The sequence below is a fragment of the Microbacterium forte genome, assembly GCF_031885415.1.
Taxonomy (GTDB): Bacteria; Actinomycetota; Actinomycetes; order Actinomycetales; family Microbacteriaceae; genus Microbacterium; species Microbacterium forte.
Map to the genome: position 1 here is coordinate 1,138,870 of NZ_CP116871.1, position 56,831 is coordinate 1,195,700.

The following is a 56,831-nucleotide window of genomic DNA, read 5'->3' on the forward strand; positions in this document are numbered from 1 at the left end:
CGCGGCAGATCTCCGCGGCGTTGCGCACGTGGTTCATCCAGCCGTTCCATCCGCATGAGCTCGAGCTGTGACCCTCGAAGCCGTTCGGGTACAGCGCCTGCATCGGGCTTCCCTCGCTGAAGGGCGCATTGGGAAGCTCACGCGGGATGCCGGTGATCGTGACGGCGCCGGTGGTCGCGTTCACCGAGACCACCGAGATGCTGTCGAACCTCATCGAGTCGCGGCCCTCACCGCTGTCCGCACCGAGCAGCAGGATGTTGTAGTACCCCTCGCTCGGCGGCAGACTCGGCCCGCTCTGGCCGAAGATCGTGTTGATCGTGCCCCGCGCGGTGCCGACATAGGACGCGGCGTATCCGGTGCCCGTTCCGACGAGACCGAGCAGAAGAAGGGCGACGAGAGGGATCGCGAATTTCGAGGGACCGGGGACTCTGATCAGTCTGACGTGACGCAGCACGTCGAAGGTGAGCACCACCCACAGCACGAGGTAGGCGATCAGCAGCACCTGAACGAGCGTGAGGACGACCGCCGAGAACCAGCCGCCACCGACGGTGAGCCACAGCAGCACCGGCCGCGCGAACAGCGCCAAACCCGCACCCACGATCACGAGGAACCACGCGAGCAGCGTCGCTCCGAGACCGATGCGCCCGAGCCGGCGATTGCCGGCCAGCACCTGAGCAGAACCGGGCACGAGCAGGTTCAACAGCACCAGCCACCAGCCGCGCTTGGTCATCATCCCTGGATCCGCGGTGTTCGGATGCCGCAGGGGGCGGGTCTCGATCAGCGGTCGCGCCGACCCTCGCGGCGGCGCAAGGGTCACAGGGACCCCTTCAGCCGATCGTTCTTCTCCTCGACCTGCGCTTCGAGATCGAGCGCGTACGCCTCGATGCGATCGGCGAGGTCGTCGTCGGAGGTGCCGAGAATACGTGCGGCGAGGATACCCGCGTTGCGCGCTCCCGCGATCGACACCGTCGCGACAGGGATGCCGGCGGGCATCTGCACGATCGACAGGAGCGAGTCCATCCCGTCGAGGTAGGCGAGAGGCACGGGGACGCCGATGACCGGCAGCGCCGTCATCGAGGCGAGCATCCCGGGAAGATGTGCGGCACCACCGGCGCCTGCGATGATCACTCGGATGCCGCGACCGCGCGCTTCCCTCGCGTACTGCATGAGCTTGTCAGGGGTGCGGTGCGCCGAGACGACCTCCACCTCGTGCGGGATCGCGAAGTCCGTCAGCGACTGAGAGGCGTCGCTCATCACGCGCCAGTCGGAGTCGGATCCCATGACGACGCCGACGAGGGGCGCGGTGGAGGAGTGCAATGGCTCAGTCACCCACTCAGGCTACGGTCTGGTGCTGGGAGAAACCCCGAACGGCACACCCCTCGACGCACCCTCAGTCGAAGTGAGCCGCTGCCGCACGGGCCACGTACACCGCATCGTCGAGGTCGTCGCCTGTCACGTTCACGTGTCCGACCTTGCGGCCAGGACGCGGGGCCTTTCCGTAGGTGTGGATCTTGGCCGACGGATGCGCCTCCATCGCTCCCGCGAAGCGTTCGCCGAGCGAGCCGCTCTGCGGCCCTCCGAGGATGTTCACCATCACGGACCAGGCGGCGTGAGGCGCGGTGTCGCCGAGGGGCAGATCGGCGACTGCACGCAGATGCTGCTCGAACTGTCCGGTCACGGCGCCGTCCTGGCTCCAGTGGCCGCTGTTGTGCGGGCGCATCGCCAGCTCGTTCACGAGGATCCGCTCGTCGTCGGTCTCGAAGAGCTCGACCGCGAGCATGCCCGTGACCCCGAGTCCTTCGGCGATCGACCGCCCGATCTCTTCGGCGACCTGCGCGAGACGGTCGGTCGCATGCGGCGCCGGCGCGATCACCTCGGCGCACACGCCCTCGCGCTGCACGGTCTCGACGACCGGATAGGCGACGATCTGGCCGCTGGGACGGCGGGCCACCTGCTGCGCGAGCTCGCGAACGAATCCGACCAGCTCCTCGACCAGCAGGGCCTCGCCGTCGGCGAGCCCGTCGAGCCAGTCCTGAGCCTCGCTCGCCGCTCGGACGACGCGCACGCCCTTGCCGTCGTAGCCACCGCGCGGCGTCTTCACGACGCCCTGCCCGTCGTGCTCATCGAGGAACGCCTGCAGCTCGGACGCATCGCGAACCGGCGCCCAGTCGGGCTGAGGAACGCCGAGTTCTTCGAGCCGCGCCCGCATGAGGAGCTTGTCCTGGGCGAACTGCAGAGCATCGGGCCCGGGGTGCACCGCGACGCCCTCGGCGACGAGAGCCCGCAGCACCTGCTGAGGGACGTGCTCGTGGTCGAAGGTGACGACGTCGACGTCTGCGACGAACGCGCGGACGACCTCGAGGTCGTGATAGTCGCCGACCTCGGTCGCGGCGAGTTGCGCCGCCATCCCCTCGTCTTCAGCGAGCACCCTCAGGTCGAGTCCGAGCTCGACCGCCGGAGCGATCATCATCCGAGCCAGCTGGCCTCCACCGATCACACCAACGCGCAGCGCCATGGGCCGCCTCCATTCGTCCTGACCATTCTCGCGCATCGGCGCGCACGCCGTTCACTCGTCGCGCCGACCACGGCCAAGCGAGGCTCTGCTCAGAACCCCGCGGTCCCGTCGTTGCCCGCCTGCGCATCGCGGTGCGCCAGGATCTGACTGACCTCGATCTGATCGGCCAGCGTCTCGTGCACGAGCGTCACGTTCGGGACGTTGGCGAGGCGCAGCGGCGCGTCGACCCCGTTGGACAGGGTGATCGTGCCGACTCCCCACATCCGCTGGATCACGCCGCGGCGGACGCCGATCGTATAGCCGCGAGCGTGCGACATCTCCTGCCTGTTGCGCGCACCGATGCCGTGGTTCACGATGACCCGCCGCGTGGTGAGCGTCACCGAACGCGAGTACCAGACGACCCAGGGCACGACCACCAGCAGGAGGACGATCGCTGCGGCCGCGCTCAGCAGCATCCAATTCTCGAACGGCGCCGGGAGATTGTCATAGAAGAAGGTCGTGGCCCCGAACACCGCGACCAGCACCAGCGCGGACCAGAACAGCCTCCGGGCATGTGCGCGGAACCGAGCGATGAGCAGTTCTTCGGCGGGCGCACCCGGCGGTGGCATCGTCGGCCTTCCGCCGAGAGTCACGGGCTGAGTCACCCCTCCATTGTGCCCGTAACCGCCGACATCGCCGCTCGCACGCCGGGCGTGTCAGGGTCACGCCGGCCGGACGTGCACCACATCGCCCGCGGAGATCGGCCGCTCAGCGCCCTCCGCCAGCACCAGCAGTCGACCGTCGGCATCGAGTCCTGTGGCTGTTCCGACGAGCACGGAGTCGCCGGGGAGCAAGACCTTCACGTCGAGACCGATCGTCGCGCAGCGCTCGCTCGCCGCGGCATGAAGGCCGCTCGAGACGGCATCGCCCGCTGCGGCGAGGTCGGCGACCAGCTGGTCGAGCGCTCGCAGATAGGTGGCGAGCAGGCGATCGGCGTCGACCTCGACGCCGATCACGGCGAAGGAGGTCGCCGTCGGCACCGGCAGCTGAGACGCTGTCATCGCCGTGTTCACACCCGTTCCCACGACCACGGCATCCTGTGTCGCCTGCGCCAGGATCCCGCAGATCTTGCGACCGTCGACCAGCACATCGTTCGGCCACTTGACTGCCACCGCGTGGTCGGGAAGCTGCTCGGCGATCGCATCCGCCATCGCCACCCCGGCGGCGAGCGGGATCCAGCCGCGCGCATCGGCCCACGGCAACCTCCGCAGCAGAACGGAGACGGCGAGCGACGCGCCCGGCGCGGCCGTCCAGGAGCGGCCGAGTCGACCGCGACCCGCCGTCTGGTTGTCGGTGAGGAGCACCGACAGGTGCGGGCTCGAGAACGACTCGCGCGCGCGTTCGCTCAGGATCTCATTGGTCGAGCCCGCGTCGGTCAGCACCTCGAGATGCGAGGCGACTGCAGCGGTGAGCGGAAGGTCCATCGTCAGACCTCCTCTTCGTCGGCCTCTTCGTCGTCGTCGTCCTCGTCGCCGCGCACCGCCCCGACCTCGTGCGCCTGCCACTGATCCCACTCCTTCATGAGGCGCTCGATCGCGGCGTGGAACTTCTCGGTCGCGGCACCCGGCGTCGTGTCGCCGAAATAGTGCTGCACCCACATGCGCAACCTGGCGATGGCCACCTCGTCGGCACGGACGCGTTCGACCTCGGCGACGATGTCCCCCGCAGCGTCCGCGCTGAGCCACTCGCAGTCCGACAGGTAGCCGTTGGTGTCGATCGACGCACGCTCGTCTGCCGGTCGCGTGATCATCAGCGGCTTGCCCACGGCCAGGCGGTCGTAGACCATCGCCGAGATGTCGACGACTGCGACATCGGCGGCAGCCAGCTGCCATCCGAGCTCCGCCCCGTTGTCGTACACGTGCTGGGCCGTGGGGTCGGCGGCGTTCGCCGCCGCGATGGCCGCGATGATGCGACGGTGCGCTGCGCCGTACTCGTCGTCGAGGACCCCGCTTCGCGGGTGCGGCCGGTAGATCACGCGGTGTCCGCGGGACGCGAGCAGCGTCGTGACCAGGGTCTCGCCATGCGTGGCGATCGACCCGTAGTGCGCGCTCGGGCGGTCGCCTTCCCACGTCGGGGCATAGAGCACGACCGTGCGCTCGTCGGGCACGTACGGGAGCGTCCCCGAGTAGTGGTCCGCCTGCGGGCGGCCGATCTCGATCGTGCGCCGATCGATGTCCCAGTCCCAGAGCGTCCGCGACAGACGGTCGCGTGCGGCCTGCCCGGCGACAAGCGCATAGTCATACGCCTTGTACTGATTCGTGGTCATGTACATCTTGTCGGACTCGCCGTGGTTGATGAACACGTGCCAGCGCCTGCCGTAGCGGAACATCTGGAAGTTGCGGGTGTTCTGGTTCACGTACAGGACGACGCGGATGTCCTGCGACGAGATGAACCTCTCGAGGTCACGGATCGTGGGGACGAAGGCGACCGGGGGGCCGTCCTCGTCGAGCAGCTTGTCGGCACCCGTCGCCGAACGGGACAGCACGACGACCGGCCACCGCTTCGACAGCTCGGCGAGCGGGCGGTACCACTGCCGCATCTGGTACATGTTCACGTCGCCGTCGGCGAAGTACACCGCCACCTGGTAGTGCTCCGGCTGGTGCGGTTCGCGTTCGGCGAGGCGCCGTCGCACTCGCTGTACAGCCTTGCGCGAGGCGAGCGCCCGCTTCAGCAGACGGTAGGCCTTCTTCACGTCGGACACTGCACCCATCCCTCCAGGATACCGAGTACGAGGGATCGAGCCGACGGCTTCCCCGAGACCCTCGCTGTCTCGAATCAGCGAACGTCCGAGCAGTGCATGCCATGATCGTCATGTGCCTGACAACGACATCGCCACCCCCGAGAACGGAGTGTCGTTCGTCATGCCCGTGCTCAACGAACGCGCCTACCTGGAGCACGCGATCGCCTCCGTGCTGGCGCAGGAGCTGAGCGTTCCGGCCGAGCTCGTGCTCGCGCTCGGGCCGTCCACCGATGGCACGACGGAGCTCGCTCAGCGTCTCGCAGCGGAGGACGACCGGATCCGGCTCGTCGACAACCCCGCCGCGCACATCCCGGTCGGATTGAACGCGGCGATCCGGGCCAGCCGCTTCGCGACGATCGTCCGCGTCGACGCGCATTCCGAGCTCGCTCCCGGGTACGCGGCGCTCGCGCTCCAGACCCTCGAGCGCACGGGCGCTGCCAACGTCGGCGGCGTGATGCGCGCTGACGGCCGCACACCGTTCCAGACGTCGGTGGCGCGCCTCTACAACTCGCCGGTCGGTCTCGGTGGCGGCGCGTATCACGGTGGCACTCACGAGGGTGAAGCCGAATCCGCGTACCTCGGCGTCATGCGCCGGACGGTGCTCGAAGAAGTGGGGCTCTTCGACGAGTCGATCCGCCGCGGCGAGGACTGGGAGCTCAATCTCCGTATCCGCCAGGCAGGGCACCTCGTCTGGTTCGACCCGAATCTCTCCGTGACCTACTGGCCACGCGAGAGCTGGCTGCGCCTCGCGCGTCAGTTCCGGGCGACCGGAGCGTGGCGCGGCGAGCTCGTGCGCCGATACGGGCGCCGCAACGGCATCCGCTTCTTCGCTCCCCCTGCGCTGGTGGTCCTCGTCGCCGTCGCCGTCGTCACCGGGATCCTTCAGCTCACCGGCGTCCTCACCGGAGTGCTGTCGCTGATCGTCTCGGCCGTCGTCTATCTGCCGCTGGTGGCGTACCTCATGCTGGTGATCGTCGTCGCCTGCCTGCCCGGCGGGGGCGGCCCACGGCAGAGGCTCTGGACGCTGCTCGTGCTGCCGACCATGCACCTCTCGTGGGGCCTCGGCTTCCTCGGCGGCGTGCTGCGCGGTGCTCGCGACACCGTCGACGCATCGCGTCTCGGCACCCGCAACACGCCACTCCCCTAGCGCACCGCCGGCGGCGCGGGGCGAATCACCTGGTGACGTACCCCTGGTCGAGGATGCGCGCGACGACCCGCTCCGCCGCGTGCCCGTCGTCCCGCGAGTTGAACTGCGCCCGCCAGGCGGCGTAGCGCTCGGCGTAGACGCTCTCATGCGTGCTGTCGGCGAGCGCGGTGACGAGTTCGTCCTGGGAATGCACGAGCGGCCCCGGCGCGCGGGTCGCGAGATCGAAGTAGAACCCTCGGAGCTCTCCTCGGTAGTGATCGAGGTCCGGCACGAGGAAGTACATCGGCTTTCCCGTGACGCTGAAATCGAACATCACCGACGAGTAGTCGGTGATCAGGACGTCGGCCGCGAGCAGGAGCTTCGAGGTCTCGGGATACCCGGTGACATCGATGACACGGGCACCGGCTCGATCCCGCCCGGTGTCGATCGTGCGCGAGTGACCACGCACGAGCACGACGGAGTCCGTCTGCCTGGCGAGCTCCTCCGGGTCGATGAAGTCGACCATCTCGGTCAGATCATCGCGCCACGTCGGGGCGTACAGAAGCACCCGCTCGCCGTCGGCGATGCCGAGGTCGCCGCGGATGCCGGCGGCGTCACCGGTGACGAGTGCGTCGTTCCGCGGATATCCCTCGACCCAGATCGGTCGTCCGAAGAACGCGTATGCCTTGCGCAGAATGCGCTCGGAGTAGGTGTTCTGCGCCAGAAGCACGTCCCAGCGGCGGGACTCCTTGACGACGGCCGCCATGCGGCGAGGGTCGAATCCGGGTCGGTGCAGCGCGAGCCGTTTCAGCGGAGTGCCGTGCCAGGTCTGCAGCACCTTCTGCCCCGGCTTGCGGACGAACCTGCGACGCAGCCAATCGTTGACGACCAGCAGCCGCGACGCTGCACGGGCCCGCCACCACTCCGGGCTGCCCTCGACGACCGCGATCGCCCCGTCCGGAACCGCCACGGACAGGTCGACGACACTCCAGTAGCGCACGACATCCGGTGCCTGCGCGAAGAGGGCGCGGTCGATCGCCTGAGGGTTGCAGCCGACGGTGCGGCCGTAGAAGCTCTCGAAGAAGACCGCGTTCTCGGTGGCTCCGGGATGCGCGACATAGCGCCCCTCGAGGGTCGCCTGCCCCTCACTCGTCTCATACGCAGGGTCGATCGGTGCAGCGATCCGCACTGTCGCGCCGTCGACGGCGATCCGCACGCCCGCCAGCACCTCCGGGGCGATGAGGAGATCACCGAACTCTGCACCCGCGATGCGCAGCTCGTAGTCCCCCGTGGGAAGCGGCAGCTCCGGGCCGCCCCACCGCGACGCGCGCAGCGGGAACGTCGCCTTCCAGGTCTTCCCTCCGCCGGTGACCCGAGCGTCGACACGGGCCCGCGGCCCGATCAGCTCCGCCGTGGTCGGGCGCTGACCGGCGCCTGCGATGACCAGCGTCTCTGCCGCCTCATCGATCCTGGCCGTGGTCATGCTGCTCCCTTCGGCGCGGGGATCCCCCGCGCACGGATTTTCTCGTAGACGCGCCGGGTGTTGCCTCCGTCGCGGAAGGCGTGCATCTCCGCGCTGAGCGTACCGGAACGCTCGGACTGCGCGGCGAAGACGTCGTCATCGTCCAGCAGCGCCGACAGCTGCGGCAGAAGCGCGTCCCAACTCGTCGGGGCGTCCTCGCCCGCGACGTCCTGGAATCGGCCGTAGAAGCCTCTCGTGCGGGCATAGTCCTCGGCGTCAGGGGCGAGGAAGAGCACCGGCATCCGCAGAAGGCCCACGTCATAGGCGAGCGACGAGTAGTCGGTGACCAGGACGTCGACCGCCGGCAGCACGGGCGTGACATCGGAGAGCACTCCGGATCCGAGCATCCTGACCCGTCGGCTGGGCAGCGGAGGCGCGTACCCGCCCTCGCCGAGCGGGTGGGAGCGAACGAGCAGCACAGCGTCACTCTCTTCGAGCACCCGGATGATCTGCACCCACTGGGCAGCCGTCGGGACCGCCGGGTCGTCAGCTCCGTCACGCCATGTCGGCGCATAGAGGATGATCCGAGAGCCGGTCGGCAGTCCGCCGATCGCACGGTCCAGAACGTCGGATGCCTTCGCCCGACGCTCGATCGGGTCACCCGACGACAGCACGTCGACACGCGGCTCGCCGGTGACGACCACTCGGCCGTCACCGAGCGCGAAGGCCGACTCGAGACGCCCCCTCGAACGGTGCGACGCGGCCGGCAGCACTCGGATGCGCTGAGCCGCACGCCGGTAGAGGATGCCGATGAGGCGGCGCAGGACCGGAGCCCCGGGGATGTCCGGGACCTGAGTGGTCGCGGGCGAGTCCAGACCGATGCGCTTGAGCGGGATGCCGTGCCACAGCTGCACGACGAAGGCACCGGACACCGCATAGCGGTTCACGTCGCCGAGTCCATGCGTCACCACGACGACGCCGGCGCGCGCCGTGGCCCACCAGCCTCGCAAGCTGTCCTTGCGCGTCGTGCGGATGCCGAGCGCCGCGGCGTCGCTGTCCTCCCGCTCGGAGGACGTCAGCCACACGGTGTCGTGCCCTTCTGCCGCGACGAGGCGCTGCAGGGCGAGAGCCCCGTCTCCGACGCCGGCCCCGCACCCGAACACCCAGCGCGTGCCACGAGGGATGACGAGCGTGCCGGCGCGCCCTGCGAGGTAGAGCGGTATCCGAAGCAGCTTGGCCGCATTGCCGGAGCCGAAAGAGAAGGACGCCACCCCGCGAGCCTATCGCGGGGTGACGCCCTTCTCGGTGAGCGGGATCGCCCGAGTCAGCCGGCGAGCTCGCCCAGGGTGACCTCGATCTCGTATTCCTTGCCTCCACGGATGTAGGTGACCTTCGCGTCGCTGCCCGCGGCGGCCGCGCGCACCTGCGCCGTGAGGTCGCTGGCGCTCGTGATGGGCACTCCGTTGAAGGCGGTCACGACATCGTCGGCCTTGAGCCCGCCGGCCGCGGCAGCGCCGCCCCCGGTGACCTCGGCGATGTACGCCCCCGAGACGTCGGCGTTCTCGACGCTGGCGGCGTCTCTGACGGACGCTCCGAGCAGGCCGTGGCTGGCCGCACCATCGGCGATGATCTCCTCCGACACGCGCTGGGCGATGTTGGCGGGAATCGCGAACCCGATTCCGATCGAACCCGACTCCTCCGAGCTCCCGGAACTCGCGATCGCGACGTTGATGCCGATCAGCTCGCCCTTGGCGTTCACGAGCGCACCGCCGGAGTTCCCGTGGTTGATCGCCGCATCGGTCTGGATCACGGCGATCGAGATCGATTCCGAGCTCTGCTGCGAGGTGTTGCCAGGCAGATCGAACTGGAAGGGGCCTTCGCCCTCTTCGGGCGTCTCCTGCTCGTTCTGCGGAGCATCCTCCGACGACGAGTCGGGGAGAGCGGACGACGCGATCTGGATGCTGCGGTTCAGGGCGCTGACGATGCCGGTCGTGACCGAGTTCGACAGACCGAGCGGCGCTCCCAGAGCCACCGCGGTGTCACCGACGTTGAGCTTCGACGAGTCGGCGAAGTCGATCGGAGTGAGATCCGTCGCATCCTCGAGCTTGATCACGGCGAGGTCGTAGATCGGGTCGGTCCCGACGACGGTCGCCGAGAAGATGCGGCCGTCAGAGGTGGTGACCCGGATCGTCGGATCGGCCACGGCACCGCCGAGGGTCACCACGTGGGTGTTCGTGAGCACGTAGCCGTCGTCGCTGATGATGACGCCCGACCCGCTGCCACCCTGGTCGGAGCCCGCCACCTCGATCGTGACGACCGACGGGAGTGCCTCGGTCGCGACGGCGGTGGTCTCGTTGACCGACCCGGGGTTGTTGACGGTGATGGTCTCGGGGCCCTGGGCGACGCCCGTCGACCCCTGATCCGAGATCCCGTTGAGGATCGCTCCGCCGCCGAACCCCGCGACGCCGCCGACGAGGGCGGCCGCGAGCACGATCGCGGCGAACTTCACTCCGGCGCGGGGCTTCGTCTCCTTGACCTTGGTGGAGCCATCGACCGGCTGGCCGGGCTCGGCCGCGGTGTGGAGACCGAATGCCGCACCGGGCGACGTCGCGGTCGGGCCGCCGACGGGTGCCTGGTGCTGTCCGGCCTGGGGTCCTGGCTGGTGCTGTCCTGCCTGATGTCCGGGAGCTCCGAAGTAGGGCTGGGGCACCGTCTGGGCCACGGGTGCGACCGGGGCGCTCGGAGCCTCGAATGCCGGTGCCGGCGACGACGCGAACGTCGGGGGGACGTGGTGTCCCTGGTACGGCCCCGGAGCGGCGACGGTGCCTGGGGTCTCAGCGGCGGCATCCGTCGTCGAACGGTCGACGACCTCTGCTGCCTCGGTGGACGGCGCTGCGTCATTCGACGCAGGTGCCGAGTGGTCCTGGGTGCTGTCTTCGTTCATGGTGTGTGCTCCTTCAACAACGCCCTCTTAGAGTGACGCCTGTATCTGTGCGTTTCGTATGGCGAAGATGAGTTTCACCTATGGCCTTAGCCTGTTCTTCATGAGTGTCATCCCCGGAGCATGGCGGCGCACGGCAGCGGGAGCCGGTCTGCTCGCACCAGACGGAAGCGTCGCGCCCACCATCTTCGCAGAGATGTCCGCTGCTGCGGCTCGAACCGGTGCGATCAATCTCGGGCAGGGGTTTCCTGACGAGGACGGCCCCGCGGAGGTGCTCGCGGCTGCCAGGGAGGCGATCTCCCGCGGGATGAATCAGTACCCGCCCGGCAGAGGGACCCCCGATCTGCTCGACGCCATCAGCGAGCACCAGCGTCGCTTCTACGGACTGGACGTGGACCCCTCGCGCGAGGTCATCGTGACGGCCGGCGCGACAGAGGCGCTGACCGCGACTCTGCTCGCCCTCATCGAGAGTGCGGACGACGAGGTCGTCGTCTTCGAGCCGTACTACGACTCCTATGCGGCCGCGGTCGCTCTCGCAGGTGCACGACTGCGCACGGTGCCGTTGAGAGCCCCCGACTTCCAGCCGGATCTCGAGCGCCTGGCGGCCACGGTCTCCGACCGCACACGCATCATCCTGATCAATGATCCCCACAATCCCACGGGTGCCGTCTTCGATCGCGAGGTGCTCGCGGAGGTCGTCCGTCTCGCGGAGCTGCACGACGCGATCATCGTCACGGACGAGGTCTACGAGCATCTTGCGTTCACAGGTCCGCACACCCCGATCGCGACGCTCCCCGGCGCCGCAGAGCGCACGCTCACGATCTCGTCTGCGGGCAAGACGTTCTCGGCCACCGGCTGGAAGATCGGATGGGTGCACGGCCCCGCGGAGCTCATCACCGCGGTGCTGACGGTCAAGCAGTACCTGACGTATGTGAACGGCTCGCCCTTCCAGCCGGCCATCGCGGTGGGCCTGCGGCTCGGAGACGACTTCTTCGCGGGTGCAGCGGCGACGCTGGCGCACAAGCACGAGATCCTCGGCGAGGGACTCCGTGATGCGGGGTTCACCGTGTTCGCGCCGCAGGGCGGCTACTTCACCGTCGCCGACGCGTCAGCGCTCGGCGGAGCGGATGCGGCCGAATTCTGCCGCGCGCTCCCCGAGCGCGCGGGAGTGGTGGCTATCCCGCTGACTGCCTTCGTGTCGGAGGCGCACCGAGAGGACTACGCCGGACTGGTGCGCTTCGCGGCGTGCAAACGCGTGGAGATCCTCGAGGAGGCGGCGACGAGGCTCGTGTCGAGCTTCTGACCTCTCGGCCGAGTCAGCGCGGTCCGACGGCGTATCGGCGCACCCGCAGCGAGGGGTTCACAGCGCGCACGCGCTCGATGGTCGCCCGCTCGACGGCCGCGACCGCGATGCCCTCGGTCGTTCCCACCCCGGCGAGCACGACCCCCTGCGGATCGACGATCTGCGAGTGACCGACGCCGATCGGGGTCGGATGGTCGGCGGCGATCACATACGCGGTGTTCTCGATCGCTCGCGCTGCCAGGAGCGTCGTCCAGTGATGCTCCTTGAGCGGACCGCGCACCCATTCGGCCGGCACCACGAGGGCGTCAGCGCCGGCGTCGATCAGGGTGCGCGACACCTCGGGGAAGCGCAGGTCGTAGCAGGTCATCAGCCCGAAGCGGATGCCGGCGAGCTCGAAGGTGGCAGCCCCCAGATCGCCTGCTTCGATCCAGTCCGACTCAGTCTGGCCGAACGCGTCGTACAGGTGCTGCTTTCGGTAGCTCGCGAGCATCCCGTCGCCGCGCACGGCGACCACGGTGTTGTGGACATGCTGGGCGTCCGAGGCGGTCTCGACGAGACCCGCCACGATCACGACGCCGTGGTCCGCCGCGAGCGCCGTCAGGGTCGACACGAAATCACCGTCGAGACTCTCCGCATTCGCCGCAAGGGACTCGTCCATCGGATCCACGAAGTAACTCGAGTACTCGGGGAAGACGATCAGCCGCGCACCCCGCGCCGCGGCATCCGCCGTCAACTCCGCGATGCGGTCGCGATTGCCCTCTCGCGACGACGTCGGCGCGAACTGGCAGACGGCGACGGGAACGGCGGCGGAAGCGGTCTCGGTCATGCTCACATCCTCCCCCATCGCGCCTGCCGCGCCTCGATTCGCGGACTCCTGATTCCCGTGTTAGGCTATAAAACGTGCCGCGGGGTGGAGCAGTTCGGTAGCTCGCCGGGCTCATAACCCGGAGGTCGCAGGTTCAAATCCTGTCCCCGCAACGAGAATGCGACACAAGAAAAGCCCCTGATCGGGAGAAATCCTGATCAGGGGCTTTTCGCATGCATCCGCCTGCTGCTCGGCGACCGAGCGACTCCGGAGCGGTCATCCGGCCTAGGACGCGAACCACCCGGCCACCTTCGCCGGCGGCGTCCCCGATACCGCTCGTGATCCTGCCGGATACGACGGATGCCGCCCCTCAAGAGGAGCGGCATCCGGCACTGCAGAGGGTTACTCCCCCGCGCCCTGTTCCAATCCGAGCAGCGTGTTCACAGCATCCGTGAGCCGCTTGTCGGCCTCGGCGAACTTGGTCAGGTCGCCTTCCTTGAGCGCTGCCTCGCGGTCTAGCAGCGCCTGCTGCGCGGCCGCCAGGGCCTCGGCCTCGGCGTCGGTCGGCACGGTCGGCTCGGTCGGGACCTCTCCGGTGTCCGGATCGGGTTCGGTCGGCTCGACCTGATCGTCTCCACCGGCCGCGCCCGCGTCACCCCCGAAGAGGGTGTCGAGCGCCGCGGTCAGCGTGTCCTCGAAAGCGACCTTGTCTCCGAAGGCCACGAGGACCTTCTGCAGACGAGGAAGCTTCGTGCCCTCGGAGGACTGCACATAGACCGGCTGCACATAGAGCAGACCGCCACCCACGGGAAGCGTCAGCAGGTTGCCGTAGAGCACCTCGGACTCTCCCTGCTGCAGCAGGTTGAGCTGCGGCACCACGGCGGTGTCGGAGTTGTAGGTGTTCTGCACCTGGCCGGGGCCGGGCACCGTCGTATCGGTGTCGATCTCGAGCATCCGCAGCTGACCGTAGCCTTCGGCCTTGACGCCCGCCTCGGATCCTGCGTCCGAGTCGACGGCGAGGTAGCCCATCAGCACGTCGCGGTTGCCACCGCTTCCCGTCGCCGACGGGATGAACGTCGAGAACATCGAGAACCGCGGGGAGTCCTGCCCTGGCATCTGCATCGTCAGGTAGTACGGCGGCTGCAGGACCGCGTCGCTGCGCGGGTCGTTGGGCGTCTGCCAGCGGTTGTCCTGCTGCGCGAACGAGCCGGCGGTGTCGATGTGGTAGATGCCGAGGATGTCGCGCTGGACCTTGAAGAGGTCGGTCGGGTAGCGCACGTGGCTCATGAGATCAGCCGACATGTCGCTCACCGGCTTCAGCGTCGACGGGTAGATGTTCTGCCATGTCTGCAGCACCGGATCCTCGTCGTCCCAGGCATACAGCGTCACCGAGCCGTCGTACGCGTCGACCGTGGCCTTGACCGAGTTGCGGATGTAGTTGATGTCGTCGATCGCGAGCGTGGGCGACGGGAGGTTCGAGTCGGCGATCGCCTCCGACAGGCTCACGTTCGTCGAATACGGGTAGGTCGCGCTCGTCGTGTAGCCGTCGACGATCCAGACCACGCGTCCGTCGACCACGCTGGGGTACGGGTCGCTGTCGAGCTCGAGATACGGTGCGACCTTCTGCACACGCGTCTTGGGGTCGCGGTCGTAGAGGATCTGGGAGTCCTCGTTCACCAGGTTGGAGAACAGGATCTGCTCCGACTGGAACTTCAGAGCGTAGAGCAGCTTCGTGAAGGTGCTGCCGATCTGCGGTCCGCCGTCGCCTTCGAACGTGGTCTTGGTCTCGGTCGAGCCGTCCTTGCCGCGCGGGTAGTCGATCTCGACGGGGTCGGTGCCGTCCGGCGAGCCGACGATCGAGTACTCGGGCGAGTTCTCGCCGAAGTACACGCGCGGCTCGAACTTCTCCTGCTCGGTGAGGAAGCCCGCGGACGGGATGCCGCGCTCGAGGAACACCGGCTCGCCGTCGGACGTGCGCTGGTTGCCCGCTGCGACCACCAGGCCGTAGCCGTGCGTGTAGACGGCGGCGCGGTTGTTCCAGTTGCTGACATCGACGCCTTCCATGTCGAGGTCACGGACGGACACCACGGTGTCCTGCATCTCGCCGTCGATCTCGTAGCGGTCGACGTCGAGGTTCTGCTGGAACTGGTAGTACCCGCGGTACTGCTCGAGCTGGCGCACGGCCGGGCTGATCACGGCGGGGTCGACGATGCGGATGGATGCCGTCGTCTCGGCGTCCTCACGCAGCTGGCCGGCCTCGGCGTCGGTCTCGGCCTCGAAAGGCGTCGTCTCGAGGTCGGCGACCCCGTACGCCTCCTTCGTGCCGTCGATGTTCCGCTGGTAGAACTCCGCCTGGTACGCGTTCTGGTTCGGCGCCACCTGGAAGGTGGTCACCGCCCACGGGAAGCCGACGCCCACGACGAGCGAGGCGACGATCAGCAGCGCCGTCGCGGCGAGGGGGAAGCGCCAGCGACCGATGATCGCCGTGACGAAGAAGAGGATCGCGACGATCGCCGCGATGATCGTGAGGATCGCGAGACCGGGGATCGTCGCGTTGACACCGGTGTACGCAGGACCGACGATGCGGTCGTCCTGGGCGACGAGGGTCTTGTAGCGGTCGAGCCACAGGCTCGCCGCCTGCACGAGCAGGTACAGACCCGCGATGATCGCGAGCTGGATGCGGGCGGGCTTCGAGATGCGCAGCTCGCCCTGGCCGATCCGGACGGAACCGTAGAGGTACGACACGAGGGCGGTCACGATGAGGGTGAGCAGCAGGACCGCCGACACGAAGGCCAGGAGGATCGAGTAGAAGGGCATCGCGAACATGTAGAAGCCGGTGTCGACACCGAACTGCGGGTCGACGGTGTCGGTGGCGACGCCGTTCACCCAGAGCCAGACGGTCTTCCACTGGCTGGCCGCGGAGAAGCCCGCGAACAGACCGAAGAAGATCGGCATGCCCCACATCGCGAGGCGGCGCAGCGGCTCGATGACCTCCTGGTATCTGTCCAGCTGCGAGCTGAGCCGCACGTAGACGGGGCGCAGCCGGTACGCGAGCTGGATGGCCACGAACAGGGGCACTGCCATGCCGAGGAATCCGACGACGAACATCACCGCCGTGGCGATCCACTGGGTGGTGAGAACTCCCTCGAAGCCCACCTGGTCGAACCAGAGGTATTCGGTGTAGAGCGACGCGAAGACGAAGAAGCCGGCGATCAGCGCGGCGATGATCGCCAACGAGATGCCGAAGATTCGTCGCGAGGTTCGGGGAGTGGCCGGGTTCGGTGCAGAAGTCGAGGTCACCGTCCCATCCTAGGCACGCCTTACTGTGCTGCGGCTGTCATCCCTGTCACGGGGAGGTCACGACGTCGCATGACGGCAGGGATCCGACGTCACCGTCCTCGGCGATCACATCGAGCGCGGCGAGCGATTCCTCCAGGCTCGACGTGCTGATCACGGTCAGGCCGTCGGGGGTATGGCCGGTGACCTCGTCGCAGTTCGTCGACGGTGCGAGGAAGTACTCCGCCCCCGCATCTCGAGCGCCGTAGAGCTTCTGCCGGATGCCGCCGATCGGTCCGACGGTGCCGTCGGCTTCGATCGTGCCGGTGCCCGCGACATTCTTCCCGCCGTTGAGCTCTCCCTCGGTGACGGTGTCGATGATGCCGAGTGCGAACATCATCCCGGCACTCGGGCCGCCGACGTTGTCGAGCTGGAGCGTCACATCGATCTCGAAGTCGTAATCCGTGCGCAGGGTCACGCCGATCAGCCACGTCGTCACGTCGCCGTCGGTCTGCTTCGCCGGCGTCACCTCGACGACCTGCTCTTCGCCGCCGCGCTGCACGGTGAGCTCGACCGGCGCACCGGCAGCATCCTGGATCGCCTGACGCAGCTGCTTGGCCGAGGCCACTGCGGTGCCGTCGACGGCCGTGATGACGTCTTCCGCCTCGAGAGCGCCCTCGGCCGGCGCATCCTCGACGACCTCCTGCACGACGACCTCGGCTCCGGTGTCGTAGCCGAGCTCGTTGAGCGCCGCGGCTGTCGCCTCGTGCTGCGAGTCGACCATGAGCGTCGCGTTGCGTTCGTCCCGCTGCTCTGTCGTGACGCCCTCGGGGAACACCGAGTCGAGAGGGACCACCGCTCGGGAGGAGTCCATCCAGGCCAACGCGAGTTCGAACCAGCTCGGCGTGCGCTCGCGGTTGCCGACGACCTGCACCGTCGTGAGGTCGAGCGATCCGGCGGTCTCGAACGTCTCGGTGCCTTCGACCTGGATGAGCGGAACCTGCTCGCCGTCTGCGCCCGCCGCAGTGCCGAGGGTGTCGTAGACCGGGCCGGGACGCTGGATGACGTACGGCGTCGGGAGGAAGGTCAGCACGACGAGCGCGATCAACGCGACGACCAGCGCCCAGACGCCAAGTCCGAGCTTCACAGGCCGGGTTCGATCCACAGGTTCCTCCGTCGTTCGCGGGCGGCGTACAGCGATCTGCCCGCTTCGGGGTCTCGCGGCCGATCCTGTGACTAGCGTAGATGCCACGGCTTTAGGCGTGCTGAGAGGCGAGCGACATGTCAGACAACGACCCGACCCCCGAGGACTTCCAGGAGTTCCTCCGACGAATGATGTCCGGCCAGGGTGCCGGCGACATCGACCCCGAGGCGCTGCAGAACGCCTTCGCGGGCATGGATGGAATCCAGTTCGACCCGGCGATGATGCAGACCATCATGTCGCAGCTGCAGGGCGCGTTCGGCGGCGACGCCTGGGAGAACGCGCTGCGTCAGGCGCTGCACATCGCCAACCGCGACGGCCTCGGCATCACCGACGGTTCGCGGAGCTCGCTCGTCGACTCGTTCGCACTCGCCGACCTGTGGCTCGGCGAAGCGACGACGATCTCCGAGCTCAGCGAGTCGCCCAAGGCGATGACACGCGGCGAATGGGTCGAAGCGACCCTCCCGGTGTGGAAGGAGATCGCCGGCCCGGTGTCGACGAGCATCGCCGATGCGCTCACCAGCGCCCTCGACACGCAGGTGCCCGAGGAGATGCGCGACGTCGTGCAAGGCGCCGGCAAGCTCATGCGCGGTCTCGGCGGCTCGGTGTTCGCCGCCCAGTTCGGGCAGGTGCTCGGCAACCTCGCGCTCGAGGTGGTGTCGGGCGGAGACGTCGGCATCCCCGTGCTTCCGGCCGGAACCGCGGCTGTCATCCCGCAGAACCTGACGGCGTTCGGCGACGGTCTCGAGATCCCCGAAGACCAGATCACCCTCTACCTCGCGACCCGCGAACTCGCCTACGCCCGGCTGTATCGCCATTCGAAGTGGCTGCACCTGCACGTCATGGCCCAGATCACCGACTTCGCACGCGGAGTCACGGTCGATGTCGATGCACTCGAAGACGTCGCGAGCCGCCTCGACCCCTCGAATCCCGAGGAACTCCGCGCGGCCATCGAGGGCGGTGCTCTGCTGCCCACGCAGACGGAGGCGCAGCGCGAGGCCCTCGCGCGTCTCGAGAACCTCGTGGCGACGATCGACGGCTGGGTCGACGTGGTGACGGCTCAGGCGACGTCTCGCCTCCCCGATGGGGCACGGATCGCCGAGGCGGCCCGCCGTCGCCGCGCGGTCGGCGGTCCGGCCGAGGACGCTCTCGGCGCGCTCGTCGGCCTCAAGCTGCGGCCTCGTCGTCTGCGCGAGGCCTCGGCCATGTGGCAGGCGGTGACCGACGCCGCCGGCATCGCAGGACGCGACGCGCTCTGGGACTACCCCGACCTCATGCCCACCTCGGAGGACATCGACGACCCGTCTGCGCTCATCGCACGACTTCAGGCGAGCGCACGAGGCGAGCAGCCCGTCGCAGATGAGTTCGACGAGGCCCTGGCCCGTCTGCTGGACGGCGACGACTTCTCGAGCGAGCAGCCGGAGAGATCTGACGCCTCGGAGGATGAGCAGGACTCCGACGGCGGTGACGGCCCGGGAGGCGATCGCCCGGTGTGAGCGGGGCGGGAGCGGGGTGCGCTGACTTTTCCACGGATGCCCGAGACTCCCCCACCGGAAGTTCGGCTTTGCGCAGAATCGAGGGATGTCTCCTCTGACACCCAAGACCATCACCCGCCTGGATCCCGCCGTTCCGCTGCTCTGGCGAGACGGTGAGACACTGCAGATCGGCATCGAAGGCACGCTGCGCATCGCGGCGTCCGAGCCGTGGGTCGAGCGACTGATCGGTCGGATGGCTGCCGGGTTCCGGCGCACGGCCTTCGATGTGGTCGCGCACGCCGCAGGGGCACCGCGCGCGGAGGCACGGATGCTCCTTTCACGACTCGAACCGCTGCTCGTCGACGACGCCCCGGCGCCGAGGGCCGCATGGGTGGAGAGCATCGACGTCGCCGACGCGCGCTGCGACTACCGCATGCGCGAAGCACTTCTCGACGAGGGGATCGCCGCCGGGGCGCGGGAGAACCCCGCCGACATCGGAGTCGTGCTCGTCGAAGGCGCAGCAGCCGCCCTGCACTTCGCCCGCTACCTTCGCGACGACACCTCGCATCTCCCCGTGGCACTCGAGCGAGGGCGGACGACCGTCGGCCCCCTGGTGGTGCCCGGCGAGACCCCCTGTCTCACCTGCCGCGACGAGCACGAACGCGAGCGCGACGACGCCTGGCCGCGGATGCACGCGCAGCTCATCGGGCGAGCGTCGGGTCCGATCAGCGTCGCTCGGATCGCGGACGCGGCGACGCTCGTCGCGCGGCTCCTTGCGGAGACGTCATCAGCGGGCTCGTTCGTCGACGTCAGCGGCGATGGCCGGCGCGAGTGGCGTTCGGTGACGTTTCATGCAGAATGCCGGTGCCGCGCGCAGTCGTTCCCATCTCTGCCACGAACCGCGACGGCGCCCGCTCCCCTCGCCCCGCTGAGCGTGACCACGACAGCGAGAGAGTACGCGCGGCCCGCGTGACGCCGACGTAGGCGAGGCGGCGTTCTTCGTCGATCGCCTCGAAGCCGGTGGCGTACGAGATCGGAAGCGCGCCTTCTGCCCACCCGGCCAGGTGGACGTGCGGCCATTCGAGACCCTTGGCGGCGTGCAGTGTCGAGAGCGTCACGGTGCGCATCGTGGGCTCGTGCTGGTCTTTCGCCCGTGCCATGAGCGCATCGCTGAAGGTGCGCAGGTTCTCGTCCGGCCCCGCATCCTCGGCGAGACGCAGAATCGCGCGCCGAGCCTCCCACCCGTCGCGCTGCGCGCCACCGGCCGCGGGTGGCTCGTCGGAGAGCCCCAGCTCGCGGAGGACTCGCTGAACACCCGGGAGGAACCCCTGCTCCGTCGGGGCGACGGCGGCGGCCCTCAGCGCCAGGATCGCCTGACGCACCTCCGGCATGGCGAAGAACCGCGTTCCGCCCAGCACCGAGGTCGGGATCCCCTCTGCGGCGAGCGCCTGCTGCAGCACCGCCGACTGGGCATGGGCGCGATAGAGCACCGCGATCTCCGAAGGCGACGCGCCGGATTCGATCCGCGCCGCCACGGCAGCGGCGATCCCCTCGGCCTCGTCGCGCTCGGAGTCGTAGGCCGTGACCGTGGGTGATTCCGCGTTGAACGTCTCTCTCGCCGGGATGAGCTCGAGCGCGCCCGGCCGACCCTTCATGAGCGCATTGGCCGCTTCGAGGATCGGCGCCTGCGAACGGTAGTTCGTCTCGAGCCGCACGACCGTGGCATCCGGATGACGCCGCTCGAACTCGAGCAGGAAGCGCTGTTCCGCGCCGGCGAACGAGTAGATGGTCTGGCTCGCATCGCCGACGACGCAGATGTCCTTACGGTCTCCCAGCCAGAGTTCGAGCAGTCGGTTCTGGAGCGGAGAGACGTCCTGATACTCGTCGACCGTGAAGTGGCGATACTGCTCGTGCACGGAGGCGGCGACGCGCGGCTCCGCTTCGAGCATCCCGGCGCATGCGAGCAGCACGTCCTCGAAATCGAGTTGGCGCCGCTCGTCCTTCAGCGCCTCGTAGCGCTGCTGCAGCTCGACGAACTGCGCGGAGTCGATCCCGCTCACCGTGCGACCGAGCAGCGAGTGCTGTTCGACCGAGAGCATCGACACCTTGCGCCATTCGATCTCGGACGCGATGTCGCGGAGGGTCGCAGTGCTCGGGCGCAGACGCATCGAGTCCGCAGCCTGGCCGAGCAGTCTCACCTTGTTGTCGATGATCGACGGCGCGGGCGAGCCGGCCAACGTCGGCCAGAAGAAGTTGAGCTGGGCGAGCGCGGCGGCATGGAAAGTGCGCGCGGCGACCCCCTCGACACCGAGAGCGCGCAGGCGTCCCCTGAGCTCTCCCGCGGCCTTCGCGGTGAAGGTGACCGCCATGACCCGAGACGGCGAGTACGCCCCGGTGTCGACGCCGTGGGCGATCCGATGGGTGATCACACGCGTCTTGCCCGTTCCCGCGCCGGCCAGCACGGCGACGGGACCACGCAGAACGGATGCCGCCTCCCGCTGTCGATCGTCGAGGGCTTCGAGCGCGCTCACGCGCGCTCCTCGAACCACTCGAGGATGAGTGCGCGCGCGATCGATGCGGGCCCAGGCAGACCGACCGGTCCGTCGCCTGCGAGAGCGGACCCGATCTCGTCGCGAGAGAACCAGCGCACGTCGATGATCTCCTCGCCGTCCGGACGCAGCACGTGATCGTCCAGCGCCACCGCACGGAAGCCGAGCATGAGCGAGCGGGGGAAAGGCCAGGGCTGAGACGAGACGTAGCGCAGTGAGGCCAGTCGTACGCCCGATTCCTCCTCGAGCTCCCGATGCACCGTCGATTCCAGCGACTCGCCCGCCTCGGTGAATCCGGCGAAGCAGGAGTACATCCGTCCGCCCCAGTTCGCGTTCGCTCCGAGCAGGAGCCGTTCGCCGTCCGAGCTCTCGACCGCGACGATGACCGCAGGGTCCGTGCGGGGGAAGTGCTCGCGACCGCAGACGAGGCATCGGCGCGACCATCCGGCCTGCCGCAGCTCGGTCGCTCCCCCGCAGCGGGGGCAGAACGGCGCGTCGCGCAACCAGCCGCCGAGCGCGAGGGCCTCGATGAGCAGCTCTGTGTCGCCGGAGCCGAGACGCGCGCCCAGGTCGCGAAGGCCCAGCCAGACCTCATCCGGGGCGGTGTCGACGGTGTCGCCCTCCGGCGGCAGTACCGCGAGAAGCACAGCGGTTCCGTCACCGTCGCGCCCGAGGAGCGCCCAGGTGGCGTCGACGATCTCGGAGGCCGGCACCCGCAGCAGAGTGGCCGGATCGAGATCGGCGCCCGAGATGCGCACCCGACCATCGCGCACGGCGATCACCCTCGTCGCCTCCTCTGCGCGGAGTCGATCGAGGATCCCTGGCTCGATGCGCAGATCGGCTGCGCGGTCGAGGGAAGTGCTGCTGTCGGCGATCATCGGCTCCTCTCTCACGGGCGTGGCGGAAGCGGGACCGCCCCTACGTCCACCTACCCTGGAGGCATGGGACGCTCTCCATTCACTCTAGCCGCGGCGGTGACTGCCGCACTGCCCGGCGCCGAGGTGACCGGGGCGCGCGCGCTCAGTGCCGACGGCGACGGCCGCTTCGACTCCGCCGTCGCCACGCTCGCCGACGGACGCGAGCTCGCGATCCGCGTGGCAGACGACGACGAGACCTCTCGGGAGCTCGCCGCCGAGGCCCTCGCCCTCAGAGCGCTGACGGCCGGTGCGCGGGCGATGCTGCCCTTCAGAGCTCCCGAGTACATCGGCGAGACCCGGCTGGCGGACGCACACGCACTGGTGACCGAGCTGCTTCCCGGTTTCCAGATCGAAGCCGCGATGGTGCCAGCGGGCCGGGGCGCCGCCGAATCGATGGGCGCGGCGATCGCCGCCGTCCACGCGCTCCCCACGTCGGTCGTGCGCGGCGCCGGTCTGACCACACGGTCTGCTCAGGAGAGTCGCGACGAACTCGCTCGACTCGTCGACGCCGCCGCATCGACCGGGCGCGTCCCCGCTCGACTCACGGTGAGGTGGCGCGACGCCATCGCCGACGACGACCTCTGGCGTTTCGAATCGACGGTCGTGCTGGGTGGAGTGCAGTCCACCTCGTTCATCTTCCGCGACGACCCGGAGCTCGGCCCCGAGGTCACCGGACTCGTCGGGTGGCATTCGCTGGCTGTGGGCGACCCGGCGATCGACCTCTCGTGGCTGTCGACCGCCCCTGATGCCGCAGATGACGTCCACGCGTCGTATGCTCGTGCCGCCGATCGCGGCCCGGACGCAGCACTCGAGGTGCGCGCTCGGCTGCTCGCCGAGCTCGAGTTCGCCCGCTGGCTGGTGCATGGGGACTCGCTGCACCGACCCGACATCGTCGACGATGCCGCCGCTCTCCTCGAGGCGCTCGCAGACGGACTGCACAGCGACGATCTCGGCGTGATCGCATCGCGCAACGAGGGTGTCGAGTCTGCTCTCGATGCGCTCGACCGGGTTCCGTCGAGCGCCGTCTCCGGGGTCGACACATCGATGCAGACCGACGCGTACAACCCGGACGACCTCTGGCGCGACGACAGCGACGCCCAGAGCACGAGCGATCTCAGTGAGACGGCGGATGCCGCCCATCGCCTCCAGGTGGGTGGCCTCGAGACCGAGGACCTGTCCGGGGTGCGCGACCAGCTCTCGGAAGACCGCGGTGCGGAGCAGCGCACGACCGGCGATGCTCATCATGCCGACAAGCCCGAGAAGGCGGATGGCTCCGACGAGGGGTCGCCGGAAGATGAAGCTCAGCGGGCCGCCCGAGCAGCGCTCCAGCGCTGGAAGAGCTCCGGCTCGGAGTAGACCCGGTCACCGCGGATGACGAGGTCGTCTGCGACGTAGTAGAGCGCGACATCGATCTCGTCGAGCGGCACGCCGAATCGGCGATGGTAGGCGAGGCGATACAGCGCGAGCTGCAGCATCCGCTCTTCCCGCTCCTGGGGTGTGCGCGGGGCCTTGCCCGTCTTCCAGTCCACGATCTCGATGCGCCCGCCCCGGTCCTCGCGTCGGTAGACCGCATCGAGCTTGCAGATGACGATATGGCCCTCATCGCCCGGCAGCGCGCCGCCACCCAGCGCGAAGTCGATCTCGATCTCGACCGCGATGGGCTTGAGGGATCCCCACTCGCTGGCCTCGAAGATCTCCTGCAGAGTCGAGAGGTCTGCGGCGTCGGCTGACGACACCTCCGCTCCGCCTGCGCTCTCGCCGAAGGAGAGGTCGTCTTCGTCTACCTCCCAGAGTGCCTCGTCGACGCGCTGGCCCACGCCGACCAGTTCGCTGCGCCGCTCGACCCAGGCATGGAACAGCGTGCCCAGGCGAGTCTGCCGATAGGGTCGCTCGGGCATCGGGCGGACGAGGGAAGACACCGTGCCGGCGAAGTCGGTGACGTAGTCCTTGAAGCGGGAAGCGGGCACGCGAGTCGGGGGTGGCGCATCGACGCCGTGCAGTCGAGCGGCACGCTCGGCGAGCAGACGGACCAGCTCCGGGGAGGCCACAGGGTCGCCCTCGGCGGCAGCGCGCACAGCTGCGGCCGCGGACTCGACGATGCCTCGCCGAGCACCGAGTGGGTCGAGCGGCCAGGTGAGCGTGGCGCCCGGACCTTCATAGGGGTTCTCGTCAGGATCCACGGGCTCGATCGGCCTGCGACCGAGCACCTCCATGGCCTCGATCAGGTACGGGCTCGGCGCCTTCGGCTGCTTCTGCCCCGCCCAGTGCGCTCCGGTCAGGAGCAGGTGGCTGCGCGCCCTGGTGACGGCGACGTAGGCCAGTCGGCGCTCCTCCTCTTGCTGATACTCGCGATAGGAGTCCTTGAAGACGGTGATCGCGCCCGGCGCCGTCTTGCTCTTGCTCGTCAGAGATGCGATCCCGGCCTTCAGCCGCTTGGCCGGATCGAGCTCCTCGTCAGAGGGGGCGATCCAACTGAACGTCGGCAGCGCCGCGCTGTCGCCGCGCAACGCGAAGGGCAGCACCCCGAAGCCGAACCACCCCGAGGTGTCCGTCGGTCGCGACGGCAGTTCCCCCTCGACCATGCGCACCACGGCGACCGCATCCCATTCCAGGCCTTTGGAACCGTGGACGGTCAGAAGCTGAACCACTCCCGGCTCCGGCGGCTCCGGGCGCGGCACCAGTTCATCCGTGCTCTCGGCCTTCTCGAGCCAGGCGAGGAGGCTCGAGATCGTCCCGCGCTCGTCGGCGGCGAGGAACGACCTGACCTCGTCGGTGAACGCACGCAGCTGGGTGGCGGCGATACGAGCCGGCCCCCTCGTCTCGTTCGCAGCGAGCTCGATGTCCAGACGCAGTTCGAGCTCGATGAGCCTCAGCATGTCGGGAAGCGGCAGCGACGAGGCTCTGCGAAGACGTTCGAGCATCTCCCCCGCTGCGCGTATGCGAGAGCGACCCTCCGGTGTGATGCCCGACAGAAGGCGGTAGTCATCGCTGAGGCCGCGGAGCACATCGACGGCGTCGATGATGGACAGCGCCTCGTCCGCGCCTCGTGACGCGCGGATGCGCTTTCGGAGTTCGTCGTCCAACGGCAGCAGACCGCTGTCTCTCCGCGAGAGCTCCGCTGCAAGCCCCTGCAGCGCGGCCATGTCGGCGACCCCGACCGAGAAGCGAGGGCCGACGAGGAGTCTGATCAGAGCTGAGCCGGCGGTGGGATCGTGCAGCACCCGCAGTGTCGAGACGACATCGACCACCTCGGGCGTGGCCAGGAGACCACCGAGGCCGAGGATCCGGTGGGGAATGCCCTGCGCGGCCAGGGCTGCCGCGAAGGTCTGCATGTGGCGCTTCGACCTGAACAGCACCGCCCCGGTGTGCGGCTTGGCTGGGTCGTCGTGTGCTGCACGACGCGCGGCGAACCACTCGGCGACCGCGCGCGCTTCCTCATCGACCGTGAGCGGGAAATCCACCTCGACCGCCCCGGGGCCCGCACCCGGGCGGGTCTCGAGGGGCGGCACGTCCAGCCCAGGTCTGCGAAGCGGACCGAGGATGCGGTTGGCGACGCCGAGGATGCTCCGGTCGTTGCGCCAGCTCGTCATCAGACTGTAGTTCCCGACGGTCTCCTGCTCGGAGAAGGTCCGCGCGAAGGCGTGCAGGTTGTCGGCGCTGGCGCCTCGCCATCCGTAGATCGACTGGTGGGGATCGCCCACCGCCATCACGGCGGAGTCTCGGAAGAGCCGTGCGAGGAACTGCGTCTGGATCACAGAGGTGTCCTGGTACTCGTCGAGCAGCACGACCTGATGCTGCTGTCGGAGATCTTCGCGCACATCGGGTGACGACTCGACGATGTCGTAGGCGCCGCTCACCTGGTCGGCGAAGTCCAGCACACCACGTCGTTCCTTCTCGGCGATGTAGTCGCGGACCAGCACCGACAGAGCGGGAAGAGCGCGAAGATTCGCCACCGCGGTCGCGACATCCGCATTGCTCGAGTACGGCTCGAACGCCTCGGCCTGACGCAGCGCGATCCGGTCCGCGCGGTCGAGGTCGACCCTGTGGTCGAGCGAGTCACCGGCCAGCCTCTGCACCGCATCGACCACTCCCGCCACAGATCGGTCTATCTGTTCCAGCTCGGGGAGGTCGGCGCGCAGCACGACGTCGCGCACCAGCATCCAGGACGCCGCCTGACTGAGCATCGCGACGTCGGACTCGCGGCCGATGCGCGCCGCGTGCTCGCGCACGATGCCGTCTGCGAATGCGTTGTACGTCGATACCTTCGGACGGATCAGCAGGTCCTCGGCCGACAGGGGGGCCGAGTCGCCCGCGGTGCCGAAGCGCTGGGCGAGTTCATCGAGCACCTGCGATCGGACGACCTCGCGCTGACGGCCGTTCGCTGCTTTCGACACGCGATCGAGAGCGTGGCTCGCCACGATCTCGGGAAGGTGCGGCAGCAGCCCCCTTCTTCCGTATTCGTCGATGAGCGCCAGCCTGGCGCCGATCCGCTCGGCGAGCTCACCGGCGGCCTTGCGGGTGAAGGTCAGCCCGAGAATCTGATCGCGGCGCACGTGCCCGTTCGCGACGAGCCAGACGACGCGACCGGCCATCGTCTCGGTCTTGCCGCTGCCCGCTCCCGCGACCACGAGCGCAGGTGCGGGTGGCGATTCGATCACCCTCTGCTGCGCCTCCGTGGGCGCCGGGAGGCCGAGAGCGGCGGCGACGTCCAGTGCAGAGATCCCGTGCCCCGCTCCCGTCCACGCAGTCACGCGCTCACCGCGGCGACGGTGTGGATGCGGCACGGCTGGACCCGCCATTGGGTGTCTGCGCAGTGCGCCTCGACGTGCGCGGTGAAGCTGGACGCCGACATGCCTCGCGCGGCCTCGGCGATGCGTCCGAGGAACTGCACCCGCTCTTCGCCGGCGAGGGTGTGCTGGTGTGCGACGCGGAAATCGCTCCCGGCAAGGGTCTTGGCGACCAGCACGAGCCGCGCTCCGGCCAGCGCCGCCGGATCCGCTCCCTCGATGAGCCCCTCTTGCACAGCCACCTGGTATGCGGCGAGCTGCGCGTGGTCTGCGACCTTCTGCTCGCTCTCCGGCTCGTACTTGCCGGTCTTCAGATCGACCACCACGACGCGTTCTCCTCCCTGCGCATCGGCCATACGCGTCCATCTCTGCCCTCGGGCCTTCGCATGCTCCCCGCCCCCGGCGGTGTACGCCTCGACCCTGTCGATGAAACCGTGGACGATCGCGTGGTGCGGGTGGGGGTCGTCCGGTTCGGTGCTCACCGGGCGGACAGCAGGCGGGACGCCGATCTCCTCCGGAACCTCGACCGCGAATCGGAACTCGACCTCCCCGGCGATCACGCGACCGCCTTCCTCTGCCACGTCCGAGAGATAGCTGTGCAGTCGATCGATGTACAGGTCGGCTCGACGACGCTCTTTCCTGCCGATCCAGGCCGTCTCGAAGTCGAGCTCGGGCCAGTGCTCGGCCAGAACGTCGCGAAGGCGATCCAGTTCCCCGTCGGGCACCTGCTCCATCGCTTCATGGATGATGGTGCCGATACCCGCCGACGGCGGCATCACGGTGTCGCCGCCGAGCGCGGAGACCGCCCAGTTCAGCTCGCATTCCTCGAACGATTCCATGCGTGACGGCGACACCCGAGCGGCATCGACCGCGAGGTCGTGCAGTGGGGCGTCGGTCGTCGGCGGAGCCACGCCGTACCACTCGGACGGGTCCGCGCCCGGCACGCCCTCTCTCGCGAGCACCGCCAGCTGCGCGGACGCGTGCTCTCGCGCGGCCGGGGAGGTCGAGGTCGTCAGCACCCGGCGATGACGGGCGACGAGCCCGCGCAACGTGAGCGGATGCTCCGCCGATGCATGCAGCTCGGGCGGATCGGGCGGCGGGAGGAAACCGAAGAACGGGCTGGGCATCAGGTCGTCGTCGTCGACCGCGGTGACCAGGAGCCGGCGGCGCGAGCGAGAGATCGCGCGCACGAAGAGCCGCAGTTCGTCGTGGAGTGCCGCGCGGCGCCGGTCGAGGGTCTCGGGCGGGTGCTCGACGGTTCCGGTGCGGGCGGCGAGCAGCGCATCGGCGAGGCGCCAGGTCTGCAGCATCCCGCCGCGCAGACGCACGTTCGGCCAGATGCCGTCCTGCACTCCGGCCACCACGACGGCGTCGAACTCGGTGCCGAGCGCTGTCGCAGGTGTGAGCAGGGTCACCCGTCCCGGCCGATCGGGACTCGACAGGGAGTCTTCGGGCACCTCACTGTCGAGGATGTCGCGCACGAACACCTCGGGCTTCTCATTCGGGGTGCGTTCGACGAACCGCTTCGCCGCACCGAACAGGGAGACGAGGGCGTCGAGGGCTCTCGCGGTCTCCGCACCGCTGGGCTGCAGCGACATCTCGCGCCACGCGACCTGGAGCTTGCGCCCGTCGACTGCCCTGGACTGATCCCAGACCCGCCACAGAAGATCGTGGATCGTCTCGCCGTCAGCCGCCGCGGAGGCCACCTCGGCGATGGTCGAGGCGAAGCGCGCGGCCAGGCGGGATTCCTGCGCATCGATGAGAGTGAAGTGGTCGGGCGCGGCCAGCGCCTGGCGCAGCAGCTCCCGAGCCGGCGTGGACCCGCCGAGGTCGAGCTCGATATGACGCAGACGTGCCCGCAGACGCCGGAGACCGATCGCATCCATGCCGCCGAAAGGAGTGCGGAGCGCCTCCTCCCAGTCCTGGGAGGTCCGGTCGTCAGGTGCGGTGAGGGCCAGGCGCACGATGCCGACGATGTCGCGCACGATCGGCTCGGAGCCGAGGGGCCGCTGCACACCCGCGGCTCTCGTCGGGATCTCGCGTGCCGCGAGCTCGGACTCGAGGTGCGTCACCTGCCGGGTGTCGTGCGCGATCACCGCGATGCGATCCCACGGAACACCGTCTGTGAGATGCCATTCGCGCATGACGCCGGCGATGCGGTCGAGCTCTTCGTGCGGCGACGGCGCGATGAAGGTGCTGACGTCGGTGGGGGCGCCTGATTCCTGTGCGTCGAGCGGTTGGGGGGCGCGTCGGTGGTCGATGCGGCCCGACGCCCCGATCGCCTGAGTGACGGTGCGGGTGAGCGCGGTGAGAGCGGGCGCCTGCCGATGGGGCCTGTCGAGGACGTGCACCTCGCCGAGCGCGGCGGCGAGCTGAGCGAACAGCTCCGGGCTCGCACCGCGGAAGGCTCCGGAGGAGATGTCAGGGTCGCCGAACGCGAGCACTGCCGTGCCTCGCGCGCGCAGCGCCTCGACCATCGCGATCCCGCCACGTGTCAGCTCCTGCGCGTCGTCGATCAGCACCACCCTGAGATCCGCGAGGGGCCCCAGGACAGTCGACTCGGCCGTCTGCAGGATCGTGCGCGCCTCGGCGAGCAGATCTGCGGCGTCACGGTGGGATGCCCGCGCCAGATCGAGCACCGCGCGGTACTCGACGAGGAAGTCGGCGACGGCCGACCAGGCCGCATCGTCGGCCGCGCGCAGCTCCACGGGCTGCGCGCCGAGCTCGACGCACTCGGCGAGGAACGCACGAAGCTCGGAACGGAAGCCCTTCGATGCGCGAACCGCGGGGCTCAGCGCCTGCGGCCATACGATGCGCTCGTCTTCCGCATCGCCCGCGAGCAGCTCGGCGATCAGACGGTCCTGGTCCGCCCCTGTCAGCAGGGCCGGCGGCTCTGCTCCTGCGCGCACCATCGCTCCGCGCACGACCTGGAAGGCGAACGATCCGAGCGACCTGGCCAGCGGGCCGGGGGTGGCCTGACCGATTCTGACTCCGATGCGGTCGCGCAACGCGGTGGCCGCCTGCCTGCTCGGCGTGAGGACGAGGAGCTGCTCGGGGCGCATCCCGACGGTGTCGAGCAGATGCACCACACGCTCGGTGAGGGTGCGGGTCTTGCCCGTTCCGGGCGCCCCGATGATGACACCGGATGCCGACACCTCTGCGCCGATCACGGCGTTCTGCGCGGCGTCCTCTGTCATGTCCTCCACGCTACTGCGGCGCACGGACATCGCCGCCCGCCGCCGTCTCACGACGCTGTGCGCTCAGGGCGAAACCCACCCGATCGGCGGATCCCGTCGTCTCGCCGCCCGGTAGAGTTGGGCGCAGTCGTCGACCTCCGAGGTCGACTCGACCACAGCATCGTCGACTGGAATACAGGAGTACGCGTGGAAATCCGCATCGGCATCATCAACACCGGCCGCGAGCTCAGCTTCGAGACCGCTTCGAGCGCGGACGAGGTTCGCGCACAGGTCTCCTCGGCTCTCGAGCAGAACACCTCTCACCTGAGCTTCGCCGATGTGAAGGGCAACTCCTACCTGGTTCCGACCGCGAACCTCGCGTACATCGAGCTCGGCACCGAGGAGTCTCGTCGCGTCGGCTTCTTCGCCTGACGCCACGATGTACATCCTCCTCGCTCTCGTCGGAGCGTGCGCGCTCGGCATCGCGGCCCACTACATGATCGGTGGCCGGGAGCTGCGCGGGGTCGCACTGACGCCCGCGATGGCCACGGCCCTCGCCGCGCTCTTCTATACGGGCATGCAGTGGCTGGGCGTCGGAGAGGACAGCATCTGGCTGTGGCTCGCAAGCGTCGTCGGATCCGTCGCGGTCGCCGCAGGCCTCACGGTCGCGATCGTCGCGTCGCGCCGTCGGTCGGACGCATCGGCCAGGGCCGCGCTCGGCATCTGAGCATTCATGATCGAGCGTCGCACGCTGCGGTGGATCCGCGTCAGCGTCGGCGTGCTGATGCTCGGCCTCGTGGTCAGCGGTGTCATGTCGTGCAGCTCGCGCTCATCGCCGGCAGCATCCGGGGCATCCCGCTCGGCTGGCAGTTCATCGACATCTCGTTCGGCGTGGTGGGCGCAGTCCCCGCCGTCGTCGCCTGCCGTCTGACCCGGCGGCTCGAGCGGATGCGCGCGCAGACCGCTGCGGTCTAGGAGGCCAGCCCCATCGCGTCCATGCGACGCGCGTGCGCGCCCATCAGCTCGGTGTAGACCAGCTCGACGCGGTCTTCGCTCATGGCCGCGAGTTCGGGCTGACGCAGGGCTGAACGGCACACCAGGATCGTGTCGCCGACCAGGCGGCGCGCCCACATCGACAGGAGCGATCGCCACTCCCCGTCGCCGTCGATGGTCTCCTGGATGATCGCGACGATCTCGTGACGGGCGTCGTCCTCGCCCAGGATGGCCGCCACCCGCTCGCCGGTCTCTCCGTAGCTCGAGGCGAGCGCGAAGTAGAAGTCGTCGAGCATCCCTGCGGTGATGTAGACGGCCAGCAGCGTCTCACGTGGACGCGCCCCGATCGTCTTGCGACGGAATGCATCGAGATTCTCGCGGAACGGGAGCATGAGCTGCGTCGGATCGTCACCGCGCTCGGCGATCAGGTCGACGATGGCCCGATGCTTCGTGAGAGCGGCGCCGGCCGCGCGAGACAGGGATTCCTTCTCGGAGAGCTCGGGCGTCGCCCTGATCAGTCGGGTGAGCGTCTCGAAGTAGCCCAGCTGCAGGTACGCGGCCTGTCCGAGGAATCGTGGCAGCTCCGGCGCGAGTTCGGCGAAGTCGACGCGCGTCGCCGCGCCTTGATCCCCTCGACTGCGCAACGTCAGTGTGCGCCGGGGCGTCCTTCGCTTCCAGAACCAGTTCACCACGGGGTTCACAATACTCGGACGAGAGGGGCCTTCCGGGCGCCGCCACCCCCTCGGGTAGGCTGTCGGTGTCCCCGCCGTCGGAGCGGGGCCCGCGCCTGTGGCACAAAGACGGCGTGGATCCGTGAACGTGGCGATCCTCGCAGGTCGCCGGACAGGCACTCTGAACATTGACAACCTTCGCTGATCTCGGAATCGATCAGGACATCATCGACGCACTCGCCGCCAAGGGCATCGTCGACGCCTTCCCCATTCAGGAGCAGACCATCCCCCTCGGCCTCCCCGGCCAGGACATCATCGGCCAGGCCAAGACCGGCACCGGCAAGACCTTCGGATTCGGCATCCCTGTCGTGCAGCGACTGGGGCTCAACCCCGAGCACGGCGTCAAGGCGCTCATCGTCGTTCCCACCCGCGAGCTCGCGGTGCAGGTGTACGAAGACATCGACCTGCTCACGAGCAACCGCTCGACCAGCGTCGTCGCGATCTACGGCGGCAAGGCCTACGAGGGTCAGATCGACCAGCTCAAGGCCGGCGCGCAGATCGTCGTCGGCACGCCGGGTCGTCTGATCGACCTCGCCGGCCAGCGCCTTCTCGATCTGTCGAACGCGACCGAGGTCGTGCTCGATGAGGCCGACAAGATGCTCGACCTCGGCTTCCTCGCCGACATCGAGAAGATCTTCCAGAAGGTCCCCGCGGTGCGGCACACGCAGCTGTTCTCGGCGACCATGCCCGGCCCGATCGTCGCGCTCGCTCGTCGGTTCATGTCGAACCCGATCCACATCCGTGCCAGCGACCCCGACGAGGGCCTCACCCAGGCGAACATCAAGCACCTCGTCTACCGGGCTCACTCGCTCGACAAGGACGAGATCATCGCGCGCATCCTGCAGGCCGAGGGCCGCGGCAAGACCGTCATCTTCACGCGCACCAAGCGTGCCGCGCAGCGTCTGGTCGACGAGCTCTCCGACCGCGGATTCAACGTCGGCGGCGTGCACGGCGACATGGGCCAGGATCAGCGCGAGCGCTCGATGGCGGCCTTCAAGGCCGGCAAGCGTGATGTGCTGGTCGCGACCGACGTCGCCGCCCGCGGCATCGACGTCGATGACGTCACCCACGTGATCAACCACACGATCCCCGACGAGGACAAGACGTACCTGCACCGCGTCGGCCGCACCGGTCGGGCGGGCAAGACCGGTATCGCCGTGACGTTCGTCGACTGGGAGGACCTGCACAAGTGGGCGCTGATCAACCGCGCCCTCGAGTTCGGCCAGCCCGAACCCACCGAGACGTACTCGTCCAGCCCGCACCTGTTCGAAGACCTCGACATCCCCGCCGGCACGAAGGGCCGTCTGGTCTCTGCGCCGAAGACGCAGTCGGTGAAGACCGAACGGGCTCCGCGCCCCGAGCGTGCGGCAGACGTGGCTGCAGAGGGCACCGACGAGGGCGGCACCCGTCGCCGTCGGCGTCGTCGGGGCGGTTCGACCCCGGTGGGTTCCACGTTCGCAGAAGGCGCCTCCGAGGCGCCCGCCGACGACTCGCAGTCCACGACGTCAGCCGACCGCAGTGCCGAAGGCGCCGGCACCCACGACGGCGCAGGCAAGGAGCACCACGACGGCAAGCCGGCTCCTGCGCGCCGTCGCCGTCGTCGTCGCGGCGGTTCGGGCGGAGCGGGAGCGGCTCCGGTCTCCGGCGCCTGATCGACCTCAGAGGGGGCGGATGCTGCAGCAGCGGCATCCGCCCCCTCTGCCGTCTCCCCGGGCACACCGCACCGAGCGGTCGACGGAACGCCCGGCGTCAGGCGTACCGCGGCGCGGTTCCGCTCGCGCGCTCGATGAGCCGCTGCACCATCTCGTCGGAGGTCGTGTTCTCGCCCGGCAGGTTCGGTTTTCCGGTGCCGTGGTAGTCGCTCGAGCCCGTGATGATCAGGTCGTGCTTCGCCGCGATCGCATGCAGCGCCTTCTTGCCCGACGCGGTGTTCTCGCGGTGGTCGATCTCGAAACCGCCCAGACCGGCGGCGATCAGCTGCTCGATGAAGTGCAGGGGCATCATATGGTCGCGACCGACGGTCGCGGGGTGCGCGATGATCGCCACTCCCCCGGCATCCGTGATCAGACGCACCGCGGTGAGCGGATCCGGAGCGTAGTGCGGCTCGTAGTAGCCCTCACGCGGATGCAGGATCCCGTCGAACGCCTCGGTGCGATCGCGGACGATTCCCCGAGCGACGAGAGCGTCGGCGATGTGCGGGCGGCCGACCGTCGCGTCGAGCGTGGTCTGGGCGAGGACGTCGTCCCAGTCGAGGTCGTAGTCGCGACCGATGCTGCGGACGATCCTCTCTGCTCGGCCGATCCGATCGCCCCGGATCCGATCGGTCTCGGCTGTGAGCGCCTCGTCGAGCGGGTCGAACAGGTAGCCGAGCACGTGCACGCTGCGCCATTCGTGCTTCGCCGAGAGCTCCATGCCGGGGATGAACGTCATCCCCAGTCCTGCGGTGGCCGCTGCCGCCTCGTCCCACCCGGTGCTGCGGTCGTGGTCGGTCAGCGCCACGGTGCGCAAGCCGTACGCGTGCGCCTGGCGCACGACCTCAGCGGGCGTCTCTGTACCGTCCGAGTGATTGGAGTGCATGTGCAGGTCGGACGGACCGGCGAAACGGCGTGAGGGAGCGGAGGCCATGCTCCGAGCGTACCGACGACCGCGGACGCCGGTCGCGCATGCCGTCGCTCTAGGGACTTCACAGGGGGGACTTCTAGGCTGGTGGGGATGTTTCGACTACTGGGGATCCTCTTCACCGTGCTGTTCGCGATCGCGACGGCAGTCGTGGTGTGGCCTCAGTTCTTCCATCTCGAGCAAACGTTCCCCTTCGCTCAGATCGTCGCCGCCCGTGGAGTCGTGCTCGCAGCATTCCTCGTCATCGCCGCGCTGTCACTGCTTCTCCTCCTCGCCAAGCCGTTGCGTGGCTTCGCGGCATCGGTCCTGATCGTCGCGCTGCTCGGAGCCGGGGCGACCGGAGCCATCGGCTTCCTGCGCGGATTCGGCGCAGACACGCTCCCCGCCCCCACCGAGTCGAGCCTCCGCGTGCTCACCTGGAACACCGCCGGCGACGAGGTGTCAGCCGAGGAGATCGCCCGCGAGATCCTCGATCGAGGCGCCGATATCGTCGCGCTCCCCGAGACCACGGAGGAGGTCGGCGAACAGGTCGCTGTGCTGCTGCGTGATCAGGACCACCCGATGTGGGTGCACCACGTGCAGTTCAAACCCGACGTCGTCGACGGCCCGAAATCGTGGCACACGACCGTTCTGGTATCCCCCGACCTCGGCGAGTACTCCGTGATCGCGTCGTCGGAAGACGGTTCGAACAACACCGGCTCGGTTCCCAGTGCGGTGCTGATGCCGGTCGATGGCGCAGGTCCGACCATCGTCGCCGTGCATGCCGTCGCACCGCGCATGGACGACATGGCGCAGTGGCAGAGCGATCTGCGCTGGATCGCCGATCAGTGCCCCGCGGGCGACTTCATCCTCGCCGGAGATTTCAACGCGACGATCGACCACATGGCGGGCCTCGGGGTCGACGGCGGCGACATGGGCTACTGCCGCGACGCAGCGACCCGATCGGGCAACGGCTTCAGCGGAACCTGGCCGAGCTCGCTGCCGGCTCTGCTGAGCACGCCGATCGACCACGTCATGGCATCGCCGAGCTGGACGGCGACCGGATCGGTCGTGATCGGAGGCGGGGGTGGCAGCGATCACCGCGGCCTGGTCGTGCAGCTCGAGCCCGCAGGCTGACATCCCGCAGTCGTCACGCAGGTGACAGACTGGAGGGATGAGCACCGCAGAACGCGACACGATCGCAGAGCCGACGACCGAGACTCCCGTCGAAGCCACCACCACGAACCGGAAGCAGCCCTTCCCCCGCGGGTTCCTCGACACGATCTCGACCGGATGGGCCGAGCGCCCCGAGTCGATCCCCGCGCCCCGCGCACAGGCGCCGTTCGCTGCCGTGCGCCGCGCAGCCGTCTCGGCAGCATTCCCCGGCAAGCGCGTGGTCATTCCTGCCGGGTCGCTCAAGCAGCGCAGCAACGACACCGACTATCCGTACCGCGCCCACTCGGCCTTCGCACACCTCACCGGCTGGGCATCGGACGCCGAGCCCGACTCGATCCTCGTGTTCGATCCCACCGACTCGGGCCACGACGTCACGCTGTATTTCCGCGAGCGCGCGGACCGCACCACGACCGAGTTCTACGCGGATGCCACCGTCGGGGAGTTCTGGATCGGCCCGCGCCCCTCGCTCGCCGGGGTCGCCGCAGACCTCGATGTCGCGACCGAGCACCTCGCGGAGTTCACGAGCGCTGACGGCGAACTCGTGCTCGACGAGGACGCCGACCTCACCCGGTTCGTCTCGGAGCTTCGTCTCGTCAAGGACGAGTACGAGATCGCCGAGATGCGCCGTGCCGTCGACATCACCGCCCAGGGCTTCGAAGACGTCATCCGTTCGCTCCCCGACGCGATCGCGCACGCTCGGGGCGAACGGGTCGTCGAGGGCGTCTTCCATCGCCGCGCCCGCGAAGACGGCAACGGCGAGGGGTACGACACGATCGCCGCATCGGGTCCCCACGCCTGCTACCTGCATTGGACCCGCAACGACGGCACCGTGGTCCCCGGCGATCTGATCCTCGTCGACGCGGGCGTCGAAGCCGACAGCCTCTACACCGCGGACATCACCCGCACTCTCCCCGTCTCCGGCACCTTCAGCGAGGTCCAGCGCCGGGTCTATGAGACCGTGCGCGAGGCTGCGGACGCCGCCTTCGCCGCGGCACGGATCGGCGTGCGGTTCCGCGAGGTGCACGAGGCCGCCATGCGCGTGATCGCCGCCCGCGTCGCCGAATGGGGCCTGCTGCCGGTGACCGCGCAGGAGGCGCTGGACGCAGATGCCGGCGGACAGCACCGTCGCTACATGGTGCACGGCACGTCGCACCATCTGGGCATCGATGTGCACGATTGCGCTCAGGCCCGTCGAGAGATGTACTACGACGGCATCCTCGCGCCCGGCATGGTGTTCACGATCGAGCCCGGCCTGTACTTCCAGATCGACGACCTCACCGTGCCCGCGGAGTACCGCGGCATCGGCGTGCGCCTCGAGGACGACATCCTGATGACGCAGGACGGTCCGATCAATCTGTCCGCCGACATCCCCCGCACCGCCGACGAGGTCGAGGCCTGGATCGCTCGCATCCAGAGCTGAGCCCGCTGCATGCACGAGGGCGAGCTCGCACTCACGGAGGAGACCGCTGCGCGACTGATCGCGCAGCGGTTTCCCGCGCTCGCCCACCTGCCGGTCGAGCGCATACGCACCGCGGGCACCGTGAACACGATCACCCGGATCGGCGACGAGTTCGCGGCGCGGTTCCCCCTCGTCGTCGAATCGGCAGAGGCACTCGCTGCTGAGGCCGCGGCGATGGAGGAGCTCGCAGACGTCTGCGCGGTGCCTTCGCCTCGCTCTCTCGGCATCGGCATGCCGACGGCAGAGTATCCATCCGCATGGTCGGTGCAGACATGGGTGCCTGGCGACACAGCGTGCCGAGACCTTCACGCGACTTCTGATGCCCTGGCGCTCGACGTCGCCGCGCTGATCGCGTCGCTACGGGCCGCCGATGTGCGCGGGCGCGAGTTCGACGGTCAGGGGCGTGGTGGCGTCCTCACATATCACGACGAGTGGGTCGCACTTTGCATCGAGAGAAGCGCTCATCTGGTCGATCCGGCCCGGGTGCGACGACTGTGGCGGGCTCTGCGCGATCTGCCGCGCTCCGGTCAGGATGTGATGAGCCACCGCGATCTCACCCCGTTCAACCTGCTGGTCGTGGGCGATCGCGTTGTGGGCGTCCTCGACGGCGGCGGATTCGGCCCTGCTGATCGCGCTCTCGATCTGGTCGCCGCCTGGCATCTGTTCGACGCGTCTCGCCGATGCATGGTGCGCGAGCGCGTCGGAGCGTCGGATGTCGAATGGCAGCGGGGCGCCGGGTGGGCGCTGCAGCAGGCGATGGGACTCGGCTGGTACTACGAGGACTCGAGTCCCGCGATGAGTGCTCTCGGACTCTCCACGGTGCGCCGTCTGCTCGACGACGCAGAGCTGATGTCGCTCACGTGATGCCTACGCCGGCGGATCCGCAACGATCTCGACCTTGAATCCCTGGTCGTTCTCGACCCACCCGGCGTAGTGATCCGGGCCGCCTGCAACCCCAATCGAGTCAGCAGCCAGTGCCAGCTTCGCTAAGCCTCGTCGAGATCGGGCACCCAGATCTCGACATGGTGCAGACCCCTCATCAGGGGTGCACGAACTCCGCGACGAAGGGTGCGAGCGACGCGCCGATCTCCGATGCGGGGCGCTTGCGTCCCTTCACCTCGAAGGTGTGACCGCCGCCGTCGATCCAGATGATGCGCGCGTCCTGGCAGGTCGCGACGACCTCTTCGAACTGCGCCAGCGGCTGGATGAACGGATCGTTCGCGCCCTCGATGAACAGCTGCGGAACGCTGATGGCCGGAAGGTGCTCGGCGCGCGGCTTCTCGGGCTTGCCCGGCGCGTGCAGCGGGTATCCCAGGTACGCGAGACCGTCGACGGAGAGTCCCTGCGCGACGGCCATCGACGCCATCCGCCCGCCGTACGACTTGCCGGTCGCCCAGATGGCCGCATCCGGGTCCTGCTCACGCGCGAACGCGACCACGGCGTTCCAGGTCGCGATCGCATGGGTCGCCGGCCCTGGCATCCGGCGCCCCTGCTCGACGTACGGGAAGTTGAAGCGCAGCGTGGCGTGTCCACGGGAGGCGAGCTCTTCGGCGAAGCCGGTGAGGAAGGGGTGGTCTTTGCCGGTGCCTGCACCGTGCGCGACGATCACGGTCGATCCGCTGTCCCCTGCCGACCAGTCAGCCGAGATGGCGACCGGTCCGGCGGGCAGATCGACGAGGATCTCGACCATCAGGCGCGAAGGTAGGGAATCGCGAACGGTACGCGCATGACTCTGCCGCCGGACGCCTTCACCATGCCCATGATGACCAGGACGACGTGGAAGACCGACAGCGCGAAGTAGATCGTGATCGGGATGCCGATGGGGTAGAACCCGCTCGACGGAGAATCGGCCGTGAGTGAGAACAGGATCACGAAGTGCGAGATGAGCAGAACCGTCGACACCAGCAGGTATGTGAGCCCCCAGTTCGCGGCCGCCCGAGCGTTCTCGCCGGCCACGCCTCCGAAGCGACGCGATGTCCCGCCGCTGACGGCCATGGCGATCCCCGATGCGAGTCCGCCGACGAACGGGAACGGGATCAGGATCAGAAGGCCGAGAGCCCATGGAAGAAGCCCGCGCGGCGGTACCGCTGCGGGATAGGTCCCCGCGGGGTAGCCCTGTGCCGGATAGCCGGGTGCCGGATGCCCCTGGGAAGGAGGCATCTGCGGCGGGGCGTAGCCGACGGGCTGCTGAGGCGCCGGAGCCTGGCCGGGAGCGGCGGGCGGCGCGTACCCCGGTGACTGCGACGCGGGCTGCTGCGCATATCCCGGAGGCTGCGGCGGCGCGTAGCCGTACACAGGCGCCGGTGCAATCGGGCCCTGCGCGGGAGGCGCGGAAGGCACGGGAGGCACGGGAGGCACGGGAGGTACTGCGGGGTGTGCGGGTGTCGCCGACGGGTCGGACGCGCGGTCTGCGTCGGACATCAGACGGTTCCCGCCGAGGTGGGCGGGAGGCCGGGCTTGCCGGGGTCGGGCGTGTCGATCGGCGGTGCGGCCGGCGGTGCGGCCGGATCTGCGGGGCGCGGCGGAACAGTCGGCTCTTCGGGAGCGGCTTCAGGTCCACCGAGCGGCGGGGTCGGGCCGGGAGTCGGGTCCTCTGGCGAGACGGGAGGCGCTGCCGGAGGCGCAGGCGCAGGAGCGGGCTGGCCACCCGGAGCGATGCGCTCGCCGTACCTCGGCGGCTCGTCCAGATCGACGGGCGCACGCACCGGTGCAGGCTTGGCCGCCCCCAGGGCGAGACGCGCCTTCGCGAGTGACGTGGCCTGCACCCGCACCTCGTAATGGTCTGCGGCGAACTGCGTGACGCTCGCGAAGTCGCGGCGTCGGCGCACGATCGCATAGGTGACGAGGCTGAGGAGCATTCCGAGCGCGACGCCGATGAAGACGAACCCGACGAAGAGCTGGATCGGCACCTCGGGGTTGCCGATCACGAGGATCGCGGAGAGGAAGAGACCGATGAGCACGCCGTTGATGGCCCCCGATCGTGCCGCGGCGGCATAGCCGAGTCGCCCCGTGATGCGCTCGACCGTCCGGACGCTCTGCCCGATGATCGCGATGTCTCGGGCCGGCACCTCCTGGGCGATCAGTTTCGACACCGTCTTCTGGGCGCCTTCGTAATCGCGGGTGGAGGCGACGATCTCGCCCTCATCGCGGCTGTCGGCTGGACGGTTCAGCATGCTCATCCCGCCATTGTTCCATGCCTTGTGGTGACAGGGCCGGGAGTGTGTCGTGCTGCGGCCCCGCGGGGGCCGCGGGAGGGCCCTGCGCACTACGCTGGACGAGTGAGCACACAACGGGTATTCGCCGCGCGCCTGGCAGGCTGCGCCGTCTTCGATCCCGTCGGCGACCGGCTCGGCAAAGTCCGAGATGTCGTCATCGTGTACCGAAGTACGGCTGCTCCGCGTGTCATCGGCCTCGTCGTCGAGATCCCCGGGCGACGACACGTCTTCCTGTCGATAGGACGAGTGACGTCGATCCGTGCAGGCCAGGTCATCAGCACCGGACTCATCAACGTGCGCCGCTTCTCGCCGCGCGCCGGAGAGGTGCGGGTTCTCGCAGAGCTCTTGGGTCGACGGGTCAGCCTCGTCGACGGCACCGGCACTGCTGTCATCGAAGACGTCGCCATCGAGCCGAACCGCCTGGGCGAGTGGGCCGTCAGCCAGCTCTTCCTCCGTCGCCCGAAGACCAGCGCCTCGCCGTTCGCCAAGGGCCCGACGACGTTCGCCGCCTGGAACGAGGTCACCGAGCAGCACTCCCCCGGCGAGTCCCAATCGGCCGAGCAGCTCGTCGCCTCCTACTCCGAGCTGCACGCCGCCGACCTCGCGAACACCCTGCTCGATCTGCCGCAGCAGCGCATGATCGAGGTCGCAGAGGAGCTCTCCGACGATCGGCTCGCCGACGCCCTCGAAGAGATGCCCGAGGACGACCAGGTGCACATCCTCGACCGCCTCGGCGACGAGCGAGCCGCAGACATCCTCGACCAGATGGAGCCGGATGACGCCGCCGACCTCCTCGCCCAGCTGCCGCCCAATCGCCTCGAGCAGCTGCTCGAGCTGATGGAGCCGGAGGAGGCCGAGGACGTCAGGATGCTGCTGCGATACGGCCCTGACACCGCCGGCGGTCTCATGACGCCCGAGCCGATCATCCTCTCCGCCGATGCGACCGTCGCCGAAGCGCTGGCCCTCATCCGGCGTCACGAGCTGCACCCCGCCCTTGCTGCAGCCGTGTTCGTGACCCTGCCGCCCTTCGAGACGCCGACGGGCCGACTGCTCGGAATGGTGCACTTCCAGAGGATGCTGCGCTACCCGCCGCACGAGCGGCTCGGCGCGATCATGGACGACAGCCTCGACCCCGTGCGCGTCACCGCATCGGCTGCGGAGGTGGCCAGGATGCTCGCGAGCTACGACCTCGTCTCGCTTCCGGTGATCGACGCCGCCCATCGTCTGGTCGGCGCCATCAGCATCGACGACGTCCTCGACTATCTGCTGCCCGACGACTGGCGCACACATGACAGCGACGAGCCGTCGATCCCGAAGGAGGTGCGCTGATGCCCCGCTCCCGCTCGCGCTCCCCTCAGCTCGACGCCCCTCTGGGCCGCGGCACCCCTCGGCAGCGGCCGACATCGCGTGACCGCTTCGGCCGCTTCACCGAATGGGTCGCCCGTGCCATGGGCACCCCGGCGTTCCTGCTCATCCTCACCCTGTTCTGTGTGCTCTGGATCTGCTGGAACACCCTGCTGCCCGACCACCTGCGCTTCGACGATGCCGCGCTCGGCTTCACGGCCCTCACCCTCATGCTCTCGCTGCAGGCGTCGTACGCGGCCCCCCTGATCCTCCTCGCGCAGAACCGCCAGGACGACCGCGACCGCGTGCAGATCGAGCAGGATCGCCAGCGTGCCGAGCGCAACCTCGCCGACACGGAGTACCTGGCCCGAGAGATCGTCGCGCTGCGGATGTCGCTCGAAGAGCGCAACAACCAGGTCGTGACCCGGGATGTGCTGCGCCACGAGCTCAAGTCGCTGCTCGCCGAGCTCGGCGAGCAGGACGACGAGCCGACCGAGCGACGCCCCCGCGGCCGCTCCACATCATCATGAGCTCAGCCGACTCCGTCCGAGCGGCCGTCGCCGCTGTCACCGACCCCGAGCTTCGCAGACCCATCGGCGATCTCGACATGGTCAGGGAGATCAGTGTCGATGGAGCACACGCGCACGTCGCGATCGTGCTCACGATCGTGGGCTGTCCCGCAGCGGCTCGCATCGAAACCGATGTCCGCGCCGCGGCCGCTTCGGTGCCCGGCATCGCCGAGGTGGACGTCGAGGTCGGCGTGATGACGCCGTCAGAGCGCAAAGCGCTCACCGAGAAGCTGCGCGACGGGCGGCCTCCTCGCCAGATGCCCTTCGGCCCGGACTCACTCACACGGGTGATCCTCGTCTCGAGTGGCAAGGGCGGCGTGGGCAAGTCCACTGTGACGGCGAATCTCGCGGTGGCGCTCGCGGCTCAGGGCCTCTCGGTCGGCCTCGTCGACGCCGATGTGCACGGCTTCTCGATCCCGGGCCTCCTCGGCATCCCTGCGGGAACACAGCCCACGCGCATCGACGACCTCATGCTCCCGCCCGTCGCCCATGGCGTGAAGACCATCTCGATCGGCATGTTCCTCCGCGACGGGGAGGCTGTGGTCGCCTGGCGCGGACCGATGCTGCACCGCACCGTGCAGCAGTTCCTGACAGACGTGTTCTTCGGCGATCTCGACATCCTGCTCATCGACATGCCTCCTGGCACCGGTGACATCGCCATCTCGATCGGGCAGCTGCTGCCCCACGCCGAGGTGCTGGTCGTCACGACGCCGCAGGCGGCAGCATCCGACGTGGCGATCCGCAGCGGGCTGGTCGCTCGCCAGACCGGGCAGCGGGTGATCGGGGTGGTCGAGAACATGGGAGCCCTCACCCTTCCGGACGGCACCGTCGTCGATCTGTTCGGTTCAGGAGGCGGTGCAGCCGTGGCCAGTGCGCTGTCGGAGACGCAGTCCGTGCCGCTGCTGGCATCGATCCCCCTCAGTCCCGCGCTGCGTACGGGAGGCGACGAAGGGGTGCCCGTGGTGCTCAGCGCCCCCGACGATGCGGCGGCCGTCGCGATCCGCGAGCTCGCAGGTTCCCTCGCCACTCAGGGGCGCGGCCTCGCCGGTCGTTCGCTCCCGATGACCCTGGGCTGAGACGATCGTGGCTCTCACCGTCGACGAACGGCTGCTTCGGGGCATGGCACGCGACGCCGCGATCTACGCCCTCACCCGCCCCGTCGCGATCGTGATGTGGATCGCCCTCGTCGCGGCATTCGTCGTCAGCATCCTCAACCTGACCGCCGTGCGTGGCACCCAGGGGCTGGCGGGTCTGCTGCCCGTCGCGAGCATCGCCCTCATGGTCTACGCGGTCGTCATGACTGTCGTCGGCGCCAGACGCGCCGTTCGGGCCGCCACCCCTCCCGGCAGCGCGGTGTGGCTTCGGCTCGATGACACCGCTCTGCACGTCGGCGCTGGCAGTCGGTCGTCGGACATCTCGTACAGCACCTTCCAGAGCGTTCGTGCCGGCAGGCATGCCGTGCTCTTCAAGCTTCGAGGCGCGTCTGCGATCACGGCGATCCCCCGTGCGCTGCTGTCCGATGACGACATCGCGACTCTCCGGGCCAGGATCGGCTGACCGCGATCAGGTCTGGGGCGGCCTCGGAACGCGGCGGGTGATCAGGCGCCTCAGCAGGATCACCAGAGGAAGAAGCACCGCGAGGGGTGGACACATCACCGCTCCGAGAGCAAGCAGAGTCCCCACCGGGTAGTCGTTGCCGCCGGTGCGGCCCAGTCCGATGCTGCCGTCACCGATCGAGTCGCCGGCGACGAGGAATCGCCCGTCGTACGTGTCGAGCGAATCCCGGCAGTCCACCAGGTGAGTGCCCGCCTCGGCCGCGGTGAACTGGGCGGACTGCACGAACCCGGTCCGCGGCGTCATCCACCACAGCACATCGTCCCAGCTCACCGCGGATGGGCCCTGCTGCGGACGCTCGGCGCCGTCCGGCCCGATGACGCTGCAATCCATGGTGCCGAGCGTGGCGGAGATCCCGCTGGTCCAGATCCCGACCCGAGCCCCGGGGTCGAGGTCGACCGTCATCGTCTGCCCGATCGGGAGATCCTCGGCGCTCTCGATCGACCGCACGATCGGCAGCACCCAGAGCGCCCAGATGAGGACTCCGGTCACGGCGCAGATCGCGGCGGCGAAGAACGCCATCCGGTCTCTGGTCCGAAGCCGACTCTCGTCGACCGTCCGCGTCACGTGGCTTCGGGATCGAACGGGGGCGGACTCGCGACCGAGAACTCCGGTCGCACCCTCGGCGTTCGCACCGGCTTCACCGTCGGCTCTGCGACGACCGCCTCGGCTCTGGCGGGCCCGGGCGCCGCGTCGTCTTCGAAGAGAGCGTCGCGGATGATGCGTCTGGGGTCGTACTGCCGAGGGTCGAGCTTGCGCCAGTCGACGTCATCGATGTCGGGGCCCATCTCGTCGCGGACGCGCGATTTGGTGTCACGGAGGAACTCGCCGGCACGCCGAGCGAGCTTCGCGACGCTCTCGGCGTAGCGGGGCAGCCGCTCCGGTCCGATGAGCAGCGCAGCGATCAGACCGATGAGCAGCAGCTTCTCGAAGGTGATCCCGAACTGCATGTGTCCAGGCTACCGCCGCGCCTGCCGTTGTGCCGCGCACCGAGCGCATACGCTGGGAGAACACATATCTCAGTCGGGAGAATCAGTCAATGAGCGAGAACGATGCGAACGCACGTTTCATCCGCGAGTCGATCGTGGAGCCTTCGCCGATCGCCCGCGCGCGTGCGCACGCCATCGAACTCGGCGCTTCGCCGATCAGCGCGGCCGTCGGCTCGCAGATCGCGGTGCTCGCCGCCGCGACAGGTGCCAGGTCGATCGTCGAGATCGGCACCGGAGCCGGTGTCTCGGGCCTCTGGCTGCTGCGAGGGGCGCCGCAGGCCGTACTGACCTCGATCGACAACGAACCGGAGCATCTGGCCGCGGCTCGTCAGGCGTTCTCCGACGCTCGGGTCGCCCCGACGAAGGCTCGATTCATCACCGGTCGCGCCGCCGATGTGCTGCCGCGCATGAACGAAGCGTCCTATGACATCGTGCTCGTCGATGCGGACCCCGAGAACGTCATCGACTACGTCGAGCACGGGCTGCGGTTGGTGCGCACCGGCGGGATGGTCCTGGTCCCCCGGATTCTCGGTGGCGGCCGCGTGGCCGACCCCGTGCAGCGTGACGAGGTGACCTCGGCCTATCGCTCGCTCGTGCAGGAGACCCAGGAGTCCTCAGCGGTGCTCGCGACCGTCTCGAGCTCCGGTGAAGGCCTGCTGCAGCTGATCAGCGTCGGTGAGGGCTGAGCCGACGACACCCCGCACAGACGGAAGAGGGCGACGGATCGATGATCCGTCGCCCTCTTCGTGAATCCGCGTGCGCGAATTCGAGTTCTCTCAGGCGGGCTTCACGACGGCTGCCAGCACGTCGTGGAGTTCCTTCGCCTCTGCGTCGTTCACGGAGACGACCAGACGGCCGCCTCCTTCGAGCGGGACGCGCACGATGATGAGTCGTCCTTCTTTTACGGCCTCCATGGGTCCGTCTCCGGTCCTCGGCTTCATCGCTGCCATCGTGGGCTCCTTTTCCTCCGGTGGTATGCGATCAGTTTATCGGGTGTTACCGGAACCTGGATGTCCCCTATGAAGAAATGCATCAAGCCTTAACATTCACGGCACCTGCCAGAACGTGTTCCCCAACGCGTAGATGTGGTAGATCCAGAGCCACTGACCCAGCAGGCAGACCGCCAGAACCCCCAGCCGCCAGACGCGCGAGCGCGGCACCGCGAGTGCTCCCCAGGCAGGACTCAACGGCAGGAGCAGCCGGAAAGTGCTCGACTGCGGGAAGAAGACGGCGAGCAGATAGAGAAGGTAGCTCGCGCTCCAGAGCCTGAGATCGGGACCGAGCGCGCGCACCTGGGGCAGATAGAGCAGAGCCGCACCTGCCGCCACGACGAGGAGCGCCAGAGCGACGGGGCCCCACGCGCCGGGAAGCCTCCACTGGGCGAACCAGAACTGGGACGCCTGGATCCAGCCTTCGAACGGCACGAAACCCTCGACGCCGCCGACGAGCCAGTTCCTGCGCCAGGCGAGCTCGGTCGCGAGGTACGCGCCGGGGTCTCCGGTGACGATGCCCGCGATGACCTGCCACGAGAAGCCCGCGATCGTGGCGAGGGCGCCGAGCGCCACGATGTGCACGATCTCCCGCAGGGCGAGCGGGTCGTCTCGGCGGTGCCACCAGCGGAGGATGCCGTGCAGACCGAGGTAGAGCGCGAATGCGAGGATCCCCGGTCTCGTGAACGCCATCACGGGGATGAGAAGGTAGAGCCAGACGTAGTTCCTGCGCACCGTCGCGTCGAGCGCCAGGAACAGCAGGAGGAGGAACAGGGTCTCGGCGTATCCGACCTGGAACATCGCCGCGACAGGTCCGGAGGCGAAGAACACCACCGACCACATCGTCGCCCGCGCGCCGATGCGCTCACGCAGCAGTCGGTGCAGCGCGAGGCAGGCGAAGTAACCGGCCACGAACGACAGCAGGAAAGCGCCCATCCCCCACGAGCCGAACACGAACCCGACCGTCTTGGCGGCGAAAGCGAACACCGGCATGAACGCCCAGGCGTTCTCTGCGACCTCACCGGACTCGGTGAGGGGAAGAGAAGACGGATATCCCTCTTCGGCGACGAGCCAGTACCACTGCGCATCCCACCCGACGATGAAGTCGGCGAGCCCCGGCTCCGCCCCGAACCTCGACAGTGACGTCGACGACGTCGCCGCCGCGATCATCATCGCGGTCGTCACAGCGCGCGCCGTGAGGTAGATCAGGGCGATCCGCAGCGCCAGCGGTGCGGCCGCCCACCGACGGGTCGCGGTCAGCGCGAACTGAGCCATGCGCGCAGTCCTCGCTCGACGGCGTCGATCTGCGCGAGCGGAACGCGCTCCTCGTCATGATGCGCGAGGTGCGGGTCCCCCGGTCCGTAATTCACGGCGGGGATGCCGAGGGCCGAGAAGCGAGCGACGTCGGTCCATCCGTACTTGGGGCGCGGCTCGGCGCCGACGGCAGTCACGAAGTCCCGGGCGATCGGGGCATCGAGACCTGGCCGCGCGCCTTCGGCGGCATCGGTGATCTCCACGTCGAAACCGGCCAGCAGGTTGCGGATGTGCGCTTCTGCATCCGCCGCCGACTTGCTCGGAGCGAACCGGTAGTTCACCTCGACCTCGCACGCATCGGGAATCACATTGCCCGCGACCCCTCCCGTGATCCGGACGGCGCTCATGCTCTCGCGATACAGCAGTCCGTCGACCGCGATCTCCTTCGCACGGTACTCGGCCAGACGCGCGAGGATCGGGGCCGCCCGATGGATGGCGTTCTCTCCTATCCAGGCGCGGGCGGCGTGCGCGCGCACGCCGGTGGTGCGCACGATCGCACGCATCGTGCCGTTGCAGCCGCCTTCGACCTCACCGTTCGACGGCTCACCGAGGATCGCGAAATCGGCCTGGAAGAGGTCCGGCCGCACCGCAGCGAGGAGAGCGAGCCCGTTCTTCGACGCCTCGACCTCCTCGTTGTCGTACCACATCCAGGTGATGTCGACCGTGGGCTCGGTGAGCTCGGCCGCGAGCTTGAGCTGCACCGCGGTGCCGCTCTTCATGTCGACGGTCCCTCGACCCCAGAGGTGGGCGACACCGTCGATCTCGAGGTCCTTCGTCGGCACGTTGCCGTTGATCGGCACAGTGTCGATGTGCCCTGCGATCGCCACCCGCTGGGCTCGTCCGAGGTTCGTGCGGGCGACGATCGTGTTGCCGTGACGGATCACCTCGAGGTGGGAGTAGACGGAGATCGCCTCCTCGATGGCGTCCGCGAGCGTCTTCTCGTCACCCGAGACACTCGGGATGTCGCAGATCGCACGGGTCAGGTCGACAGAGGACGCTGTCAGATCGAGCATCATGCACCCAGCCTACTTACCCCGACATGTGTGCGATCGTCCACGCCCGCTCGCGATACCGTGGAGGCATGACTGAGGCGCGCACCGTGTGGGGTACCGGACTTTCGACGACCGCCGGCGACGGCACAGTTCTCGACGCGTGGTTCCCCGGGGTGCTCGCCGAAGCCCCGTCGGCCGAAGATACCGAGGCCGCACTCCTCGCGCTCGAAGCGCTGGCAGGTCCCGACGAGCGACGCAACGTCACCATCGAGACCGTGCAGCTGCACATCGATCTGGATGCCGCGCCCACGTCGACAGTCGACGCCTATCTGCGACTGCACGCGCTCTCACACCTGGTCGTGCGGCCGAACGAGCTCAACCTCGACGGCATCTTCGCCCACCTGCCGAACGTGGCCTGGACCAACGCCGGCCCCGTGCACCCCGATGACGCCGCACGACTTCGCCCGTTGCTGCAGCGGGCAGGGATCCAGGTGCAGGGGCTCGACAAGTTCCCCAGACTCACCGACTACGTGCAGCCGGCGGGCGTGCGCATCGCTGATGCCTCACGCGTCCGCCTCGGCGCCCACCTCTCCCCCGGCACGACGGTCATGCATGAGGGCTTCGTGAACTTCAACGCTGGCACGCTGGGTGCGTCGATGGTCGAAGGACGCATCTCTCAGGGGGTCGTGGTCGGCGACGGCAGCGACATCGGCGGCGGCTCGTCGATCATGGGCACGCTCTCGGGTGGCGGCGCACACCGCGTCTCGATCGGCTCGCGCACACTGTTGGGCGCCAACGCGGGAATCGGCATCTCGCTCGGCGATGACTGCGTCGTGGAAGCCGGACTCTACGTGACGGCGGGCACCAAGGTCGTGCTCCTCGACGCTCCGGCGACGCCTGACGGCGGCAGGCAGACCGTCAAGGGCGCTGAGCTGTCGGGCCAGAACGGCCTGCTGTTCCGCCGCAACTCGCTCAGCGGAGCGGTTGAGGCCGTGCGGCGCGCGGGTGTCGGCGTGACACTCAACGAGGCGCTCCACGCCTGAGCGACGCGCTGAGCGGGAGCGCGTCCCAGGCTTCTCCCCCTGACGCGTGATAGTGTCGAATCGACGATCCTCGCACTGCGAGTCGTCTGCGTCGTCGACACGCTCCCGCGCCACTTGCCTGGTTCTGGCCATTTCGAACGGCGAAACGATGCGCGATCCCGCGCCGTCGCCCACCCTTCCGCACCCGGCCCGTTGGTACGTGCGTGCATTCTCACGGAGATACCTTTATGACTTCCTTCCTCGATCTCGGCGTGCCCGCCGACCTCGCCGCCGTCCTCACCAAGGACGGCAAGACCGAGGCGTTCGCGATTCAGCGCGACACGCTTCCCGATTCTCTCGCCGGTCGTGACCTCCTCGGCCGCGGCCGCACCGGCAGCGGCAAGACGATCGCGTTCGCCCTCCCCCTCGTCGCCCGCCTCTCCGCGTCTTCGCGCAGCAGCCGCCCCGGTCACCCGCGTGGTCTCGTGCTCGCGCCGACCAGGGAGCTCGCCACGCAGATCGCAGCGACCATCGCACCGCTCGCCGAGGCCAAGGGCCTGCGCGTCACGACCGTCTTCGGCGGCGTCAGCCAGCGCCCGCAGGAGCAGGCGATGCGCAACGGCGTCGACATCGTCGTCGCGTGCCCCGGCCGTCTGGAAGACCTGATGAAGCAGCGGGTCGTGCAGCTCGACGCCGTCGAGGTCACCGTCCTCGACGAGGCCGACCACATGGCCGACCTCGGGTTCCTCCCGGGCGTCACCCGCATCCTCACCGCCACGCCGGCCGGCGGCCAGCGTCTGCTCTTCAGCGCGACCCTCGACCGCGGCATCGACACGCTCGCCCGCCGCTTCCTGTCGAACGCCGTCAGCCACGAGGTCGACGAAGAGAGCGTGCCCGTCGGCGAGATGACCCACCGCGTGCTGGTCGTCGACTCGACCGACAACAAGACCGAGCTCGTGCGCGAGCTCGCGTCGGGCACCGGCCGGCGCATCCTCTTCACCCGCACGAAGCACCAGGCCAAGAAGCTCGCGAAGCAGCTCACCGCAGCAGGCATCCCGGCCGTCGACCTGCACGGCAACCTGTCGCAGAATGCGCGTGAGCGCAACCTCGGCGCCTTCTCGGCAGCCCCCGAAGACGGCGGCGTGCGCGTCCTCGTCGCCACCGACGTCGCTGCCCGCGGAGTGCACGTCGACAACGTCGATCTCGTCGTCCACGTCGACCCGCCCATGGAGCACAAGGCATACCTGCACCGCTCAGGTCGCACTGCTCGTGCCGGAGCCGCAGGAACGGTCGTCACGGTGGTGCTCCCCGAGCAGCGCCGCGATGTGAAGGATCTGCTGCGCAAAGCAGCGATCAGCGCCGCTCTCGAGCCCGTCACGACGGCCGCCGTCAGCGAGCTGGTTCCCGAGCGCGCCGCACACGTGCGTCCTGCTCCCGTCCAGGCGCAGCAGCGCCAGGCGCCCAAGCAGCGTCCCGCGGGCGGCGAGCGCAACTCGGCCGCCAACCCGCCGTCGCGTCGCAGCCGTCGTCCCCGCTCTGGCCAGAGTGGTCAGGGTGCGCCGGCAGCGCAGACCGGTTCGCGACAGGGCGGCCAGGGCGGATCTCGCCAGGGCGGTCAGTCGCGCAACCAGGGCGGCCGCGGCTGGAGCTCGCAGGGTCGCTGAACCCCGCTGCAAGAGAGGCGGGTGCGCCGATGCTCAGGCATCGACGCACCCGCCTTTCTGCGCCCCGACGAAACCGGAGTGTGCGGAGGGCGCCGTGATCAGCGTCCTACCGCCGCCAGCACCTTCGGATCCGAGCAACCGCGGGCGAACCCGGCGAGGCGACGACGGATCTCGAAGCCGAGCACTCGAACTCCGATCCATTCGGCGAACGGTGCGAGCCACGCGGGGCGGCACGAGAAGTTGTACTTCCACACAGCCAGCGTGCCCTCCGGCACCTCGGTGAACCGCCAGCCGCCACCGAGCTTGGTGAAGAACCAGGGACCCCGCTCCATCACCATGCCCACGTTCGTGGGTGGGGCGTACGACACGTAGCGGCTGACCATCGAGAGACCGAACCGCTGCCGGGTGAAGGTGCGCACACCCTTGGCGGGCGCATCCGCGTCGTCCATGAGGTGCTGCTCGCTGATGAAGCGGTCCCAGCGTCGCCGCACCGCTCCCGTCGTCTGAGACACCGCGAACGCCGTCGCGGGGTCCACCGGCACGACCGCTTCGGCGCTGACGACAGGCATCGCGCTCGGCGTCAGCGAGTCTGGAAGGTGCGCTCGGGAGACCCCGTGTAGAGCTGCTGCGGGCGGCCGATCTTGGTCTGCGGGTCGAGCTGCAGCTCACGCCACTGCGCGAGCCACCCGGGGAGACGACCGATCGCGAACAGCACGGTGAACATGCGGGTCGGGAAGCCCATCGCCTTGTAGATCACACCGGTGTAGAAGTCGACGTTCGGGTAGAGACGACGCTCCTTGAAGTAGTCGTCTGCGAGAGCGAGCTCTTCGAGTTCCTGAGCGAGGTCGAGAAGCGGGTCCGTGACGCCGAGCTCGGCGAGCACCTCACCGGCTGCTTCCTTGACGAGCTTGGCGCGCGGGTCGTAGTTCTTGTAGACCCGGTGCCCGAAGCCCATGAGCTTCACGCCCTCTTCCTTGTTCTTCACCCGCTCGACGAAGCGAGACACGCTCTGGCCGGAGTCACGGATCTGGCCGAGCATCGTGAGGACGGCTTCGTTCGCACCACCGTGCAGCGGGCCGGACAGCGCCTGGATGCCCGCAGAGATCGATGCGAACTGGTTCGCACCGGTCGAGCCGACCAGACGCACGGTCGAGGTCGACGCGTTCTGCTCATGGTCCTCGTGCAGGATGAGCAGCAGCTCGAGGGCCTTCGACATGACCGGGTTGACCTGGTACTCCTCGGAGTGCACGCCGAAGTTGAGCTTGAGGAAGTTCTCGACGAAGCCGAGGGAGTTGTCGGGGTAGAGGAACGCCTGGCCGATGCTCTTCTTGTGCGCGTAGGCGGCGATGACCGGCAGCTTCGCCAGCATCCGGATCATGTTCAGCTCGACGTGCTCGGGGTTGTGCGGGTCGGTCTGACCCTCGTAGTAGGTCGAGAGAGCGGCGACGGCCGACGACAGCACAGACATCGGGTGCGCCGTGTGCGGCAGCGCCGAGAAGAACCGCTTCAGGTCTTCATGCAGCAGCGTGTGCCGACGGATCTTCTCATCGAACTCCGCGAGCTCGGCGGCGGAGGGCAGCTCACCGTAGATGAGGAGCCAGGCGACCTCGAGGTAGCTCGTCGATCCGGCGAGCTGCTCGATCGGATATCCGCGGTAGCGCAGGATGCCCTTGTCTCCGTCGATGAAGGTGATCGCGGACTTGGTGGACGCGGTGTTGACGAAACCGTAGTCGAGCCCTGTGTAGCCGGTCTGCCGCGTCAGCGTCGAGAAGTCGATGCTGTCGGTGCCCGCCGTGCCTCGCACGAGTGGGAACTCAGCGGTCGTATCGCCGATCGTCAGCTTCGCTGTCGCCTGCTGCTCTGCCGCTGCGCTCACGCGGGCCTCCTCATGGATCTTCATCAAGTCGGATGTGGCGATGTCACGGCGCTGAGCACCAGGTCTGTTCGAGATCATCGATACACAACCGAATCGCCTTTACAGCCTAGTAGGCACACAGGCCTACTGTGACAACCGACAAAAGAACCCGCAGTCTGAGGCGAGAACCTACACGGCTTGTTCGCGCAGGCGCCGGGCGCCCTCGGCGATCCGTTCGGAAGGAGCCGTCAGCGCCAGCCGCACGTGCTCGTTCGAGAACGCGCCGTAGAACGGGCCGGGACCCGCGAGGATGCCGAGATCCGCAAGCCTCTCGATGCTCGTCCAGGCATCCTGCCCCTCGGTCGCCCACAGGTAGAGGCCGGCTTCCGATCCATCGATCCGGAACCCCGCAGCTTCGAGCGCCGGCCGCAGGATGTCGCGCCGCCCACGGTAGAGCTCCTTCTGAGCCGCGACGTGCTCGTCGTCACCCAGAGCCACGGCCATCGCGTGCTGCACAGGCTCCGGTGGCATCAGCCCCAGGTGCTTGCGCGCGGTGAGCAGCTCGCCGACGATGCGCGCGCACCCCGCCACGAAAGCGGCCCGGTAGCCGGCGAGATTCGACTGCTTGCTCAGCGAGTAGACGCTGAGCAGATTCGCCCTGCTCCCCCCCGTCACGCGCGGGTCGAGGACCGAGGGGATCGGCTCGGTCGCCCACTGGCCGTCCCACCCGAGCTCGGCGTAGCACTCGTCGCTCGCGAGCACGGCCCCCAGCTCCCGAGCGCGCAGAACCGCGGCGGAGAGCTCCTCCACCGTCCAGGTGCGACCGTCGGGGTTGCCCGGCGTGTTGATCCAGATGAGCTTGGTGCCCTCGGGCCAGTCGGCAGGATCGTCGGAAGGCAGCGGCGTGGCCCCGACGACGCGGGCACCCACCTCGTAGGTCGGGTATGCGATTCGGGGATGCACGACGATGTCGCCGGCGCCGAGACCGAGCAGGGTCGGCAGCAGGGCCACGAGCTCCTTCGAGCCGATCGTGGGCAGGACGTTGTCGACCGTGAGGTCGACCACTCCCCTGCGGCGGGCGTACCACGCGACGATCGCCTCACGCAGAGCGGGAGTGCCGACGGTCTGCGGGTACGCGTGCGCGTCCGTCGCCTCCGACAGAGCTCGGCGGATCAGCTCGGGCGTCGGGTCGACGGGCGACCCGACGGACAGGTCGACGATCCCCTCCGGATGCAGGGCAGCGCGCTGACGATAGGGAACGACCGCATCCCACGGATAGTCGGCGAGATCCCGAACGCTCACCGACTACTCGCCCTGTGGCGGGAGAGCGGCGATGATCGGGTGATCGTGCGCGATGACGCCGACCTTGGCGGCACCACCCGGAGAGCCGACCTCGTCGAAGAACTCGACGTTGGCCTTGTAGTAGTCCTGCCATTCATCCGGCAGGTCGTCTTCGTAGTAGATCGCCTCGACGGGGCAGACGGGTTCGCACGCGCCGCAGTCGACGCATTCGTCGGGGTGGATGTACAGCGAGCGTTCGCCCTCGTAGATACAGTCAACGGGGCACTCGTCGATGCAGGCGCGATCCTTGACATCGACGCACGGGAGAGCGATCACATACGTCACTCGACCAGTCTACGACTCGCCGCCGGTCCGATCGCCCAGAGCGGGGGCACGCCGAGCACTCGGCGCTTCGCCGTCGGACGCCCCAGACGACATTGCGGGCGCAGGCGCAGGCGCATCGGTGCGCGCGGGAAGCCGGGAGAAGGACGGCCATGCCACGGCGAGAAGCACGAGTCCGGCGACGAGATAGGTCCAGATGCGACCGCTGAGCGTGTCTTCGACGACCACCGACCCACCAGGGCCGACGCCGGAGATCAGCATCAGCATGCCGAGCATGCCGAGCCCCGCGGCGAGAGTCGCGCCCCGGTCGTGGGTGAGCGCCCGGATCGCGACGAGGATCGCCCCGCACGCGACCGCTCCCACCAGCAGCCCCACGGGCACCGGTCCCCACATCAGGCTGTGTCCGATCGTTCCCGCGACGCCGAAGACGCCGCCGACGAGAGCCGCGGCGATCCAGGAAAGCACCCGGGAGATCCATCCAGTACGCACGAGTCGATCCTACGCGCGCCGAGGATCTGCTCGACTCAGGCAGCGAGGCCGAGAAGCCTCAGGATCGCGGCGACGACCGCAGCGGCGAACACCACGACCAGGAACGACTGACGCAACCACAGAAGACCGGCCGCGACGAGCAGAGCGGGGACCCGTGCATCGACGACCACGGCCTGCCCGGCTCCGAGAGTCTGCACAGCCACGAGTGCGGCGAGGAGCGCCACGGTCAGCAGGTCGGAGATGCGAGCCGGTCGTGGCGCCTCGAGCACGCTCGGCGGCACGAGATAACCGCTGGCCTTGAGCGCCAGGCAGATCACCGCAGCGAGCAGGATCGCGCTCCAGACGCTCATCGGTCGACCTCCCCGGAGCCGGCCGTGGAGCCGTCGACTCGTCCCAGCCAGTTGAACCAGCCGACGACGATCGCGACGACAGCCGCGACCAGCACGGGCAGACCGGGCATGATCAGGGGCGTGAGCGACGCGGCCACGACAGCTGCGGCCACACCGACCGCGATCGCCTGGCGCTCCTTGAGGCGCGGCCAGAGCAGAGCCAGGAACGCAGCGGCAGCGGCAGCATCCAGCCCCCAGGTCTTCGGGTCGCCGAGCACGTCGCCGACCAGAGCGCCGATCAACGTCGTGATGTTCCATCCGATGAAGATCCCGATGCCGGTCACCCAGAAGCCGACCTGTCTCAGACGAGGATCTCTCTGCGAGATGGCCACCGCGGTGGACTCGTCGATCGTGAAGTGCGCCGCCGCCGCTCGGCGGGCGGGCGTGGTTCCGACGATCGGAGACATCCGCATGCCGTACGCGACGTTGCGCACCCCGAGCAGCGTCGCCGAGGCGATGGCCGAGGGAAGCGCCGACACGCCTCCGGCGGCGAACACCCCGACGAATGCGAACTGCGATCCGCCCGTGAACATCAGCAGGCTGAGCACGCACGTCTGCCAGACATCCAGACCGGATGCCACGGCGAGCGCGCCGAAAGAGACGCCATAGGCGCTGGTCGCGAGAACCACGCCCAGCGCCTCGCGCCAGACTTCGCGCCCAGCGCTCATCGCGACATCGTTCGCTGCAGTGAACACATGATCATCATTCTGAACAACACCTCACGGATAGTCAAGCGAACGATCGTTTGACATACTGAACAGATGGAGGACCTCCGCACCCGCATCGCCCGTACCGTGCGCAACGAGCGTGAGAGAGCCGCGCTGTCCGTCTCCGAGCTCGCGCGTCGGGCGGGGATCTCGAAGGCGACTGTCTCGCAACTCGAATCAGGCTCCGGCAATCCCAGCGTCGAGACGCTGTGGGCTCTGGGTGTCGCGCTCGGGGTGCCTTTCGCCGCGCTCGTCGACCAGCAGATCAACGCGCCGACGCTCATCCGCGCCGACGATCTCGTCGGCGTGCCGTCGTCTGCGGCGGCGTACAGCGCGACGCTGCTGTCCGCGAGCCCGCCGGGCGCCCGCAGGGATGTGTACCTGATCCAGGCGGAACCCGGTGATCCGCGGCGCTCCGATCCGCATCATCCGGGCACCACCGAGCACGTGGTCCTCATCTCGGGGCAAGCTCTGATCGGACCGACGGACGCCCCTGTGCTGTTGAACCCCGGCGACTACCTCTCGTACGCCGGAGACGCACCGCACGTGTTCGAGGCGATCGTCGCCGGTACAAGCGCGGTTCTCATCTCCGAACTCCGCTGAGCATCATTCCGGCCCCGGCCCCGGACCCGAACCCGAGACCGGTGACGGGTCGGGGATCTCCTCGGGCTTGTACTTCGGAAGTCTCGATGCGGGCAGGATCGCCACCGCGCTGAGGCCGGCGAGCAGGAGCAGCCCGAGTCGCAGCGTGCCCAGGCGAGACTCCTCGTTGACGGCCACCGCCGCG

The 56,831-nt window shown here is 68.8% G+C and carries 53 protein-coding genes and 1 tRNA gene (2 of these 54 only partly in view); 20 read left to right on the plus strand and 34 right to left on the minus strand.

Annotated features, from left to right (window positions below; all coding sequences use genetic code 11):
* The 6 genes from OB895_RS05640 to OB895_RS05665 all read right to left on the minus strand — a co-directional run.
* On the minus strand, window positions 1-733 hold the 5' portion of the coding sequence (locus OB895_RS05640) for an LCP family protein (protein WP_311879411.1). The gene continues 638 nt to the left of window position 1, outside the view; only the first 733 of its 1,371 coding nucleotides appear in the window; the start codon lies at window positions 731-733; its stop codon lies beyond the left edge, outside the window.
* 80 nt (window positions 734-813) lie between these two features.
* Window positions 814-1,281: a 5-(carboxyamino)imidazole ribonucleotide mutase gene (purE, locus tag OB895_RS05645; RefSeq protein WP_042542183.1), complete on the minus strand. Its 468-nt coding sequence runs from the start codon at window positions 1,279-1,281 to the stop codon at window positions 814-816.
* A gap of 109 nt (window positions 1,282-1,390) precedes the next feature.
* The gene (locus tag OB895_RS05650; RefSeq protein WP_042541967.1) at window positions 1,391-2,515 is read right to left on the minus strand and encodes a 5-(carboxyamino)imidazole ribonucleotide synthase; all 1,125 of its coding nucleotides are present in this window, start codon (window positions 2,513-2,515) and stop codon (window positions 1,391-1,393) included.
* An 89-nt stretch (window positions 2,516-2,604) separates the two neighbouring features.
* The gene (locus OB895_RS05655) at window positions 2,605-3,159 is read right to left on the minus strand and encodes a PH domain-containing protein (RefSeq protein ID WP_042541968.1); all 555 of its coding nucleotides are present in this window, start codon (window positions 3,157-3,159) and stop codon (window positions 2,605-2,607) included.
* Between the two features lie 57 nt (window positions 3,160-3,216).
* Window positions 3,217-3,978 (minus strand): biotin--[acetyl-CoA-carboxylase] ligase, encoded by a 762-nt coding sequence (locus OB895_RS05660; RefSeq protein ID WP_079112556.1) that lies wholly within the window; start codon window positions 3,976-3,978, stop codon window positions 3,217-3,219.
* Between the two features lie 2 nt (window positions 3,979-3,980).
* Complete coding sequence (locus OB895_RS05665; protein WP_079112555.1) at window positions 3,981-5,264, minus strand: CDP-glycerol glycerophosphotransferase family protein; 1,284 nt, start codon at window positions 5,262-5,264, stop codon at window positions 3,981-3,983.
* 151 nt (window positions 5,265-5,415) lie between these two features.
* Between OB895_RS05665 and OB895_RS05670 the strand changes: the two genes are divergently transcribed.
* On the plus strand, window positions 5,416-6,441 hold the full coding sequence (locus OB895_RS05670; protein ID WP_042542184.1) for a glycosyltransferase: 1,026 nt from the start codon (window positions 5,416-5,418) through the stop codon (window positions 6,439-6,441).
* A gap of 25 nt (window positions 6,442-6,466) precedes the next feature.
* On the opposite strand, the gene OB895_RS05675 is transcribed toward OB895_RS05670, so the two are convergent.
* Genes OB895_RS05675 through OB895_RS05685 form a run of 3 tightly spaced genes read right to left on the minus strand, consistent with a single transcriptional unit; the run spans window position 6,467 to window position 10,826 of the window.
* Window positions 6,467-7,903 (minus strand): CDP-glycerol glycerophosphotransferase family protein, encoded by a 1,437-nt coding sequence (locus OB895_RS05675; protein ID WP_079112554.1) that lies wholly within the window; start codon window positions 7,901-7,903, stop codon window positions 6,467-6,469.
* Window positions 7,900-9,153 carry a CDP-glycerol glycerophosphotransferase family protein gene (locus tag OB895_RS05680; protein ID WP_079112553.1) on the minus strand — a complete coding sequence of 418 codons (1,254 nt, stop codon included), beginning with the start codon at window positions 9,151-9,153 and terminating at the stop codon, window positions 7,900-7,902. The genes OB895_RS05675 and OB895_RS05680 overlap by 4 nt, the downstream gene beginning before the upstream one ends.
* 53 nt (window positions 9,154-9,206) lie before the next feature.
* Entirely contained in the window at window positions 9,207-10,826 is a 1,620-nt protein-coding gene (locus OB895_RS05685; protein WP_042541973.1) for a S1C family serine protease, read from the minus strand.
* Between the two features lie 100 nt (window positions 10,827-10,926).
* On the opposite strand from OB895_RS05685, the gene OB895_RS05690 reads away from it, so the two are divergent.
* Window positions 10,927-12,126 (plus strand): aminotransferase class I/II-fold pyridoxal phosphate-dependent enzyme, encoded by a 1,200-nt coding sequence (locus OB895_RS05690; protein ID WP_042541974.1) that lies wholly within the window; start codon window positions 10,927-10,929, stop codon window positions 12,124-12,126.
* A gap of 13 nt (window positions 12,127-12,139) precedes the next feature.
* Here OB895_RS05690 and OB895_RS05695 read toward each other — a convergent pair whose 3' ends face one another.
* Window positions 12,140-12,952 (minus strand): carbon-nitrogen hydrolase family protein, encoded by an 813-nt coding sequence (locus OB895_RS05695; RefSeq protein ID WP_079113943.1) that lies wholly within the window; start codon window positions 12,950-12,952, stop codon window positions 12,140-12,142.
* 78 nt (window positions 12,953-13,030) lie between these two features.
* Between OB895_RS05695 and OB895_RS05700 the strand changes: the two genes are divergently transcribed.
* A tRNA-Met gene (locus OB895_RS05700) sits at window positions 13,031-13,104 on the plus strand.
* A 229-nt stretch (window positions 13,105-13,333) separates the two neighbouring features.
* On the opposite strand, the gene OB895_RS05705 is transcribed toward OB895_RS05700, so the two are convergent.
* Both OB895_RS05705 and OB895_RS05710 read right to left on the minus strand, forming a co-directional pair.
* On the minus strand, window positions 13,334-16,231 hold the full coding sequence (locus OB895_RS05705) for a UPF0182 family membrane protein (protein ID WP_079112551.1): 2,898 nt from the start codon (window positions 16,229-16,231) through the stop codon (window positions 13,334-13,336).
* Between the two features lie 46 nt (window positions 16,232-16,277).
* Entirely contained in the window at window positions 16,278-17,372 is a 1,095-nt protein-coding gene (locus OB895_RS05710; protein ID WP_311879414.1) for a YlbL family protein, read from the minus strand.
* Between the two features lie 116 nt (window positions 17,373-17,488).
* Between OB895_RS05710 and OB895_RS05715 the strand changes: the two genes are divergently transcribed.
* Complete coding sequence (locus tag OB895_RS05715; RefSeq protein WP_042541977.1) at window positions 17,489-18,904, plus strand: zinc-dependent metalloprotease; 1,416 nt, start codon at window positions 17,489-17,491, stop codon at window positions 18,902-18,904.
* A gap of 788 nt (window positions 18,905-19,692) precedes the next feature.
* Here OB895_RS05715 and OB895_RS05720 read toward each other — a convergent pair.
* Both OB895_RS05720 and nudC read right to left on the minus strand, forming a co-directional pair.
* Window positions 19,693-21,414, minus strand: a complete 1,722-nt coding sequence (locus OB895_RS05720) for an ATP-dependent helicase (RefSeq protein ID WP_079112549.1) — start codon at window positions 21,412-21,414, stop codon at window positions 19,693-19,695.
* A complete protein-coding gene (gene nudC, locus OB895_RS05725) occupies window positions 21,411-22,310 on the minus strand; it encodes an NAD(+) diphosphatase (protein ID WP_042541979.1) in 900 nt (299 codons plus the stop codon). The genes OB895_RS05720 and nudC overlap by 4 nt, the downstream gene beginning before the upstream one ends.
* A 63-nt stretch (window positions 22,311-22,373) precedes the next feature.
* On the opposite strand from nudC, the gene OB895_RS05730 reads away from it, so the two are divergent.
* The gene (locus OB895_RS05730; protein ID WP_228385675.1) at window positions 22,374-23,705 is read left to right on the plus strand and encodes a phosphotransferase; all 1,332 of its coding nucleotides are present in this window, start codon (window positions 22,374-22,376) and stop codon (window positions 23,703-23,705) included.
* Here the strand turns inward: OB895_RS05730 and OB895_RS05735 are convergent.
* Window positions 23,651-27,100 carry an ATP-dependent helicase gene (locus tag OB895_RS05735; protein ID WP_228385674.1) on the minus strand — a complete coding sequence of 1,150 codons (3,450 nt, stop codon included), beginning with the start codon at window positions 27,098-27,100 and terminating at the stop codon, window positions 23,651-23,653. The two genes, OB895_RS05730 and OB895_RS05735, sit on opposite strands and share 55 nt — an antisense overlap.
* On the minus strand, window positions 27,097-30,333 hold the full coding sequence (locus OB895_RS05740) for an ATP-dependent helicase (RefSeq protein WP_042541980.1): 3,237 nt from the start codon (window positions 30,331-30,333) through the stop codon (window positions 27,097-27,099). Before OB895_RS05740 ends, OB895_RS05735 begins: the two co-directional genes overlap by 4 nt.
* Before the next feature lie 186 nt (window positions 30,334-30,519).
* Between OB895_RS05740 and OB895_RS05745 the strand changes: the two genes are divergently transcribed.
* From OB895_RS05745 to OB895_RS05755, 3 genes are all read left to right on the plus strand, one after another.
* Window positions 30,520-30,744 carry a DUF3107 domain-containing protein gene (locus OB895_RS05745; RefSeq protein ID WP_042541981.1) on the plus strand — a complete coding sequence of 75 codons (225 nt, stop codon included), beginning with the start codon at window positions 30,520-30,522 and terminating at the stop codon, window positions 30,742-30,744.
* Between the two features lie 7 nt (window positions 30,745-30,751).
* Window positions 30,752-31,039: a hypothetical protein gene (locus OB895_RS05750; RefSeq protein ID WP_311879422.1), complete on the plus strand. Its 288-nt coding sequence runs from the start codon at window positions 30,752-30,754 to the stop codon at window positions 31,037-31,039.
* An 89-nt stretch (window positions 31,040-31,128) separates the two neighbouring features.
* Window positions 31,129-31,287, plus strand: coding sequence for a hypothetical protein (locus tag OB895_RS05755; protein ID WP_194286019.1), 159 nt, complete (start codon window positions 31,129-31,131; stop codon window positions 31,285-31,287).
* Here OB895_RS05755 and OB895_RS05760 read toward each other — a convergent pair.
* On the minus strand, window positions 31,284-31,997 hold the full coding sequence (locus tag OB895_RS05760) for a ferritin-like fold-containing protein (protein ID WP_042542188.1): 714 nt from the start codon (window positions 31,995-31,997) through the stop codon (window positions 31,284-31,286). The genes OB895_RS05755 and OB895_RS05760 overlap by 4 nt on opposite strands.
* Window positions 31,998-32,164: 167 nt before the next feature.
* Between OB895_RS05760 and OB895_RS05765 the strand changes: the two genes are divergently transcribed.
* A complete protein-coding gene (locus OB895_RS05765) occupies window positions 32,165-33,688 on the plus strand; it encodes a DEAD/DEAH box helicase (RefSeq protein WP_056376187.1) in 1,524 nt (507 codons plus the stop codon).
* Between the two features lie 97 nt (window positions 33,689-33,785).
* Here the strand turns inward: OB895_RS05765 and OB895_RS05770 are convergent, their stop codons facing one another.
* Window positions 33,786-34,661: a PHP domain-containing protein gene (locus OB895_RS05770; protein ID WP_042541984.1), complete on the minus strand. Its 876-nt coding sequence runs from the start codon at window positions 34,659-34,661 to the stop codon at window positions 33,786-33,788.
* Between the two features lie 87 nt (window positions 34,662-34,748).
* Between OB895_RS05770 and OB895_RS05775 the strand changes: the two genes are divergently transcribed.
* Genes OB895_RS05775 through OB895_RS05785 form a run of 3 tightly spaced genes read left to right on the plus strand, consistent with a single transcriptional unit; the run spans window position 34,749 to window position 38,133 of the window.
* A complete protein-coding gene (locus tag OB895_RS05775; RefSeq protein ID WP_079112545.1) occupies window positions 34,749-35,771 on the plus strand; it encodes an endonuclease/exonuclease/phosphatase family protein in 1,023 nt (340 codons plus the stop codon).
* A 37-nt stretch (window positions 35,772-35,808) separates the two neighbouring features.
* Complete coding sequence (locus tag OB895_RS05780) at window positions 35,809-37,230, plus strand: aminopeptidase P family protein (RefSeq protein ID WP_079112544.1); 1,422 nt, start codon at window positions 35,809-35,811, stop codon at window positions 37,228-37,230.
* A gap of 9 nt (window positions 37,231-37,239) precedes the next feature.
* On the plus strand, window positions 37,240-38,133 hold the full coding sequence (locus OB895_RS05785) for a phosphotransferase (protein ID WP_079112543.1): 894 nt from the start codon (window positions 37,240-37,242) through the stop codon (window positions 38,131-38,133).
* Window positions 38,134-38,308: 175 nt separating this feature from the next.
* On the opposite strand, the gene OB895_RS05790 is transcribed toward OB895_RS05785, so the two are convergent.
* The 3 genes from OB895_RS05790 to OB895_RS05800 form a co-directional block, all read right to left on the minus strand.
* Entirely contained in the window at window positions 38,309-38,959 is a 651-nt protein-coding gene (locus OB895_RS05790) for an alpha/beta hydrolase family protein (protein WP_079112542.1), read from the minus strand.
* A complete protein-coding gene (locus OB895_RS05795; RefSeq protein WP_194286018.1) occupies window positions 38,959-39,609 on the minus strand; it encodes a DUF4870 domain-containing protein in 651 nt (216 codons plus the stop codon). Before OB895_RS05795 ends, OB895_RS05790 begins: the two co-directional genes overlap by 1 nt.
* Window positions 39,610-39,689: 80 nt before the next feature.
* The gene (locus OB895_RS05800; RefSeq protein ID WP_079112540.1) at window positions 39,690-40,448 is read right to left on the minus strand and encodes a YflT domain-containing protein; all 759 of its coding nucleotides are present in this window, start codon (window positions 40,446-40,448) and stop codon (window positions 39,690-39,692) included.
* A 99-nt stretch (window positions 40,449-40,547) separates the two neighbouring features.
* Here OB895_RS05800 and OB895_RS05805 point away from each other — a divergent pair, with 99 nt between their 5' ends.
* The 4 genes from OB895_RS05805 to OB895_RS05820 are packed head-to-tail and all read left to right on the plus strand — an operon-like array spanning window position 40,548 to window position 43,954.
* Entirely contained in the window at window positions 40,548-41,813 is a 1,266-nt protein-coding gene (locus OB895_RS05805) for a magnesium transporter MgtE N-terminal domain-containing protein (protein WP_042541990.1), read from the plus strand.
* On the plus strand, window positions 41,813-42,358 hold the full coding sequence (locus OB895_RS05810; RefSeq protein ID WP_079112539.1) for a DUF1003 domain-containing protein: 546 nt from the start codon (window positions 41,813-41,815) through the stop codon (window positions 42,356-42,358). Before OB895_RS05805 ends, OB895_RS05810 begins: the two co-directional genes overlap by 1 nt.
* The gene (locus OB895_RS05815; protein WP_056376178.1) at window positions 42,355-43,473 is read left to right on the plus strand and encodes an Mrp/NBP35 family ATP-binding protein; all 1,119 of its coding nucleotides are present in this window, start codon (window positions 42,355-42,357) and stop codon (window positions 43,471-43,473) included. Before OB895_RS05810 ends, OB895_RS05815 begins: the two co-directional genes overlap by 4 nt.
* Before the next feature lie 7 nt (window positions 43,474-43,480).
* Entirely contained in the window at window positions 43,481-43,954 is a 474-nt protein-coding gene (locus tag OB895_RS05820) for a YcxB family protein (protein ID WP_228385673.1), read from the plus strand.
* A gap of 6 nt (window positions 43,955-43,960) precedes the next feature.
* On the opposite strand, the gene OB895_RS05825 is transcribed toward OB895_RS05820, so the two are convergent.
* A complete protein-coding gene (locus OB895_RS05825; RefSeq protein ID WP_079112538.1) occupies window positions 43,961-44,533 on the minus strand; it encodes a hypothetical protein in 573 nt (190 codons plus the stop codon).
* A gap of 41 nt (window positions 44,534-44,574) precedes the next feature.
* Complete coding sequence (locus tag OB895_RS05830) at window positions 44,575-44,961, minus strand: twin-arginine translocase TatA/TatE family subunit (RefSeq protein WP_042541994.1); 387 nt, start codon at window positions 44,959-44,961, stop codon at window positions 44,575-44,577.
* Window positions 44,962-45,050: 89 nt separating this feature from the next.
* Here OB895_RS05830 and OB895_RS05835 point away from each other — a divergent pair, with 89 nt between their 5' ends.
* Entirely contained in the window at window positions 45,051-45,686 is a 636-nt protein-coding gene (locus OB895_RS05835; protein WP_042541995.1) for an O-methyltransferase, read from the plus strand.
* A gap of 90 nt (window positions 45,687-45,776) precedes the next feature.
* Here OB895_RS05835 and OB895_RS05840 read toward each other — a convergent pair whose 3' ends face one another.
* From OB895_RS05840 to dapE, 3 genes are all read right to left on the minus strand, one after another.
* Window positions 45,777-45,950, minus strand: coding sequence for a DUF3117 domain-containing protein (locus tag OB895_RS05840; protein ID WP_079112537.1), 174 nt, complete (start codon window positions 45,948-45,950; stop codon window positions 45,777-45,779).
* A 96-nt stretch (window positions 45,951-46,046) separates the two neighbouring features.
* Window positions 46,047-47,264: a hypothetical protein gene (locus OB895_RS05845; protein WP_079112536.1), complete on the minus strand. Its 1,218-nt coding sequence runs from the start codon at window positions 47,262-47,264 to the stop codon at window positions 46,047-46,049.
* Window positions 47,246-48,319 (minus strand): succinyl-diaminopimelate desuccinylase, encoded by a 1,074-nt coding sequence (dapE, locus tag OB895_RS05850; RefSeq protein ID WP_079112535.1) that lies wholly within the window; start codon window positions 48,317-48,319, stop codon window positions 47,246-47,248. The genes OB895_RS05845 and dapE overlap by 19 nt, the downstream gene beginning before the upstream one ends.
* A 65-nt stretch (window positions 48,320-48,384) precedes the next feature.
* On the opposite strand from dapE, the gene dapD reads away from it, so the two are divergent.
* Together dapD and OB895_RS05860 are read left to right on the plus strand one after the other, a co-directional pair.
* The gene (gene dapD, locus OB895_RS05855; protein ID WP_079112534.1) at window positions 48,385-49,338 is read left to right on the plus strand and encodes a 2,3,4,5-tetrahydropyridine-2,6-dicarboxylate N-succinyltransferase; all 954 of its coding nucleotides are present in this window, start codon (window positions 48,385-48,387) and stop codon (window positions 49,336-49,338) included.
* Window positions 49,339-49,565: 227 nt separating this feature from the next.
* Window positions 49,566-50,981: a DEAD/DEAH box helicase gene (locus OB895_RS05860; protein WP_042541999.1), complete on the plus strand. Its 1,416-nt coding sequence runs from the start codon at window positions 49,566-49,568 to the stop codon at window positions 50,979-50,981.
* 98 nt (window positions 50,982-51,079) lie between these two features.
* Here OB895_RS05860 and OB895_RS05865 read toward each other — a convergent pair whose 3' ends face one another.
* From OB895_RS05865 to OB895_RS05895, 7 genes are all read right to left on the minus strand, one after another.
* Window positions 51,080-51,550 (minus strand): SRPBCC family protein, encoded by a 471-nt coding sequence (locus tag OB895_RS05865; RefSeq protein ID WP_042542000.1) that lies wholly within the window; start codon window positions 51,548-51,550, stop codon window positions 51,080-51,082.
* An 11-nt stretch (window positions 51,551-51,561) separates the two neighbouring features.
* Entirely contained in the window at window positions 51,562-52,881 is a 1,320-nt protein-coding gene (locus OB895_RS05870) for a citrate synthase (protein ID WP_153302153.1), read from the minus strand.
* A 144-nt stretch (window positions 52,882-53,025) separates the two neighbouring features.
* Window positions 53,026-54,138 (minus strand): succinyldiaminopimelate transaminase, encoded by a 1,113-nt coding sequence (dapC, locus tag OB895_RS05875; RefSeq protein WP_042542001.1) that lies wholly within the window; start codon window positions 54,136-54,138, stop codon window positions 53,026-53,028.
* Between the two features lie 3 nt (window positions 54,139-54,141).
* The gene (fdxA, locus tag OB895_RS05880) at window positions 54,142-54,462 is read right to left on the minus strand and encodes a ferredoxin (RefSeq protein WP_042542002.1); all 321 of its coding nucleotides are present in this window, start codon (window positions 54,460-54,462) and stop codon (window positions 54,142-54,144) included.
* Window positions 54,463-54,471: 9 nt separating this feature from the next.
* The gene (locus OB895_RS05885) at window positions 54,472-54,948 is read right to left on the minus strand and encodes a histidinol dehydrogenase (protein WP_228385672.1); all 477 of its coding nucleotides are present in this window, start codon (window positions 54,946-54,948) and stop codon (window positions 54,472-54,474) included.
* A 35-nt stretch (window positions 54,949-54,983) separates the two neighbouring features.
* Window positions 54,984-55,298 (minus strand): AzlD domain-containing protein, encoded by a 315-nt coding sequence (locus OB895_RS05890; RefSeq protein WP_042542003.1) that lies wholly within the window; start codon window positions 55,296-55,298, stop codon window positions 54,984-54,986.
* On the minus strand, window positions 55,295-56,005 hold the full coding sequence (locus tag OB895_RS05895; RefSeq protein ID WP_079113938.1) for an AzlC family ABC transporter permease: 711 nt from the start codon (window positions 56,003-56,005) through the stop codon (window positions 55,295-55,297). The genes OB895_RS05890 and OB895_RS05895 overlap by 4 nt, the downstream gene beginning before the upstream one ends.
* A 93-nt stretch (window positions 56,006-56,098) precedes the next feature.
* On the opposite strand from OB895_RS05895, the gene OB895_RS05900 reads away from it, so the two are divergent.
* A complete protein-coding gene (locus tag OB895_RS05900; protein WP_079112533.1) occupies window positions 56,099-56,647 on the plus strand; it encodes a helix-turn-helix domain-containing protein in 549 nt (182 codons plus the stop codon).
* 3 nt (window positions 56,648-56,650) lie between these two features.
* On the opposite strand, the gene OB895_RS05905 is transcribed toward OB895_RS05900, so the two are convergent.
* Window positions 56,651-56,831, minus strand: the end of a protein-coding gene (locus tag OB895_RS05905) for an MFS transporter (protein WP_079112532.1). 1,463 nt of this gene lie beyond the right edge of the window; 181 of the gene's 1,644 nt are visible here — the last part of the coding sequence; its start codon lies off the right edge, out of view; it ends in the stop codon at window positions 56,651-56,653.

Excerpts from the sequence above, each read along its gene's own strand:
- OB895_RS05810 (WP_079112539.1), top strand. The coding sequence starts at position 41,813 with ATGCCCCGCTCCCGCTCGCGCTCCCCTCAGCTCGACGCCCCTCTGGGC.
- OB895_RS05815 (WP_056376178.1), top strand. The coding sequence starts at position 42,355 with ATGAGCTCAGCCGACTCCGTCCGAGCGGCCGTCGCCGCTGTCACCGAC.
- OB895_RS05870 (WP_153302153.1), bottom strand. The coding sequence starts at position 52,881 with ATGAAGATCCATGAGGAGGCCCGCGTGAGCGCAGCGGCAGAGCAGCAG.
- OB895_RS05685 (WP_042541973.1), bottom strand. The coding sequence starts at position 10,826 with ATGAACGAAGACAGCACCCAGGACCACTCGGCACCTGCGTCGAATGAC.
- OB895_RS05750 (WP_311879422.1), top strand. The coding sequence starts at position 30,752 with ATGTACATCCTCCTCGCTCTCGTCGGAGCGTGCGCGCTCGGCATCGCG.
- dapD (WP_079112534.1), top strand. The coding sequence starts at position 48,385 with ATGACTGAGGCGCGCACCGTGTGGGGTACCGGACTTTCGACGACCGCC.
- OB895_RS05835 (WP_042541995.1), top strand. The coding sequence starts at position 45,051 with ATGAGCGAGAACGATGCGAACGCACGTTTCATCCGCGAGTCGATCGTG.
- OB895_RS05785 (WP_079112543.1), top strand. The coding sequence starts at position 37,240 with ATGCACGAGGGCGAGCTCGCACTCACGGAGGAGACCGCTGCGCGACTG.
- OB895_RS05775 (WP_079112545.1), top strand. The coding sequence starts at position 34,749 with ATGTTTCGACTACTGGGGATCCTCTTCACCGTGCTGTTCGCGATCGCG.
- OB895_RS05780 (WP_079112544.1), top strand. The coding sequence starts at position 35,809 with ATGAGCACCGCAGAACGCGACACGATCGCAGAGCCGACGACCGAGACT.
- nudC (WP_042541979.1), bottom strand. The coding sequence starts at position 22,310 with ATGATCGCCGACAGCAGCACTTCCCTCGACCGCGCAGCCGATCTGCGC.
- dapE (WP_079112535.1), bottom strand. The coding sequence starts at position 48,319 with ATGATGCTCGATCTGACAGCGTCCTCTGTCGACCTGACCCGTGCGATC.
- OB895_RS05800 (WP_079112540.1), bottom strand. The coding sequence starts at position 40,448 with ATGAGCATGCTGAACCGTCCAGCCGACAGCCGCGATGAGGGCGAGATC.
- OB895_RS05665 (WP_079112555.1), bottom strand. The coding sequence starts at position 5,264 with ATGGGTGCAGTGTCCGACGTGAAGAAGGCCTACCGTCTGCTGAAGCGG.
- OB895_RS05845 (WP_079112536.1), bottom strand. The coding sequence starts at position 47,264 with ATGGCTCAGTTCGCGCTGACCGCGACCCGTCGGTGGGCGGCCGCACCG.
- OB895_RS05740 (WP_042541980.1), bottom strand. The coding sequence starts at position 30,333 with ATGACAGAGGACGCCGCGCAGAACGCCGTGATCGGCGCAGAGGTGTCG.
- OB895_RS05890 (WP_042542003.1), bottom strand. The coding sequence starts at position 55,298 with ATGAGCGTCTGGAGCGCGATCCTGCTCGCTGCGGTGATCTGCCTGGCG.
- OB895_RS05695 (WP_079113943.1), bottom strand. The coding sequence starts at position 12,952 with ATGACCGAGACCGCTTCCGCCGCCGTTCCCGTCGCCGTCTGCCAGTTC.
- purE (WP_042542183.1), bottom strand. The coding sequence starts at position 1,281 with ATGGGATCCGACTCCGACTGGCGCGTGATGAGCGACGCCTCTCAGTCG.
- OB895_RS05825 (WP_079112538.1), bottom strand. The coding sequence starts at position 44,533 with ATGGCGTTCTTCGCCGCCGCGATCTGCGCCGTGACCGGAGTCCTCATC.
- OB895_RS05670 (WP_042542184.1), top strand. The coding sequence starts at position 5,416 with ATGCCCGTGCTCAACGAACGCGCCTACCTGGAGCACGCGATCGCCTCC.
- OB895_RS05650 (WP_042541967.1), bottom strand. The coding sequence starts at position 2,515 with ATGGCGCTGCGCGTTGGTGTGATCGGTGGAGGCCAGCTGGCTCGGATG.
- OB895_RS05790 (WP_079112542.1), bottom strand. The coding sequence starts at position 38,959 with ATGGTCGAGATCCTCGTCGATCTGCCCGCCGGACCGGTCGCCATCTCG.
- OB895_RS05895 (WP_079113938.1), bottom strand. The coding sequence starts at position 56,005 with ATGAGCGCTGGGCGCGAAGTCTGGCGCGAGGCGCTGGGCGTGGTTCTC.
- OB895_RS05860 (WP_042541999.1), top strand. The coding sequence starts at position 49,566 with ATGACTTCCTTCCTCGATCTCGGCGTGCCCGCCGACCTCGCCGCCGTC.
- OB895_RS05830 (WP_042541994.1), bottom strand. The coding sequence starts at position 44,961 with ATGCAGTTCGGGATCACCTTCGAGAAGCTGCTGCTCATCGGTCTGATC.
- OB895_RS05660 (WP_079112556.1), bottom strand. The coding sequence starts at position 3,978 with ATGGACCTTCCGCTCACCGCTGCAGTCGCCTCGCATCTCGAGGTGCTG.
- OB895_RS05840 (WP_079112537.1), bottom strand. The coding sequence starts at position 45,950 with ATGGCAGCGATGAAGCCGAGGACCGGAGACGGACCCATGGAGGCCGTA.
- OB895_RS05675 (WP_079112554.1), bottom strand. The coding sequence starts at position 7,903 with ATGACCACGGCCAGGATCGATGAGGCGGCAGAGACGCTGGTCATCGCA.
- OB895_RS05865 (WP_042542000.1), bottom strand. The coding sequence starts at position 51,550 with ATGCCTGTCGTCAGCGCCGAAGCGGTCGTGCCGGTGGACCCCGCGACG.
- OB895_RS05690 (WP_042541974.1), top strand. The coding sequence starts at position 10,927 with ATGAGTGTCATCCCCGGAGCATGGCGGCGCACGGCAGCGGGAGCCGGT.
- OB895_RS05730 (WP_228385675.1), top strand. The coding sequence starts at position 22,374 with ATGGGACGCTCTCCATTCACTCTAGCCGCGGCGGTGACTGCCGCACTG.
- OB895_RS05715 (WP_042541977.1), top strand. The coding sequence starts at position 17,489 with ATGTCAGACAACGACCCGACCCCCGAGGACTTCCAGGAGTTCCTCCGA.
- OB895_RS05770 (WP_042541984.1), bottom strand. The coding sequence starts at position 34,661 with ATGGCCTCCGCTCCCTCACGCCGTTTCGCCGGTCCGTCCGACCTGCAC.
- OB895_RS05900 (WP_079112533.1), top strand. The coding sequence starts at position 56,099 with ATGGAGGACCTCCGCACCCGCATCGCCCGTACCGTGCGCAACGAGCGT.